The sequence below is a fragment of the Achromobacter sp. ACM04 genome (assembly GCF_014851465.1).
GTDB lineage: Bacteria > Pseudomonadota > Gammaproteobacteria > Burkholderiales > Burkholderiaceae_B > Achromobacter > Achromobacter aegrifaciens.
Genome location: NZ_JACUZS010000002.1, coordinates 613,785 through 670,502, shown reverse-complemented (window position 1 = coordinate 670,502; position 56,718 = coordinate 613,785). Strand labels below are relative to the sequence as shown.

At 65.9% G+C, this 56,718-nt stretch carries 49 protein-coding genes (1 of these 49 cut by a window edge); 36 read left to right on the top strand and 13 right to left on the bottom strand.

All coding sequences use genetic code 11. From position 1 onward, the window contains the following. Window positions 1-775 carry the 3' portion of a hypothetical protein gene (locus IB259_RS13920; protein ID WP_125472458.1) on the top strand. Its footprint begins 242 nt before the window's first position, so only the last 775 of its 1,017 coding nucleotides appear in the window; its start codon lies beyond the left edge, outside the window; its stop codon occupies window positions 773-775. A 71-nt stretch (window positions 776-846) separates the two neighbouring features. On the opposite strand, the gene IB259_RS13915 is transcribed toward IB259_RS13920, so the two are convergent. Then, window positions 847-2,055 carry a GGDEF domain-containing protein gene (locus IB259_RS13915; protein WP_125472457.1) on the bottom strand — a complete coding sequence of 403 codons (1,209 nt, stop codon included), beginning with the start codon at window positions 2,053-2,055 and terminating at the stop codon, window positions 847-849. A gap of 330 nt (window positions 2,056-2,385) precedes the next feature. Here IB259_RS13915 and IB259_RS13910 point away from each other — a divergent pair, with 330 nt between their 5' ends. Together IB259_RS13910 and IB259_RS13905 are read left to right on the top strand one after the other, a co-directional pair. Further along, window positions 2,386-3,567 carry an MFS transporter gene (locus tag IB259_RS13910; protein WP_192329319.1) on the top strand — a complete coding sequence of 394 codons (1,182 nt, stop codon included), beginning with the start codon at window positions 2,386-2,388 and terminating at the stop codon, window positions 3,565-3,567. Window positions 3,568-3,714: 147 nt separating this feature from the next. Then, the gene (locus IB259_RS13905) at window positions 3,715-4,614 is read left to right on the top strand and encodes an arginase family protein (protein WP_192329318.1); all 900 of its coding nucleotides are present in this window, start codon (window positions 3,715-3,717) and stop codon (window positions 4,612-4,614) included. A 61-nt stretch (window positions 4,615-4,675) separates the two neighbouring features. Here IB259_RS13905 and IB259_RS13900 read toward each other — a convergent pair whose 3' ends face one another. Continuing rightward, window positions 4,676-5,347: a lysozyme inhibitor LprI family protein gene (locus tag IB259_RS13900; RefSeq protein WP_175160400.1), complete on the bottom strand. Its 672-nt coding sequence runs from the start codon at window positions 5,345-5,347 to the stop codon at window positions 4,676-4,678. 333 nt (window positions 5,348-5,680) lie between these two features. Here IB259_RS13900 and IB259_RS13895 point away from each other — a divergent pair, with 333 nt between their 5' ends. The 5 genes from IB259_RS13895 to fes all read left to right on the top strand — a co-directional run bounded on the left by IB259_RS13895 (window position 5,681) and on the right by fes (window position 11,793). Continuing rightward, complete coding sequence (locus IB259_RS13895) at window positions 5,681-7,855, top strand: TonB-dependent siderophore receptor (protein ID WP_175180635.1); 2,175 nt, start codon at window positions 5,681-5,683, stop codon at window positions 7,853-7,855. A gap of 91 nt (window positions 7,856-7,946) precedes the next feature. Next, window positions 7,947-8,234 (top strand): hypothetical protein, encoded by a 288-nt coding sequence (locus IB259_RS13890; protein WP_054451891.1) that lies wholly within the window; start codon window positions 7,947-7,949, stop codon window positions 8,232-8,234. Continuing rightward, a complete protein-coding gene (locus IB259_RS13885; RefSeq protein ID WP_054451890.1) occupies window positions 8,221-8,511 on the top strand; it encodes a hypothetical protein in 291 nt (96 codons plus the stop codon). The genes IB259_RS13890 and IB259_RS13885 overlap by 14 nt, the downstream gene beginning before the upstream one ends. Before the next feature lie 15 nt (window positions 8,512-8,526). Further along, window positions 8,527-10,155: a PepSY domain-containing protein gene (locus IB259_RS13880; RefSeq protein WP_192329317.1), complete on the top strand. Its 1,629-nt coding sequence runs from the start codon at window positions 8,527-8,529 to the stop codon at window positions 10,153-10,155. 42 nt (window positions 10,156-10,197) lie between these two features. Further along, window positions 10,198-11,793, top strand: coding sequence for an enterochelin esterase (gene fes, locus IB259_RS13875; RefSeq protein ID WP_225596855.1), 1,596 nt, complete (start codon window positions 10,198-10,200; stop codon window positions 11,791-11,793). Between the two features lie 27 nt (window positions 11,794-11,820). Here fes and IB259_RS13870 read toward each other — a convergent pair whose 3' ends face one another. Further along, window positions 11,821-12,150, bottom strand: a complete 330-nt coding sequence (locus IB259_RS13870) for a helix-turn-helix domain-containing protein (RefSeq protein WP_175212573.1) — start codon at window positions 12,148-12,150, stop codon at window positions 11,821-11,823. Between the two features lie 104 nt (window positions 12,151-12,254). On the opposite strand from IB259_RS13870, the gene IB259_RS13865 reads away from it, so the two are divergent. From IB259_RS13865 to tssA, 22 genes are all read left to right on the top strand, one after another. Next, window positions 12,255-12,959: a glutathione S-transferase family protein gene (locus tag IB259_RS13865; RefSeq protein WP_192329316.1), complete on the top strand. Its 705-nt coding sequence runs from the start codon at window positions 12,255-12,257 to the stop codon at window positions 12,957-12,959. Between the two features lie 162 nt (window positions 12,960-13,121). Next, a complete protein-coding gene (locus IB259_RS13860; RefSeq protein ID WP_119451862.1) occupies window positions 13,122-13,751 on the top strand; it encodes a hypothetical protein in 630 nt (209 codons plus the stop codon). Between the two features lie 190 nt (window positions 13,752-13,941). Then, complete coding sequence (tssB, locus tag IB259_RS13855; protein WP_054451884.1) at window positions 13,942-14,484, top strand: type VI secretion system contractile sheath small subunit; 543 nt, start codon at window positions 13,942-13,944, stop codon at window positions 14,482-14,484. 83 nt (window positions 14,485-14,567) lie between these two features. Then, window positions 14,568-16,079: a type VI secretion system contractile sheath large subunit gene (gene tssC, locus IB259_RS13850; protein ID WP_054451883.1), complete on the top strand. Its 1,512-nt coding sequence runs from the start codon at window positions 14,568-14,570 to the stop codon at window positions 16,077-16,079. Window positions 16,080-16,146: 67 nt separating this feature from the next. Next, window positions 16,147-16,641, top strand: coding sequence for a type VI secretion system tube protein Hcp (locus IB259_RS13845; RefSeq protein ID WP_054451882.1), 495 nt, complete (start codon window positions 16,147-16,149; stop codon window positions 16,639-16,641). Between the two features lie 63 nt (window positions 16,642-16,704). Next, entirely contained in the window at window positions 16,705-17,148 is a 444-nt protein-coding gene (tssE, locus tag IB259_RS13840) for a type VI secretion system baseplate subunit TssE (RefSeq protein ID WP_175212572.1), read from the top strand. Continuing rightward, a complete protein-coding gene (gene tssF, locus IB259_RS13835; RefSeq protein ID WP_225596854.1) occupies window positions 17,145-18,908 on the top strand; it encodes a type VI secretion system baseplate subunit TssF in 1,764 nt (587 codons plus the stop codon). The genes tssE and tssF overlap by 4 nt, the downstream gene beginning before the upstream one ends. Continuing rightward, entirely contained in the window at window positions 18,905-19,930 is a 1,026-nt protein-coding gene (tssG, locus tag IB259_RS13830) for a type VI secretion system baseplate subunit TssG (protein WP_225590380.1), read from the top strand. Before tssF ends, tssG begins: the two co-directional genes overlap by 4 nt. Window positions 19,931-19,942: 12 nt before the next feature. Beyond that, window positions 19,943-22,639, top strand: coding sequence for a type VI secretion system ATPase TssH (tssH, locus tag IB259_RS13825; RefSeq protein WP_175160335.1), 2,697 nt, complete (start codon window positions 19,943-19,945; stop codon window positions 22,637-22,639). 4 nt (window positions 22,640-22,643) lie between these two features. Further along, window positions 22,644-24,518, top strand: a complete 1,875-nt coding sequence (locus tag IB259_RS13820) for a type VI secretion system Vgr family protein (RefSeq protein WP_192329315.1) — start codon at window positions 22,644-22,646, stop codon at window positions 24,516-24,518. Window positions 24,519-24,526: 8 nt separating this feature from the next. After that, window positions 24,527-25,216, top strand: a complete 690-nt coding sequence (locus IB259_RS13815; protein WP_119451865.1) for a toxin-antitoxin system YwqK family antitoxin — start codon at window positions 24,527-24,529, stop codon at window positions 25,214-25,216. 2 nt (window positions 25,217-25,218) lie between these two features. Then, window positions 25,219-25,605, top strand: a complete 387-nt coding sequence (locus tag IB259_RS13810) for a DUF4280 domain-containing protein (RefSeq protein WP_054451876.1) — start codon at window positions 25,219-25,221, stop codon at window positions 25,603-25,605. A 12-nt stretch (window positions 25,606-25,617) separates the two neighbouring features. Further along, window positions 25,618-25,818, top strand: coding sequence for a hypothetical protein (locus tag IB259_RS13805; protein ID WP_119451867.1), 201 nt, complete (start codon window positions 25,618-25,620; stop codon window positions 25,816-25,818). A 45-nt stretch (window positions 25,819-25,863) separates the two neighbouring features. Then, window positions 25,864-26,736 (top strand): ABC transporter substrate-binding protein, encoded by an 873-nt coding sequence (locus IB259_RS13800; RefSeq protein ID WP_225588892.1) that lies wholly within the window; start codon window positions 25,864-25,866, stop codon window positions 26,734-26,736. A 22-nt stretch (window positions 26,737-26,758) separates the two neighbouring features. Further along, window positions 26,759-28,033: a dicarboxylate/amino acid:cation symporter gene (locus IB259_RS13795; protein WP_054451875.1), complete on the top strand. Its 1,275-nt coding sequence runs from the start codon at window positions 26,759-26,761 to the stop codon at window positions 28,031-28,033. A gap of 9 nt (window positions 28,034-28,042) precedes the next feature. Beyond that, window positions 28,043-28,741 carry an aspartate/glutamate racemase family protein gene (locus tag IB259_RS13790; RefSeq protein WP_192329314.1) on the top strand — a complete coding sequence of 233 codons (699 nt, stop codon included), beginning with the start codon at window positions 28,043-28,045 and terminating at the stop codon, window positions 28,739-28,741. Further along, window positions 28,738-30,165, top strand: coding sequence for a dicarboxylate/amino acid:cation symporter (locus IB259_RS13785; protein WP_054451873.1), 1,428 nt, complete (start codon window positions 28,738-28,740; stop codon window positions 30,163-30,165). The genes IB259_RS13790 and IB259_RS13785 overlap by 4 nt, the downstream gene beginning before the upstream one ends. 47 nt (window positions 30,166-30,212) lie before the next feature. Next, entirely contained in the window at window positions 30,213-30,653 is a 441-nt protein-coding gene (locus tag IB259_RS13780; RefSeq protein ID WP_125472444.1) for a hypothetical protein, read from the top strand. Window positions 30,654-30,711: 58 nt separating this feature from the next. After that, window positions 30,712-32,043: a type VI secretion system baseplate subunit TssK gene (tssK, locus tag IB259_RS13775; RefSeq protein WP_192329313.1), complete on the top strand. Its 1,332-nt coding sequence runs from the start codon at window positions 30,712-30,714 to the stop codon at window positions 32,041-32,043. Between the two features lie 22 nt (window positions 32,044-32,065). Beyond that, on the top strand, window positions 32,066-32,809 hold the full coding sequence (locus IB259_RS13770) for a DotU family type IV/VI secretion system protein (RefSeq protein ID WP_054452301.1): 744 nt from the start codon (window positions 32,066-32,068) through the stop codon (window positions 32,807-32,809). A 42-nt stretch (window positions 32,810-32,851) separates the two neighbouring features. Beyond that, window positions 32,852-36,982, top strand: coding sequence for a type VI secretion system protein (locus IB259_RS13765; RefSeq protein WP_192329311.1), 4,131 nt, complete (start codon window positions 32,852-32,854; stop codon window positions 36,980-36,982). Continuing rightward, window positions 36,979-38,133, top strand: coding sequence for a type VI secretion system protein TssA (tssA, locus tag IB259_RS13760; RefSeq protein ID WP_225590379.1), 1,155 nt, complete (start codon window positions 36,979-36,981; stop codon window positions 38,131-38,133). The genes IB259_RS13765 and tssA overlap by 4 nt, the downstream gene beginning before the upstream one ends. 8 nt (window positions 38,134-38,141) lie before the next feature. Here tssA and IB259_RS13755 read toward each other — a convergent pair whose 3' ends face one another. Continuing rightward, complete coding sequence (locus IB259_RS13755) at window positions 38,142-38,786, bottom strand: response regulator transcription factor (RefSeq protein WP_175180647.1); 645 nt, start codon at window positions 38,784-38,786, stop codon at window positions 38,142-38,144. A 209-nt stretch (window positions 38,787-38,995) separates the two neighbouring features. Beyond that, on the bottom strand, window positions 38,996-41,359 hold the full coding sequence (locus IB259_RS13750) for a mechanosensitive ion channel domain-containing protein (RefSeq protein WP_054451867.1): 2,364 nt from the start codon (window positions 41,357-41,359) through the stop codon (window positions 38,996-38,998). Window positions 41,360-41,589: 230 nt separating this feature from the next. On the opposite strand from IB259_RS13750, the gene IB259_RS13745 reads away from it, so the two are divergent. After that, a complete protein-coding gene (locus tag IB259_RS13745; protein ID WP_119451874.1) occupies window positions 41,590-41,823 on the top strand; it encodes a hypothetical protein in 234 nt (77 codons plus the stop codon). A 3-nt stretch (window positions 41,824-41,826) separates the two neighbouring features. Here the strand turns inward: IB259_RS13745 and IB259_RS13740 are convergent, their stop codons facing one another. Genes IB259_RS13740 through IB259_RS13725 form a run of 4 tightly spaced genes read right to left on the bottom strand, consistent with a single transcriptional unit; the run spans window position 41,827 to window position 46,366 of the window. After that, complete coding sequence (locus tag IB259_RS13740; RefSeq protein ID WP_181953314.1) at window positions 41,827-42,795, bottom strand: spore coat U domain-containing protein; 969 nt, start codon at window positions 42,793-42,795, stop codon at window positions 41,827-41,829. Next, complete coding sequence (locus IB259_RS13735; protein ID WP_119451913.1) at window positions 42,792-45,071, bottom strand: fimbria/pilus outer membrane usher protein; 2,280 nt, start codon at window positions 45,069-45,071, stop codon at window positions 42,792-42,794. Before IB259_RS13735 ends, IB259_RS13740 begins: the two co-directional genes overlap by 4 nt. Window positions 45,072-45,103: 32 nt before the next feature. After that, entirely contained in the window at window positions 45,104-45,832 is a 729-nt protein-coding gene (locus tag IB259_RS13730) for a molecular chaperone (protein ID WP_192329309.1), read from the bottom strand. Window positions 45,833-45,844: 12 nt separating this feature from the next. Next, window positions 45,845-46,366, bottom strand: coding sequence for a spore coat U domain-containing protein (locus IB259_RS13725; protein ID WP_054451863.1), 522 nt, complete (start codon window positions 46,364-46,366; stop codon window positions 45,845-45,847). A 368-nt stretch (window positions 46,367-46,734) separates the two neighbouring features. Here IB259_RS13725 and IB259_RS13720 point away from each other — a divergent pair, with 368 nt between their 5' ends. The 3 genes from IB259_RS13720 to IB259_RS13710 are packed head-to-tail and all read left to right on the top strand — an operon-like array spanning window position 46,735 to window position 50,795. Further along, complete coding sequence (locus IB259_RS13720; RefSeq protein WP_192329307.1) at window positions 46,735-48,195, top strand: efflux transporter outer membrane subunit; 1,461 nt, start codon at window positions 46,735-46,737, stop codon at window positions 48,193-48,195. Beyond that, window positions 48,192-49,754 (top strand): MFS transporter, encoded by a 1,563-nt coding sequence (locus IB259_RS13715; protein ID WP_225596853.1) that lies wholly within the window; start codon window positions 48,192-48,194, stop codon window positions 49,752-49,754. The genes IB259_RS13720 and IB259_RS13715 overlap by 4 nt, the downstream gene beginning before the upstream one ends. Window positions 49,755-49,760: 6 nt before the next feature. Further along, the gene (locus IB259_RS13710; RefSeq protein WP_054451860.1) at window positions 49,761-50,795 is read left to right on the top strand and encodes an HlyD family secretion protein; all 1,035 of its coding nucleotides are present in this window, start codon (window positions 49,761-49,763) and stop codon (window positions 50,793-50,795) included. A gap of 24 nt (window positions 50,796-50,819) precedes the next feature. Here IB259_RS13710 and IB259_RS13705 read toward each other — a convergent pair whose 3' ends face one another. Further along, window positions 50,820-52,427 (bottom strand): winged helix-turn-helix domain-containing tetratricopeptide repeat protein, encoded by a 1,608-nt coding sequence (locus IB259_RS13705; RefSeq protein WP_192329305.1) that lies wholly within the window; start codon window positions 52,425-52,427, stop codon window positions 50,820-50,822. Between the two features lie 179 nt (window positions 52,428-52,606). Here IB259_RS13705 and IB259_RS13700 point away from each other — a divergent pair, with 179 nt between their 5' ends. Both IB259_RS13700 and IB259_RS13695 read left to right on the top strand, forming a co-directional pair. Beyond that, window positions 52,607-53,356, top strand: a complete 750-nt coding sequence (locus IB259_RS13700) for an SDR family oxidoreductase (protein ID WP_054451858.1) — start codon at window positions 52,607-52,609, stop codon at window positions 53,354-53,356. A 92-nt stretch (window positions 53,357-53,448) separates the two neighbouring features. Next, on the top strand, window positions 53,449-54,369 hold the full coding sequence (locus IB259_RS13695; RefSeq protein ID WP_158598585.1) for a LysR family transcriptional regulator: 921 nt from the start codon (window positions 53,449-53,451) through the stop codon (window positions 54,367-54,369). Here the strand turns inward: IB259_RS13695 and IB259_RS13690 are convergent. The 3 genes from IB259_RS13690 to IB259_RS13685 are packed head-to-tail and all read right to left on the bottom strand — an operon-like array spanning window position 54,356 to window position 56,704. Further along, window positions 54,356-56,068, bottom strand: coding sequence for a cytochrome c biogenesis protein CcdA (locus IB259_RS13690; protein ID WP_192329303.1), 1,713 nt, complete (start codon window positions 56,066-56,068; stop codon window positions 54,356-54,358). The genes IB259_RS13695 and IB259_RS13690 overlap by 14 nt on opposite strands. A gap of 39 nt (window positions 56,069-56,107) precedes the next feature. After that, a complete protein-coding gene (locus tag IB259_RS31095) occupies window positions 56,108-56,239 on the bottom strand; it encodes a hypothetical protein (RefSeq protein ID WP_255423697.1) in 132 nt (43 codons plus the stop codon). Between the two features lie 12 nt (window positions 56,240-56,251). Then, window positions 56,252-56,704: an Ohr family peroxiredoxin gene (locus IB259_RS13685; protein WP_054451855.1), complete on the bottom strand. Its 453-nt coding sequence runs from the start codon at window positions 56,702-56,704 to the stop codon at window positions 56,252-56,254. Window positions 56,705-56,718 lie beyond the last annotated feature (14 nt).

The window sequence follows — 56,718 nt, the reverse complement described above, 5'->3', positions numbered from 1 at the left end:
TGGACGCAGGTTGCTGCGCCTGCCGCAAGCCTGGCGCCGCTTCAATCGGGTGTTGAAGGGGCGTGTACCCAAGCAGATCGTTTCCGGGCACCTGACCGGTTTTGGTCCGGCCGGGAGTCCCGGCATCTGCTACGTCTTCGGCGAACAGCGCGTGGACGTAGCTCTGCCGTTTTGGAACGAGATCGCCAGGGACACTCGAGAAGGTTTCCGGCCTGTGACGGCCGTGGCGCTGACGGACCTACCCGTGCGCCTGCACTTGCTGACGCTGGACCCCGATGCGCCACCCGTGCTGTTGCTGGCCGAGTACCCGATGAGCGCGCAGGCCTGGAATTCGGTCGAGGAAGTCAGCAATGCCGACCGCGAGGCCGTGCGCAAGGAAGAATTGAGCCTGCGCAAGTTCTTCTACGTGCTCGCCCTGGCGCCGCTGGTCGGCAGCCTGTTCCTGGGGCCCTTGATCCTGCTGGCCGCATTCTTCGTTCTCACGGGATTCGTGCTGGGCATGCGCAGCCCCAGGCTGAAGCGGGCCCGCTACAAGCACGGGGTACGCGGCTTGGTCGAGGAAGTCGTGACCTATCGCGTGCGCGCGTCCAACTCGAACATTTCCACGCTGGTTCACAACTATCGCATCGGGGGCGTGATGTACCGGGTCGAGCATTTAGGGCAAGCTGCCGCGCCGGGCCAGCGCGTTGCCTTCGAGTATCTCGACGGAACGGGCATCATGGGGCCGAGCGCCTTGTTCTTTCGGATTGAAGACGAGCCGGTCATGACGCTATGAGCGCGGCGCGCTGCCCGCCGCATTGAACCCTGCCGGGATCTCTGCGGGCGGCGCGGGCCGAGCCGGCGACTTCATGCCTGTGCGCAACACGCTTGAGTGCTTGCGTTGTCGCCAGGCGCGTGGCGGCCATGCCCGGCCTCGGCCGGCGCCATGCCCGCAACCGTGCAGTTCCGTCCTCGTCGCTTCGCCTCGTAAAGCAGGTCGTCTGCCCGTTTCAACGCGCTGGCGAAAGGTTCTCCTGCCTGCACGACGGTCACTCCCATGCTTGCGGTGAAACAGGAATCTGGAACCTGTGGCGTCCAGCGCTGCGCCACGAAACTGGCACGGATCTCTTCGGCGATTGCGGTGGCGTTTTCCAGGCTTGCCGTGGGCAGCAGCAACAGGAATTCTTCTCCTCCCAGCCGGGCCGCATGGATGCGGGTGTCCGTTAGCGGCCTGAGCAGGGCGCCGAATCGGGCAAGCACCATGTCGCCAAACGCGTGGCCGAAGACATCGTTGATGCGCTTGAAGTTGTCGATGTCGGCCATGATCAGCGCGGTCGGCGTTGCCGCATCCGAGAATGCGCGCCCGGAGGCAAGCAGACTATCGAGTCCTTGGCGGTTCAGCAGGCCCGTCAAGGCGTCGGTATGGGCGTGGCGACGGTACTTCTCTATGGCGTCGTAGCTCGTCGCGATGAAGACCGCGAAGGTCAGGACTATGCTCCCGAGCAGTCCGGTGTATTGGATCAGGATGCCCCAGACCGACGTTCTCCATTCGCCCGTTGAGAGCGGCGGAATCGGGGCGGCAATGTACAGGATGCACTGGCCCGTCAACACGAGGGAGATGAAGAGGAACGCGGCGGTGAGCACCCTGTCCGACGTGGTCACGGCATGCCTGGCGAAGGACAGCGTGGCCCGCCAGGTCACGAGCGCGCAACAGGCTTGCACGAAGAACGTTTCCAGCTTCGCACTGGCAAACAGCACTACCGAGACAACTACCATCGCCGTCGAGGCAAGCAGGACCGCAGCATCGAAGTAGGGGGGAACCTGGCTGCGCCTGCGGCTCTGGAGGGCGCGACAGGCGAGGATGACGCCGCCCAGAATGAAAGCGTCCTCGACGACCTGTTTATATGGGGAAAGTGCGCTGGCCTGCACCAGCATGATGGCGTAGCCTGCGCCCAGGCTGGCCAGGGCGCAGCCCCACCGGAGCGTATTGAAGCCGATGAAACGTGCAGCGCAGAGTCCGATGGCGCACATCAGGATCGCTGCAGGCACGGACCATTCAAGAAGGGTTGCGGGCATGGACAGGCGAATGCGTGGAACGGTACACAGTCGAGCGCATGCTCGGCCGACACAATTTGTATGGAAAAAGATTACAGTGTGTTGCAATGTATCGCCAGGACTCAACAGTCAAGGATTGTCAAGCGATGCGGCCAGCTTCGCCGGGAAGGGAAAGCGGTATCTGCCGGACGTTGAACAGCTGGCGAGAGACGCGGCGGCTGTCAGCTGGCCGACAGGCGGGCGCGAGGGGCGCCAGCTACACTTCCGGCATCCCGCGCCAATGTCCGCCGGACCGGTCCCGTGCCATGTGGCAAGGCGGCGGACAGGCGGCCGGTCTCCCATTCTCCCGCCATGTCGCAACCCGATTCGTTCAATCTGAAGCAGCTCGCCGTGCCGGCGTTCGGCCCGTCGCTGCTCTATGGCATCAGCAACGGCGCCATTCTTCCCGTGATCGCGCTCACCGCCCGCGATCAAGGAGCGTCGATAGCCACCGCCGGCCTGATAGCCGCCCTCATCGGGGTTGGCTCGCTGCTTTCCAATATTCCGTCCGCGTTGATCACCCATCGCTTCGGCGAGAAGCGCGCCATGGCTGGCGCGGCGGTGTTGAGCGTGGTCGGCCTGCTGCTCGTGATTGGCGTGCCCAACCTCTGGGTGCTGGCGTTGGCCATGCTGATGCAAGGGTGCGCGCAGTCGGTGTTTCAGCTGGCGCGCCAGAGCTACATGATCGAGGTCGTGCCGCTGGCGTACAGGGCGCGCGCCCTGTCCACGCTCGGCGGTACGACGCGGATCGGTACTTTCTTCGGCCCGTTCGCGGGTGCGGCCCTGATTCATTTCGTGGGGCTGGATGGCGCCTATTGGATTGCCATCTGCGCCATGCTCGGCGCAGGACTCATCGCCGTCAAGGCGCCTGACATCGAGCCTTCGGCGGGCGCGAGCGCGGGCGCGCCGCGCGCACGCATGGGCGAGGTTGCGCGCGACCATCGCGGCGTGTACGCCACGCTCGGCGTGGGCGTGATGCTGATCAGCGCGGTGCGCGCGTCGCGCCAGGTGGTGATTCCCCTGTGGGCAGACCACCTGGGCCTCGACGCCGCCACCACTTCGCTCATCTACGGGCTGGTCGCCGCAGTCGATATGTCGGTGTTCTATCCGGCGGGCAAAGTGATGGACCAGCGCGGCCGCTTGTGGGTGGCATTGCCTTGCACGCTGCTGATGGGGCTGAGCCTGATGGCGATCCCGCTTACCGACGGGGTGGCGAGCTTCATCCTGGTGTCGGCGCTGCTGGGCTTCGGCAACGGCATCGGATCGGGCATCGTCATGACGTTGGGCGCCGACGCCGCCCCAGCGGGCGCGCGCACGCAGTTCCTTGGCATCTGGCGTTTCATGGCCGACCTTGGCTCAAGCGGCGGACCCGTGGCGCTGTCGGTGCTGACCGCCCTGGTGTCGCTCGGCGGCGCATCGTTCGGTGTTGGCACGCTGGGGCTGGTGGCGGCCGGCGTGTTCTGGCGCTGGCTGCCGCGCCGCGCGCAGGCTTGAGGGCCTTGCTCCTGGGCTCGCACGGGTCATGGGAGCCGCCCGCGTCTCCGTAGGGAAACGGAAGATACGGTGTCGGATTGAGCTTTCGCGCCGCAATTTGTAGTCTGGCATCATATTTTTTGCGGAATGGCCGCCCCGGAGGCGCTGATGCCGACTCTCTCCTATGCAATCCTCGAAGCCCCTTCCACGCTAGGCTTGGCGACCGACGGTGTGGAATGCCTGCCTGATCAGCTCCTGGCCTACGGCCTTGCTGAGCGCATCCATGCACGCCGCGCCGGGCGACTTGCCGTGCCTCCCAAGAATCCGACGCCGGATCCCGAGACCGGCACCCTGAACGCCAAGGCCATTGCGGCGTGGTCGCCCAAGCTTGCCGACGCGGTGGGCGCGCTGCTTGATGCGCGCGAGTTTCCGGTGCTGCTAGGCGGCGATTGCACAATCCTGCTGGGTTCCATGCTCGCGTTGCGCAGGCGCGGCCGTTACGGTCTGCTCTTCATCGACGGCAACGCGGACTTTTTCCAACCGGAGGCGGAACCCAACGGCGAAGGCGCTTCGATGGATCTTGCCTTCGTCACCGGCCATGGTCCGCCGTTATTGGCCGACATCGAAGGGCGCGGGCCGTTGGTCCGCCCTGAAGACGCCGTTGCGTTCGCGTATCGCGATCATGAGGACCAGGAAGAGTACGGCAGCCAGCCGCTCCCTGAAGCGCTCAAGACGCTTGATCTCCCCGCAGTACGTTCGATGGGCATCGAGGCTGCTGCGCGGCAGGCAGTCGATCATCTGACGCGAGCAGAGCTGGATGGTTTCTTTATCCACCTCGACGCAGACTGTCTTGACGACGCCATCATGCCGGCCGTCGATTTCCGCGTGCCTGGCGGCTTGTCGTGGGAAGAGCTGACGGCCGCGCTGCGGATTGCCCTGTCGAGCGGCAAGGCCGTTGGCCTTGAGATCACTATCTACAATCCGCGTCTTGATGAAGATGGCGGCGCCGGGCGTGGCCTGGCCGATTTGCTGGCCGCAGCCCTCGGAACGGCTGCGTCATCGGTGTAATCGTGGTGTCCGGCGGCACGCAGTCGCATCGAGTTTGCGTGCGGCTGCGGAATGCCTTTGATCAGCGCACCGCGAACCAGTCTCCCTCCAGGCTGCCGTTCATGCCGCAGAACGGCGGACCGAAGCCGTCTTTCTCGACCCCGGCGGGCGGCGTTTCTCGCACCACCAGCACAGCGCCGCGGCGCGTCAGGTCCAGCGTCCACGGCGGCCCGTCCTGATAGGTGACGATGATGCTGTCGCCTACGGCGACAGCCTTGCCGCTCAGATCGCAGACCCAGCGGCCGTTGTAGGGCTGGGCCGAATTGGCGGCCACGAGCAGTTGGCCGTCGGCGCCGCGGGTGATTTCAATTTCACCTTCGACGTTCTTCCACTTGCCGACAAAGCCGGCAGGCGGCTGCGGATCGATGGACTTCAGAAAATTCAGGCGGTAGCGCATGCTGGTGCCGATCTCCTTGACCGGCGTGCTGCCCGAAAAGGGCTCGGCATAGATATTGTCCCGTACGCCCAGGAAATAACGTTGGTCGGCGGTCAGTGATTTGACTGCCTCGGCGTCGAGCTTGCCGCGTACCGCCTTGTACTGCTGCGCGATGGCCGCGTCCTGGTCGGCCAGCGCCGGGTGGGCGCAAATGGCTTTTTCGACCGGAGTCGCGGCCTTGGCGCAGTTGAAAGAGGGGGCTGCCACGGCGCTGCCTGCCACGGCCAACGATGCTGCAAGGACCAGATGACGGATCATCTTGTGTAGCTCTCCAGGGTTATATAAGCGTTCGATGGGCCTGTCGGCGCCGAGAGGACTGCGCAGTTTACCGGCGGGGACTGTGCTTGAGGATGCCGGGATGGCCTTGTCGCTTCTGCCAAGCGCGCCCGCGCTGGCGACTTCCAAACCGAGGCCGCAGAATTTTGCGTTGGGATGTCAATCAAAAAAATATAAGCCTTTGATTCTTATTGAATTGCGTGCCAATTCGAGCGGATTCTGGCTGCGGACTCCTGATTTCTTGGCGAACGGTGCTTTCTTAAATATATAATTCATCTGATAAGCATTCGCATTTAGATATCGGAACGATGAATTGTGGCCAAGAAAACTCAGTTGACTATCTCGCTGTGCGTCCAGTGCTTTAGCCCGGCAGTCGCGCTGTCCTTGATTCTTCCCGCCAGCGCCGCCGCCCAGAACGCGGCGCAAACCACGACGCTGCAGCCCGTCACCGTGACCGCGGGTTCGGTTTCGGAGGAAGACTTGCCCGCGCCCTATGCCGGCGGGCAGGTGGCGCAGGGCGCGCGCCTGGGCCTGATGGGCAATCAGGACGTGATGGACACGCCATTCAACGTCACCAGCTATACCTCCGAGCTGATCCAGAACCAGCAGGCGCGCACGTTGGCGGACGTGATGGCCAACGATCCTTCCGTGCGGTTCACGACGTCGAGCGGACACGCCTACGAGAACTTCCGCATCCGCGGCTTCGACGTCAACCAGAACGACGTGGCGATCAACGGCATGTATGGCCTGGCGCCCATGGGGCGCACGCCGCTGGAGTTCGTCGAGCGGGTGGAGGTGCTGAAAGGCCCGAACGCCTTGTTCAGCGGGATGGCGCCCAGCGGCGCGGTGGGCGGCACGATCAACCTGGTGCCCAAGCGGGCGGAAGACACGCCCAATGCCACCTTCGGCGTGAACTGGCAGGCCGACGGCCAGCTGGGCACGACCATCGATGCCGGCCGCCGTTTCGGCTCCGCCAATGAATGGGGCGCGCGCGTCAACGGTTCCTTCAGCGACGGCGCCACCACGCTGGACGGCCAATCCAGAAAACGCGAGTTCCTGTCCGCCGGCCTGGACTATCGCGGCAGCGCCCTGAGCGCGTCGATAGACGCCTACCATAGCCAGGAGTCGTTTTCGGGCGGCACGCCGGCCATGTTCTGGTTCGGCGGTTCGGTCGTGCCCGAAGCGCCCGATCCTCGCATCAACCAGTTCAGCACCGGCTATGGCAGCATCCAGAGCAACGCCGTCATGGCGCGGGCTGAATACCGCTTCAATGACAGCGTATCGGCCTTTGCCGGTGTGGGCAGGCGCGACAGCCATCAATCGGGCCTGATCAATGGCACCCATGCGCGGCAGATCGACGCCAATGGCAATTTCACCGGCTCCATCATCGGCCAGCGCGCCTACACGGATGCCACCTCGGCCGAGGGCGGGCTGCGCACGCGGTTCAACACGGGCAGCGTACGGCACGAGCTGGTGCTCCAGGCTTCCTTGCTGAAGCTGGAGGACGGGTCGGCCACCGGGCCGGCATCGACTTTCAAGTCGAATATCTACGACCCGATCACGCCGGTCATGCCTGCGGTGCCGGGCAGCGCGCCCAAGACGGCGGAGAACACGCTGTCCAGCCTGGCGCTGGTGGATACCATGTCCTTCTTCGACGACAAGCTGCTCCTGACCGGCGGCCTGCGCAACCAGCGCGTGAAGACGACGAACTTCGACAAGACCGGCAAGACGACGGCCCGCTATGACGAGGACGCCGTGACACCGGCTGTCGCCATCGTCGTCAAACCTTGGGGACCGGACGTCTCGCTGTATGCCAACTACGTGCAGGGCCTGAGCAAGGGCGATAGCGTCACGGACACCAGCGCCAGCAACTATGGCCAGGTGTTCGCGCCCTACAAGACCAAGCAGCAGGAGCTGGGCGTCAAGTGGAATGCCGGCACTTTCACCAATACCCTGGCATTCTTCCAGATAGACAAACCCATGCTGGTGACGGAGGGCTCTACGGCCAAGCCCACGTATGCGGACGGCGGCGAGAAGCGTGTCCGCGGCGTGGAGTGGAATACCTTCGGCGAGTTGGCTGCGGGCGTGCGCGTGCTGGGCGGCGTCACTTACACGCAAGGCACGCAGGTCAAGACCTCGTATGGCCGCTATGACGGCAATACCGCGGTGGGCGCGCCGCGCTGGCAGGCCAATGCCGGGCTGGAATGGGACACGCCGTGGGTGCCCGGCGTGACGCTGAGCGCGCGCGTGCAGGCGACTTCGAGCCAGTACGCGGATGCGGCCAACAAACTGCAGATTCCGGGCTGGGGCCAACTGGACCTGGGCGCCCGCTACGCCACGCAGATCAACGGCCGGGACGTCGTGTACCGGCTGAATGTCAACAACGTGTTCGACAAGCACTATTACGCCGGCAGTTTCAGCGACACGACGCCTATCGTGACGCTGGGGCCGGCGCGCACCGTAACCGCCTCCGCCAGCATCAGTTTCTGAATGCGGGATGTTTTGCCGGTCCCTGTTCCGGACAGTCGATTCGGAGCAGGGATTGGCAGGCAGGTCTCGGGCAATTCATCCTGGGGTGACCATGGAAGTCCTGATTCTTTTCAGCCTGGCGAGCCTGTTCCTGGGCAGCTTCTGTATCTATCGCGCTTCGCCCAACCAGCGATGGGGCGCCACGTCCTGGCCGGTCCTGCCCGCCCGCGTCGCTGGCATTCTGCTGCTCGCGCTGGGCGGCTGGGGTTGCCTGCGCGCATTCTCTGCCGTCGCGGCCGTGTTCGTTTTCTGCACCGCCTTGATGTTGTTCTTCAGTCTCATGCCGTACCTGGGCGTACTGGCGGGCCTGCGCGGTAGCGATACGCATGAAGCCCGTTAAGCCCGCGCCGATCCGGCGCGACTGGATATCGAAGAGCCTGGCGGGCGCATTGCTCGGCTTCGCGCTGGCCATGGGCGCCAGCGCAACGCTGGCCGCATTGACTGCCGGCATTCCGTTGGCGACGCGTTCGCAGCTGGCCATGTGGCTGGTGCCGCCCGTCTGGCTCGGCGTCGCGAGTACCGTCTACTTTTTCGCCAGCGGCCTGCGCGCGTGGATCTGGCTGGGCGGAGCCTGCGTGCTGCTCTATGGCGGACTGCTTGTCGTCAAGGCGATCTGAAGGGAGTCCGCGATCATGAGAGCCGACTACATACGCATCTACAAATCCGTCCATACCTGGACGGGCATCCTGACCGGCATGGCGCTGTTCATCGCCTTCTACGCCGGTGCCCTGACCGTATTCAAAGAGCCGCTGACCCGTTGGGCTACGCCGCCCGCAGCCGTCGCGCCCGTGGCGCTGGAAGACGCGCCCGACCTTATCGCCAGAACCCTGCAAGCGCGGCCGGATGTGGCCAAGGGGTTCAGCATCCATCTGCAGGACGCCGAGCACGTGCCGGCCCGTATGTCCTGGGAAGTCCGTGACGGGCAGGCCGACGATCACGATGAATCGTCGATCCGCCACCATGTCGCCTATCTGGATGCGCGCGGCGAGCTGCGGTTGGAGGAGGCCGCGCCCAGCGGGCTGATGCCGTTCATCGATGTGCTTCACCGCGTGGTGGGCCTGCCTGTCGACAGCGATCCCAACCGCTGGTTCATGGGCATCGTCGCATCGCTCTATGCAATTGCCCTGGTGTCGGGAGTGATCGTGCTGCTGCCGTCGCTGGTCAAGGACTTTTTCGCGTTGCGGGTCGGGAAGAACCTGAAGCGCATGTGGCTGGATGCGCATAACGTGGTGGGCATTGTTTCGCTGCCATTTCACATCGTCATGGCGCTGAGTTCCGTCGTGTTCGCGTTCCACGACGGAATCTACGATCTGCAGGACAAGCTCATGTACGAAGGCAAGCTGGAATCCGTCTTCCAGCGGTCCGGCGGCGGCGCGCCGGCTGGAGAGGTCCGGAATCCTGCAGACATGCTGACGCCGGCGGAACTGCTGGCCCAGGCGCGCGCCCTCGCCCCGGGCTTCGAGCCTTATGGGTTGCAGTATCAACAGGTCGTCAGCCCGCGCGCCATCGTACGCGTCTGGGGCAAGGACGACAGTGCGGTATCGCCGCGGGCGCGAGGCGGCTTCGTGGCGCTCGATCCCTACAGCGGGAAGGTGCTCAACCGCGACTATCTGCCGGGCGGACAGGACGCGCCCAACCTCTGGGTCAGCAGTTTCTTCGCGCTGCACATGGCTTCCTTCGGCGGCGCGGCAGTGCAGTGGCTTTATTTCCTGCTTGGACTGGCGGGCGCATGGCTGTTCTATAGCGGCAACCTGCTGTGGATAGAAACCCGGCGCAAGCGCGCCGACCGGCAGACGGGCGAGATTCCAGTGCAGCGCTTGGACACGCGGCTGATGGCGTCGGCGACAGTGGGCGTCTGCCTGGGATGCGTGTGTGGCATTTCGTTGATGATGGTCGCGTCCAAAGGGTTGAGCGGGCACGTCGGCGATCTGAATGCCTGGCTGCGGGCGCTGTACTACATGGCGTTCTTCGCCAGCCTGGCCTGGGCCTTCCTGCGCGGAGGCGCGGCGGCAGGGGTGCATCTGCTATGGGTCGCGGCAGCATTGACGCTGGCGATACCCGCGGCCTCGCTCGTGGGCGGGCTGTTTCCTGCCTCCGGGCTTTGGGCGCACACGTCGGCCGCGGCGCTGGCAGTGGACGCGACGGCCCTGGCGGCAGGGCTGGGATTTGCCTGGATGGCAAAGGCCAGCGCGCGCAGGATCGGACGGGGCGACGCGGACAGCGTATGGGCGCCCAGAAGGCTCGCCGCGCGCGAGGGATAGCGGACCGCCGCGAACGGGCCGTGAACAAACGAATGGATGAACATGCGTAAAAAGAACAGATTGGAATGGCGGGATTGGATGTCGTCGGCTGCGCTGGCGGTGTCGATGATAGGCGTGGCGCCGGGCATGGCCGCGGCGCAGTCCAGGCAGGGCGCCGTCACACCCGAGGCCCATGTGGACGAACGAATTTCGCTACAGAAGGGAGAGTTCCTCGCGGGCACCTGGGCCGCCGAATCCGGCGTGACCCTGGATCTTCTGGACAGCGCCGGGCAGCACGTACGCCGGCTGAGCGACGGCGAAAAGCCGGCCGGAGCCCTGATGCTGGTGGCGCCGGAAGATGGCCTCTACACCGTTCGCGCGCAGGGTCAGGGCCTGTTCCGCTGGGCCGTGACGGAACGCCTGCCCCTTGCGGAACAACGTGCGCCCGCGGCGGCGCTCGACAGCCCGCGCCTGACCGAGCTGGCGGCGACGCTGGCCGCGGGCGGCACGACGGATGCCTTTTGGGATGAGGTGGCGCAGCAAGGCACGCCGCTGGTCGAGGCCGTGGACGCCGGACATGACCGCGTCACATTCCTGTGGCGCGGCGCCGAACGCAATGTGCGCCTGTTCGGCGGGCCGTCGTCGGACCATGCTCAGTTGGCGCGGCTGGGCAACTCCGATGTCTGGCATGCCAGCTTCGTCGTCCCCAGGTCCACGCGCCTGTCATATCGCCTGGCGCCCGATGTGCCCGAGCTTCCAGGCTCCGGCATGGCGCGGCGCCGCGCGATCCTGGCCACGGCGCAGGCCGATCCGCACAATCCCAAGGCATACCCGGTGCGCGGCGTCGACGCGTACCAGACCTATTCCATGCTGGAACTGGCGGACGCGCCGCAGCAGCCCTGGGTCGAACCCCGCGCGGGCGTGCGGCAGGGAACGGTGGAGACCATGGAGCTGCGCAGCGATCTCATGCGCAACACGCGCAAGATCCACCTGTACCGTCCTGCTGGCTGGCAGTCTGGCGCAGCGGACAATCACGTGCTGGTGCTGTTCGACGCCGGCGCCTATCTGGGCCGCGTGCCCACGCCCACCATTCTGGACAACATGATCGCCGCCGGCGTCATTCCTCCGACGGCGGCGCTGCTCATCGACAACCCTACGGCGGAATCCCGCAGCCAGGAATTGCCGCCCAACCCGGACTTTGCGGACTTCCTGGCGAAAGAGCTGATGCCGTGGGCGCGCAAGCAAGGCATCAGCGCGCCTGCCGCGCGCACCGTCATCGGCGGTTCCAGCTACGGCGGATTGGCATCGGCCTATGCGGCGTTGCGCCACCCCGAAGTGTTCGGCAACGTGCTCAGCCAATCAGGTTCCTATTGGTGGTCGCCGGCGGGCGAGGAGGACCAGTGGCTGACGCGGCAATTCGTCGCGGTGCGCAAGCTGCCGGTGCGCTTCTTCCTTGGCGCCGGCCTGTTCGAGTCCGGACGCGGCGGCCAGCCGGGCATCCTGGAGACCAACCGGCATCTGCGGGATGTGCTGCGTGCCAAGGGCTATCTGGTGACGCACCGCGAGGTGGCGGGCGGACATGATTACCTGGTCTGGCGCGGGACCTTGTCGGATGGCCTGCTGGATCTGATCGGCACTGGCAAGCAGGGGGGCGGATAAGCCCGGCTTGAAAGCTGGCAGGCCTGCTCAGGAGGCGTCTTCGGACGCCTCGCCGTGCTCATCCCACCAGTCGCCCAGCGCATCCAGCAGCTGCACCAGCGTCTTTCCCGATGGCGTGAGCGCGTACTCCACGCGCCGCGGATAGCCATCGAAATCAGTGCGCTGGACGATCCCGGCCAACTCCAGCTTGCGCAGCTCCAGCGTCAGCATCCGATGCGAGATGGTCGGATTGTCGCGGCGCAGATCGCTGAAACGCTTGGTGCCTTCCTTGAGGTAATAGACCAGCAGCGTCGGCCATCTGCCGCTCAGTATCTGCATGACTTCCTCGATGGGGCAACGCGAAACCAGGTCTTTCATGGGCGGGTCATGGTGACAAAAATGTGCGTAATTTACTTAGCCTAGCAGATCCGTAGAATTCAATCCGCTGCGCAGCGTGACCCTCATCTACGGAGAAAGAAATCTTGGAACCCATTCTTGTTTATGGCTTTCCGCAGGGAAGTTCCATGGGGCTCGTCGCTGCGCTGGAGTGGCTGGGCAAACCCTATCGCCTGTGCCGCGTGGACATGCTGAGCGAAATGCGTCTGCCCTCCTATGCGCGGATCAACGCGCGCCACGAGACGCCTGCATTCGTCAGCGAACAGGGCGCGGTTTTCACGGAAACCATGGCGATTGCGCGCTGGATCGAAAACCGTGATGACGAGCGCAGGATCAGCTTTGACCCGCTGTCGCCGGAATCCGACCGCATGCACCAGTTCATGGCTTTTCTGAACACTGGTTTCACCGCCGCCTTCACCCCGCATTGGGTCGCCCTGGAAATGGATCCGCCTGATCCGGCCTTGCAGAAAACGCTGCGGGAGTGGGGGGCGCAACGCGTCATAGAACGCCATGACAAGCTCGAAGCGATGCTGGGCGAGACTCCGTTCCTGATGGGCGATCGTCCGACTCTGGCGGACGCCGTGCTGGTGGGCGTTGCGCGCTGGCTGGATTTCCATGAGGTCGCTGCCCAGTCCCGCTGGCCCAGGCTGGCGGCGCTGCGGCAGCGGCTGGAAAGCGACCCGGCGGTCAAATATGCGATCTCGTTGGAAGAGGGAGCAAGCCCCGGTTATCCGGGACTGTGCCAGGGCCATGTGCCGCTGGAAACGCTGATCGCGACGTATGGAAAGTAGACGGCCGGCCGCATCCGGCGCACGGGCGGCAATGCCCCGCCGCTGCCCGTGCGCCGTCCTCGGGTCTTTGCCCCAGTAAGACCAAAGTCCCATGCGCGGCCCGCGGACGGTAGCTATCCTGCGGGCTTGCTGCCAAGGGCAGAGCACAGGAAGGGGTGGCTCATGAGTCTGATTCTGGGTAGGACAATACTGGACAAGGTGGAGACAAATCGGGTGCGGAGCAAGCCGGAGACGCTGGGGCAGTTCTTTTCCAAACCCGCCCCGCCGGTAGGTTGGCGCATAGGCAAGCTGAGGCCAGGCCAGTCTCTCTTGCTCTGGTCGTACAACCTCCAGGGCTTGATGGTCTGGATGGATAGTGCTGGTCCCGGCAGTCTGGGGTCCGTTCCGGGCACAGAGCGTTACGTTTCGACCTTTTTCGAGTACCGGCGCGCGCCCGAGAACGCGACCCTGCATGGCGCGAAGAACGTGGCGAAAGTCTGCTATGCCGCCAGCGTCGGGCTGCTTGTGGCCGAATGCCGCCAGTTGGTGCACCGTGGGGAGTTTCTGCCGGCCAGCCACTTGAGAGCTCTGCGCGAGGCACGACCTGCGAGGGACATGGGCATGGCGCGCTCCTGCCTGCTCGTGACGAAGCGGGAACCTGTTGCCAATGCCGCAGCCGCCACTCCAGAGGCCAATGAATTCGTTTCCACCACGGGCAACCCGAAAGAAATTGTCGAGAAAATCCAGTGGATGTCAGCACAGCCCTCGGGAAATTTTCTGGCAAGGACGCGCTCCCCCGCGAAGCCGGGCTGACGCGGGTCGGGCCCGCAGTTTCAAGGTTGCGCCTAAGTCATTTCTCATCCAAAAGCAGGATGGAAATTTCTGATAATTTCAAAATACTACGACTAAAGTCCGATGTAGCCCCCGAAGGCCGGCGCTATTGTTCGCACCAGCAATGCGCAGCGCTCGCTGTGCGGTACGAGTGGTTTCTTCGGAGAGGGTCATGTCCAATAGCTTGCAGAAATGGGTGGGCCGCAACCGCCCGCCGCGGGTTCAGATCACGTATGACGTTGAAACCGGCGACGCGATCGAGAAGCGTGAATTGCCGATGGTGGTGGGCGTGCTGGCGGATCTTTCGGGTCAGCCGGCCACGCCGCTGCCCAAGCTGAAAGAGCGCCGCTTCGTCGAGATCGACCGCGACAATTTCGACGAAATCCTGGGCAAGATCCGCCCGCGCCTGGACCTGTCCGTGCCCGACACCGCCAAGGGCGAAGGCAATCTGCGCATTGAGCTGAACTTCGAGAAGTTCGCCGACTTCCATCCCGAATCCCTGGTCGAGCAGGTGCCGCGGCTGTCCAAGCTGCTGGAGGCGCGGCATCAACTGCGCGACCTGCTGGCCAAGCTGGATGGCAATGACGAGCTGGACTCCATCCTTGAGCGCATCGTGCGCAGCACCGAGGAGCTCAAGGCCGTCAAGAGCGAAGCGCAGGCTGGCGGGACGGCCGGCGATGTGGCCGAACCGGCCGCAACGGCGCCGTCGGCCTAACGCGGACAGCAACGTCAGCGCGCGCAGGGCAGGCCTTGCGCCGAAGCCGCGCGCGGGCAATTTCAATTCTCAGGGTGACGAACATGGCAAGCAAACAGACGGCCGATACGGCGGCGGTTGGAGGCAACGCAACGCAGGAAGCGGCGCAGGCGGGCGAACTCAGCCTGCTGGACCGCATCGTGCAGGAAGGCAATATGGCGGTGGAGCCGTCGCAGAATTCCTACGCGAAGAAACTGCTCGGGCAGCTGGCGTCCCAGATCCTGGACGAAGGCATGCGCACCAGCCCGGACAAGTCGGTGGTGGCGATGATCAATGAGCGCGTGGCGGAAATCGACCGTCTCCTGACGGATCAGCTGAACGCCATCATGCATGCGCCGGACTTCCAGGCGCTCGAAGCATCGTGGACCGGCTTGCACGATATGGTCCATGGCACCGAGACGAGCTCGCGGCTGAAGCTGCGGCTGTTGAACGTCAAGAAGAAGGAATTGCTGAAAGACCTGGAGTCGGCCGTCGATCACGACATGAGCCTGCTCTTCAAAAAGGTCTATGAAGACGAGTACGGCACGTTCGGCGGCAGTCCGTATTCCGTGCTGATAGGCGATTACGCATTTGGCCGGCATCCGCAGGATCTGGCGCTACTGGAACGCATCTCCAAGGTCGCGGCCGCCGCGCACGCGCCGTTCATCGCCTCTGCCGCGCCCAGCCTCTTCGACCTGAAATCGTACACGGACCTCGGCGTCACGCGCGATCTCTCCAAGGTCTTCGAAAGCGCCGAGCTCGCCATGTGGCGCAGCTTCCGCGAGTCGGAAGATTCCCGCTACGTGGCGCTGGTGCTGCCGTCCTATGCGGCGCGCCTGCCCTACGGCGCCAAGACCAAGCCGGTCGATACGTTCAACTTCGAAGAGGATGTCGACGGCTCGGATCACAGCAAGTATCTGTGGGCGAATTCCGCCTACCAGCTGGGTCTGCGCATCACCGACGCGTTCGCCAAGTACAGCTGGTCGACCGCGATCCGCGGGGTGGAAGGCGGCGGCAAGGTGGAGAGCATCGCCGCGCATGCCTACAAGACCGATGAAGGCGACATCGCGCTCAAGTGCCCGACGGAAGTGACGATCACGGACCGCCGCGAAAAGGAACTCAGCGACCTGGGGTTCATTGCGTTCGTGAACGCCAAGGGCTCGAACCAGGCCACGTTCTTCGGCAGCCAGACGGCAAACAAGCCCAAGGTCTACAACAAGGATGCCGCCAATGCCAATGCGCAGCTGTCATCACGCCTGCCGTTCGTGCTGGCCGCGTCGCGGTTTGCGCATTACATCAAGGTGATGATGCGCGACAAGGTGGGCAGCTTCCAGTCGCGTACGGACGTCGAGAACTATCTGAACAACTGGATTGCGGACTACGTGCTGATCAACCCCTCGGCCTCGCAGGAACAGAAGGCCAGCTATCCGCTGGGCGAGGCGCGCGTCGACGTCACGGAGGTGCCCGGAAAGCCCGGCGCGTACCGCGCCACCTGCTTCATCAAGCCTCATTTCCAGATGGAAGAGCTGACCGCGTCCATCCGCCTGGTGGCAGACCTGCCGGCCGCGGCTGCCTGAACTTTCGAACCGCGCGCCGCCAGCCGGCGGCGCACGCCAACCGAATCCTCTTCGAACACGGAATTCCATGGATACCATCCTGCTCAAGATCAACAACATCAAAGGCAACTCCACTCTGGACGGCCATGCCGACGCGATCATCCTCTTGGGCGCCTCGCATGGCGTGATGTTGCCGATGTCGATGGACATGGCCAACACCGAGCGTGCCCTGGGCCGGCCCAGCTTCTCGGAAATGGCGTTTACCAAGGTAATGGACCAGTCCACGCCCGCGCTATACAACGCGTGCGCGTCCGGCGCCAAGCTGAACGACGCGACCATACTCATCGGCCGCAACGAGAGCGGGTCGTTCCTGTTGCACGTGAAGTACGTACTGGGCAATGCGATGGTCTCGTCCATCAACTCCGCGCTGGGCGAGGGCGGCGGCAGCGACAGCTTCACGTTGTGCTTCAGCAAGCTCTCCATCGAATACACCCAGCAGGCCACCGCCGGCAACAAGGCTGGCACGGCATCGTTCGGCTGGGACCTGGCGACGAACAAGTCCACCGCCGCGCCCAAGAAGTAATGCCGGACGCCGCTCCCGCATGTGCGGGCGCGGCGCCGGTGCACGTACAGGAACGCCCGCAACATGCCGACCGATACCCTTTATTCGCCCGTGCCCTTGTTTGACCGCCTGGCGGCTGATGCGGAGTCGCAACTGGCGGGGGCCGACGCGCAGAGACTGGCGGTGGCCAGGGACCTGGAGCGCTTGCTGAACACGCGTTCGCGCCTGGATTTCGAGGCCTTTTCACGCTCGGCGGCAACGGTGGTCGACTACGGCGTGCCCGACTACTCGGCGCGGTCGCCGGTGTCGGCTTCGGATCGCGAGGCCGTCGCTGCTGTAGTCAAGCAGGCCATTGCCCTTTATGAACCCCGCCTGTCCAATGTGTCGGTGGACATGGCGCCCGCCGCGAACGGGATAGGCCCATGCCGGCTGGAGATCCGGGCCGACATGCGGGTCGGCGGCGCGGTGAACCACGTGGCATTCGAACTGCTGGCAGGCGCGCAGAGCGGGACGGGGGGCGGGTCATGACCGATCTGGCGTCCGATGGCATCCTGCAGTACTACAAGCGCGAGCTGTCCTATCTGCGTAATCAGGGGGCGGACTTCGCGCTGCGCTATCCCAAGGTGGCATCCCGGCTGGCGCTGCACGGCACGGAATCGCCAGATCCGCATACCGAACGCCTGATAGAAGCCACTGCGTTCCTGGCGGCCCGGGTGCACCGCGACCTGGATCAGGAGTTTCCCCAGATCGCCGCCGCGATGCTGGACAACGTCTGTCCGACGCTGGTGCAGCCCATCCCGTCGATGACCGTGGTGCAGCTGGCTCTGGACGGCAGCCAGGGAAAAGTGACGGCCGGACTGCCCGTGCCGCGGCATAGCGGCCTGGCGGCGCGGACCGAGGCCGGCGAACTTTGCCGGTTCCGCACCGCCTGGGATGCCACGCTGTGGCCCTTGAGGATAGGAAGCGCCGGCTTCTCTGAAGACCAGGCTTTGCGCCTGGAGCTGGAAAGCGATTCCGGCGTGGAACTGTCGGAGCTGGAAATCCGCACACTGCGCATCCACCTGCAGGGCGACTGGATGGTGACGATGCCGCTGTACGAGTTGCTGGCGGCGGGCGTGGCCGGCATATCGCTCTATGCCGAAGGGGGCGGCGTTGTGCCGCTGCCGTTGACGGCCTGGCGGGAAGTGGGATATGCGCCGGAAGAGAGCGTATTGCCGCAGCCGCCGAATGGATTGCCGGCGCACGGCCTGATGCAGGAGTACTTCGCATTTCCGCGCAAGTTCCATTTCTTTGACCTGGATTTGCCGCGGGGGCTGCCGTTCAAGGGGCGCCGTTGCCAGATCGCGCTGCACCTGGACAGGCAGGCTCGTGGCCTGGGCGCGATAGGCGCCCAGCATTTCCGCCTGGGTTGCACGCCGGTGATCAACCTGTACGCGCAGACCAGCGAACCGGTCACGATCGACGATAGCCATTACGAATATCGCCTGGTGGCCGACAAGCGCCGTGACGAGACGACGGAAGTGCATTCGGTGCTGTCCGTGATCCTGTCCGATCCGGCGGCCGAGCGCTCGATTCCCGTGCCCAGCTATGCGGAGGTCGAGCACGCGGACGCCGCTCGCGGTACGTTGTTCTGGTCTGCCCGAAGGGAACACAGCCTGCGTGACCGCGTAAGCGGCACCGACATGTTCCTGAGCTTCGTGGATGCCCGCAACGAGATTCGCCGGCCCGTTGAACCCGTGGTCTACGCCAATCTGCTTTGCACCAACCGGCGCCTTGCCGAGCAGGTGCCAGTGGGCGCCCGCATGGTGTTCGAACGTGTGGCGCAGAACGTATCGGTGCAATGCCTGTACGAGCCCACCGCGCAGCGCAACCCGCCCTCGGGCGGCGACGCGCTGTGGCGCCTGGTGTCGCTGCTGACGTTGAATCAGCAGTCGCTGGTGGAGTCATCGACCGGACACAAACGCCTGCAGCAGATCCTGCAGTTGTTCGCGTCCGGCAGCACGCGTGAGCAGGATCTGATCCGCGGCCTCAAGGGCGTCAGTGCGCGCCCAGTCACGGCGCATGTGGGCAAGGAGGCCTGGCGCGGCTTCTGCCACGGCATGGAAGTCACGGTGGAGTTCGACGCCGATGCGTTCGTGGGAGGATCGCCGCTGCTGCTGGGCGCAGTGCTGGCGCGGTTCTTTGCGATGTATACATCGGTCAATTCGTTCGTGGGGCTGGCGGTGCGCCGGGGCGACGAAATATGGAAGCAGTGGCAGCCCATGACGGGCTACCAGCAATCGCTATGATCGCCCGGCTGCTCTCCCGCCCGCAACGCTACAACCTGTTCCAGGCGATCGCCCTGCTGGAGCGCGCGACGCCAGCGGCCGCGCCGCTGGGCCGCGGAAATGGCGACGGCGAGGCTGTGCGCCTGCATGGGCATGTGTCGGTCGCGTTCGAGGCCAGCGACGTGCGTGCCATCGCCCGGAAGCAGGACGCGGGGCGTTGGGGCCAGGCCATGCAGACACGCTACGCCTTGACTACGCCGGTGATGACACTTGCCGGCGCCAGCAGTCCGTTGCCCTTGGCGTACACCGAACTGGTGCTGCAGCGGCGGGCGTCGCGGGATCACGCCACCGCAGATTTCCTGGATATCTTCAACCACCGCTTCCTGTCCTTCTTCTACCGAAGCCGCAAGAAGCACGCGCTGGGCCTGAACGCGTCCGCGCCGCATGCGTCGGCGCTGGTGGGCTGCCTGGATGCGCTGAGCGACCTGGGCTATGCCCGCGACGAGGCCGGTCCGCAAGGCCAGCGCCTGTGGGTCAGGCACGCGGGTCTGCTGGGCGTGGCGACGCGATCGATGACCGGGCTGCTGGCGTTGCTGGCGGACCGTCTGGGCTTGAAGGTGCTGGGCCGGCAATTCATCGGGCAATGGCGGACGCTGGACGCGAAGGATCATTCGCGCCTGGGCGGAAAGGGGTTGGCGTTGAATGCGTCGCGGGCGCTGGGCCGCCGGGTATGGGACCAGGGGGCCGGGATCCGTATCGAATTCCTGGACTTGAGTCCCGCCCGGTTCGAGCGCCTGTTACCCGGGGGCGCGGACCACGAACTGGCGCTGTGGCTGATCCGCAGTCACCTCCGGAGAGACCTGAACGTGGATTTCGTGCTGCACGCGCAGCCGCGCGCCGGTGCGTGCGTGCTGGGCGGCGCGGCAGCAGCCCGGCTGGGGTGGACCAGCTGGGCCACCGCTACGCGGCAGACCCTCGCTCCGGCGCCGGTGCGCCTGACGGCGCGCATGGCGTCCGCTTCCCCATTGGCCAACCGTACATAAGGCAAATCCGGCATGGATATCGACATCCGCACGCTGCTGGCCCGGCTCAACCCGGTCTGCAAGCACGCGATGGAACTGGCGGCGCAGCAGTGCGTGCGCCAGACGCATTACAACGTGGATGTCGAGCACCTGCTGCTGACGTTGCTGGAAACCGCCGCTCCCGATCTGAAAGCGGTGCTGGATCATTACCAGATCCGGGCGGAAGACGTGTCGGCGCAATTGCAGCGCGCGCAGGAGCAATTCAAGCGGGGCAACGGCCGCACTCCGTCCTTGTCGCCGAATTTCCCTCCCATGTTCCAGGAGGCATGGCTGCTCAGTTCGATGCTGCTGGGGCAGCAGCAGATCCGGTCCGGCACCCTGCTGCTGGCGTTGCTGGAGGTCGACAGCCTGCGCGGATTGCTGCTGGAGTCGGCGCCGGGATTGCTGAACATCTCCCGGGCCGACTTGCGAGCGGCATTGCCGTCCATCCTGGCGGGCAGCGCGGAAGACGCGGGAACCTCGTCTCCCCCGTCCGGGCCGGGAGCCGCGGGCTTGCCCGCCGGCGGCGCGCCTGCCATGCCGACGCCGGGCGAGGGCGGGACGCGCCAATCGGCGCTGGAGCTGTATACGATCGACCTGACGGCTCTGGCGCGCGAAGGGGCGATCGACCCGGTGCGTGGCAGGGATGCGGAAATCCGGCAGTTGGTCGACGTGCTGCTGCGCCGCCGGCAGAACAATCCCATTCTTACGGGCGAGGCCGGCGTGGGCAAGACCGCCGTGGTCGAGGGCTTTGCGCAGCGCATCGTGCAAGGCGACGTGCCTCCGGCCTTGTGCAATGTATCGGTCCGCTCCCTGGACCTGGCGCTGCTGCAGGCCGGGGCGGGCGTGCGCGGCGAATTCGAGAACCGGCTGAAATCGGTGATCAGTGAAGTGAAGGCGTCGGCGACGCCGGTCATCCTGTTCATCGACGAGGCCCACCAGTTGATAGGCGCGGGCGGCAGCGAAGGGCAGGGCGACGCCGCCAATCTGCTCAAGCCGGCCTTGGCGCGCGGCGAATTGCGCACCATCGCCGCCACGACCTGGGCCGAATACAAGCGTTACGTCGAGCGGGATCCGGCGTTGGCAAGGCGCTTTCAGGTCGTCAAGGTGGAAGAACCCACCGAGGCGGCGGCCGTCGAAATGCTGCGCGGCATGGTGCAACGGCTGGAGGCCCATCATGGCGTCGAGATCCTGGATGCCGCGGTCAGGGACGCCGTGAAGCTGTCGCACCGCTATATCTCCGGCCGGCAGTTGCCGGACAAGGCGATCAGCGTGCTGGATACGGCTTGCGCCAGGGTGGCGATCGGCCAGAGCGCGGAGCCGGAAGAAATCGAGGCCCTTGGGCGCGCGATCGAGGCGGCCGAGAACCAGCTGCGCATACTGCGCCACGAGGCCGCCACGGGCATAGACCGCCATGACGCGATCGCCGCGACGCAGCGTCAGATAGAGGATCAACGCGAACAGCACCGCCGACTGGGAGAGAAGTTGGCAGCCGAACGCAGCGCGGTGGCCGAAATCCTGACTTGGCGCCGCCGTATCGCCGACCGCGTCGTGGCCGGCAGCGACAAGGCGGCGGACGAAGAGGACCTGGACGCGTTGACCGCCAATCTGACCCGCCTGGAAAAAGGCCTTGAGGCAGTGCAGAACGACGAGCCCATCGTACCGGTGTGCGTGGACTCTTCGGTCGTGGCGAAAGTGATTTCCGGCTGGACCGGCATTCCGGTGGGCCGGATGCTGGCCGATGAGCTGCACACCGTGCTGTATCTGCAGGAGAAACTGTCCGGACGCATCGTGGGACAGGACGAAGCCCTGGACGCCATCGCCCGGCGCATCCGTACTTTCCGCGCGGACCTGGACGATCCTGGCAAACCGGTGGGCGTGTTCCTGCTGCTGGGTCCCAGCGGCGTCGGCAAGACCGAGACCGCGTGCGCGCTGGCCGATACCTTGTACGGCGGCGAGCGCAACATGATCACCATCAATATGTCGGAGTTCCAGGAAGCGCATAGCGTGTCGGGCCTGAAAGGCGCGCCGCCAGGATATGTGGGATACGGCCGCGGGGGCGTGCTGACCGAAGCGGTGCGGCGCCGTCCCTACAGCGTCGTGCTGTTGGACGAAATGGAGAAGGCGCATCCCGACGTGCTCGAGCTCTTTTTCCAGGTGTTCGACAAAGGGACCATGGAGGACGGCGAGGGCGTTTCCATCGACTTCAAGAACACCCTGATCCTGTTGACGTCGAATGCGTCGCAGGACGTCATCACCGATGCCTGCCGGGGCGGGGCGCGGCCCTCCCCAGAGGCCCTGGCCGAGCGTTTGCGCGCCCCGTTGTTGCGGCAGTTCAGCCCGGCGTTCCTGGGCCGCCTGGTGATGGTTCCCTACTACCCGTTGGGAGATAGCCAGATCAATGCCATCGTCAATCTGAAGCTGGAACGCCTGGCCCGGCGTTTCGCGCGCAACCACCACGCGAACCTGAGCTGGGACGACGCCGTGGCGCAGTCGATCGCGGCGCGTTGCAAGGAAGTGGACAGCGGGGCGCGCAATGTGGACCATATCCTGACGCAGGCGGTGTTGCCGGAGCTGGCGCGCCAGGTGCTGGAACGCATTTCCGTGGCCGCGCCGTTCGGCGGCGTCCATCTGGGCCTGACGCCCGCGGGTGCGATCGATTTCCGATTCCGCGACGCGGAGACCGGATAAGCCCATGGCCGCCGATCAGACCCAAGCCCACTGGTTTGCCTCGGTATCCACGCCGTTCGGCAAGGACGTCCTGTTGCTGGAATCCTTCAGCGGGCGCGAGGCGATGTCGGAGCTGTTCCGGTTCGATCTCAGGATGAGGTCGGCCAACAAGGCGCTGGATGCGAGAGCGATCGTCGGCAAGGCCGTCACGGTGACATTGCAGCGCCCGCGTCAGCGGCCTCGGCACTTCAACGGAATCGTCACGCGCTTCGTGCACCTGGGCGCGGACCGCGGGCATGCCTACTACCTGGCAGAACTGCAGCCGCGCCTGTGGCTGCTGACGCTGGGGCGGGACCGTGCCATACACCAGAACAAGACCGCGTTGGACATCGTCAAGGAAACGCTGGGACGCTACGAGGTGGCATTCGAGACCCGGCTGGGAGCGGGCGCCTATCCGCGGCGTCCCTATTGCGTGCAGTACGACGAAAGCCCATTCGACTTTATTTCCCGCCTGATGGAAGAAGAGGGAATCTTCTATTTCTTCGACGGCGCCGATGGCAGGCATACGCTGGTGCTGGCCGACAGCCCCGCCGCGCATTCCGTGAATGCGCATGCCGCCCGCCTGCAGTGCGCGCTGGACAAGGACGATGGGGCGGACCCGGACCGCGTGCATGCGTTCGAGATGGCGCACGGCATCGTGGCGCCGGGGCATGTGCTGGCGGACTATGACTATCTCACGGCGAGCACTTCCCTTGCCGCATCGCGCAGGCCGGCGCTGCTGCCCGACGCCCGGCACTATGTCTATCCCGGCAAGTACGCCGACGCCGCGGACGGCGACCGCAAGGCCGCCATCAGGCTGGCCGCGCAACAGGCCGACGGGCAGGTGGGCAGCGGCGTCAGCGGATGCCATGGCCTGTCGGCCGGTTCCCGCTTTGAACTGGCCGGTCACCCGGACAGCGCTCTGAATGTGTCCTACGTTCTGCGGGCCGTCACGCACGACGCGACCCAGGAGGGATACCGGAACCGCTTTGACGTGCTGCCGGAGGCCGTGCCGTTCCGTCCCAGGCCTGTGACGCCCCGGCCCATGGTCACCGGGACGCATACCGCCCAGGTGGTGGGGCTGGCGGGTGAAGAGATATGGACCGACGCGCATGGGCGGGTGAAGCTGAAGTTCCATTGGGATGACGGCCCCGCGCGCGACCAGGACAGCTCCTGCTGGGTACGGGTATCGCAGAGTGTGGCGGGGCAGGGGTGGGGGCATTGGTTCCTGCCCCGAGTCGGCCAGGAGGTGGTGGTGAGTTACGTCGACGGCGACCCCGACCGGCCGCTGGTGACGGGTACGGTCTACAACAAGCAGCAGACCTTGCCCGTGCAGCTGCCGGCGGAGCAGACGCAGAGCGTCATGCGGTCGCGCTCGTCCAAGCGCGGCGTGGCGGGCAATGAGATCCGCATGGAGGACAAACTCGATGCGGAAGAACTGTACTTGCATGCGCAGAAGGACATGCGGGTCGTCATCGAAGACGCGCTTGAGACGGAGGTCGGCGGTAATGAAAGCCGCATCGTCAAGCGGGGAGACCGCCACATCGAGGTACAGAAGGGTAAGGAATCGCATGTGGTGCAGGGTGTGCGCAGCGTCGAGGTCCATGGCGAGGAAACGCACGCCAACCGGGCGGCATTTACTCAGGACGTGGCCGGCAATTACACGCTGAAAGTCAGCGGCAATCTTGTCATCGACGTCACAGGCTCCATCAGCATCAAAAGCGCGTCGACGCTGACCGCGCAAGCCGCAACCACGCTGAGCAACAAGGCGCTGACGATCGAACACAAGGCGACGGCGACGCAGACCGTCGATGGCGGCGGCCTGCTGGCGCTCAAGGGCGGCCTGGTCAAGATCAACTGAGGCGCGCCATGCATAGCTCCGATACCTCCTTGCCCGAGATCCAGATCATGGAAGAGCTGGACGAGGCCGGCCGCCTCTCGGCGCGCAGTTCCTGGCAGGCCGGCGTGGCGCAAGGCCCGATGACGCGATATGGCGCTGACGGAGAAGTGTTGCTGCAGGCGGAGTTCCGGCAGGGCCGCCTGTCCGGCTCGCTGCGGATACACGACGAATTTGGCGCGTTGCTGCGTGTAGCGTCTTACGCCGAGGGCAGGTTGCATGGCGAAGCGCTGTCCTATCGCGATGGCAAGCTGGCGTCGCGCCAGCAGTATGAGCTCGGGCTATTGCACGGGCCCTGCGTGGCATATGCGCAGTCGGGCCTGGAGACGTTGCGGCAGACCTACCTGATGGGCAGGCTCGATGGCATGGCCGAATACCTGCAAGATGGTGTCGTGGTCCGCCGCGAAAGCTATCGCCTGGGCCTCCTTGATGGCGAAACGCGTGACTACGCTGCGGACGGCACGCTGTTGGCAGCGTCTCCGTACCGCGCGGGGGTATTGCACGGCATCGCCCGCCGTTACGCGCCTGATGGCGCTGCGCTGGCCGAGCGCCGTTACGTGAATGGTGCGCCGGAGCAGCCTTGGCGCCGCCTGGAGCCGGCAGACTCCGAACCGTCATCTCCCACTTTCGGCGCGCGCCTGGAAAAGTGGATCAGAGGATAGCCATGGCCCTGCAAGTGACCACGGGTTCGGCCCTGATGTGCAGCTTTGGCGCGGCGCCGTCCGTGCTGAATGTAATGCCTGCGGGCGTGCTGGCGGGGGCATTGCCAGCTGCCACCATCATGGACCATGCGCCAGTCGCCAATGTGGCGCCTTTCGGCATGTGCAGTTGCCTGGGCAATCCGGCGGTTGCCGCGGCCACCGCCGCGGCCTTGGGCGCCTTGACGCCCATGCCCTGCATGCCCGCTACGCCCGGCCCCTGGCTGCCCGGTTCACCCACCGTGCTGATCGGTGGCAAGCCCGCCTTGCAGGACGCGTCGATGCTGCTCTGCACCTGGGGTGGACTGATCCGGATCACGGCGCCCGCGCAGGTCACGACTTTGGTTCCCTGAGGATGTGAACGCATGTCTTACGTATTCTCCCTGACTCCCCGCATGTTGACCGTCACGCTGGCCTGCGCCGTCCTGCTCTGCGTACTGCTGTTCCTGCTGGGCTTCCAGATCGGAGCCCGCCTGTCGGAACCGCCAGCCGCGCCGCCGGGTATCGCCGCCGCCGCGCCCGCCACGGTAGAGGCCGCGGCGCCCAAGGCGGACCGCCATGACTGAGTTCCCCGCTTCTTCCTTTTGGCTACTGACAGGCCGGAGCCTTGCATGTTGCACCTATTGAAAACCCTGTTCCGGTCCGTTCGTCTCGCCGTGCTGGCGACGTTCTTCTGCGCGGCATCGGCCATGTCCTGGGGCGCGGCCGCTCAGGCGCAGACCGGCGTGGTGCGGATGGACAACGGCGCCCTGCTGGCGCCTGAGTTTGCCCGGATCATCAACCGGGGGGAACTGGTGGTCGCATTGCTGGGCGTGGACCAGCCGCCGTTCTTCGAAGAACGGAATGGAAAGCTGAGTGGCTTTGACGTGGATTTCGCGCGGGAGATCGCGCAGAAGCTGGGAGTGCGGGTGCGCTTCAACCGCCAGGCCCAGACGTTCGACGGCGTGGTGACCCTGCTGGCCGAAGGCCAGGCGGACCTTGCCATCAGCAAGCTGTCGCGCACGCTATCGCGGGCGCGGGTCGTCAGCTTCAGCGCGCCATACCTGTCGCTCAAGCGCGCCCTGCTGCTCAACCGCGTCAAGTTCGCGCAACTGGCGCGGGGCCGCTCGGTGCCGGAGGTGATACGCGCCTATACCGGCACGATCGGCGTGGTGGCCAAATCCTCTTATGCCGATTACGTGACGGCCAACTTTCCGCAGGCCGATGTGCGGCAATACCCCACCTGGCAGGCCGTGCTGGCCGCGCTGGACAGCGGAGAGGTCACAGCCGCCTACCGTGACGAATTCGAGGTCAAGCGCGTGCTGAAGATCGATCCCACGGCTTCGCTGCGGTTGCGGGTCGTGACGCTGCAGGATCTGGAGGACACGCTCGGCATGGCCGTCAATGCGTCGGATCAAGCGCTGCTGGGCTTTATCAACCTGTACCTGGCGGACCGCAGCGAGCGGTTCGACGTCAACGTGGTCTTGCAGGCCACCAATCACTGAGGCAGGCGCAAGCTGGACCATCATGACTCTGAAACGACTCTACGCGATCGTCCTCAATCCCTGGCTGGTGCTGGGCAGCCTGGTGCTGGGCGGCCTCGCCGGGCTTTACCTGCCGGCATTTTCCCGCAGCCTGTCGCTGATCGGCGAGGTGTACGTCGATTTCCTGAAGATGACGACCTTGCCGTTCATGATCTCGGCGGTGATATTCAGCCTGCAGCGCCTGTTTCGCGACGGCGGCGCATCGCGTCTTTTTCTGCGCGTGCTGGCGGTCTTCGCCGGCACCGCCGCGCTGGTGGCCTTGGTCGGGGCGGCCGTGCTGCTCATCCTGAACCCCGGCGCCGACCTGTCCAGCGCGACATTGCAGGCATTCGGCCTCATCGTCGGCAGCGATTCCGCCTCCAGCGTCACTGTGATGAATCTGTACGGCGCCGATGTGCCCGCCAAGACGTTGACCCTGGCCGACCTGCTCGGCAGCCTGGTGCCGACCAATATCTTCGCCGCGCTGGCCAGCGGCGACGCCTTGAAGTCGCTGGTGTTCGCGTTGCTGTTCGGGATCGCGGTGGGCTATGTGCCTGAGCGCATTTCGGTAGGCTTGAGCCAGGTGCTCGAGACCGTGTATTGCGCTTGCCAGAAGCTGATGCACTGGCTCAGCCTGCCCCTGCCTCTGATCCTGTTCTGCATGAGCGCCTCGCAGATGGCCAAGTCTGGCATCGAGCCGCTGCAGGCGATGACACAGTTCGTTCTGGCCTTTTTTGCGGTGGCCGTGCTGCTGTTGTCGCTGGCGGTGGTAGTCATCTGGAAGCGTTCGAACCAGCCGCTGTCCGTGACGCTGGAAGCCCTGCGCGCGCCGTTCGCGCTGGCGCTGGCGACGCGCAACAGCGCGGCCTGCATGCCGAGCATGATCGAAAGCCTGGCCGACAAGCTCGGATTCGCCCGGGCGCGGGTGGAACTGCTTGTGCCTCTGGCCGTGTCGTTGCTGCGGGTCGGGCCGATGGTCTATTACGTCTGCGCGACGCTGTTCATTGCGCAGCTGTATGGACGCCCGCTGGGCGTGGGCGAGGTGGCCACGGTGTTGCTGGTGTCGGTGCTGGCCGGCTTTGCGTCGGCCGGCATGACGGGCTTGGTGACCGTGTCGCTCATCGGGATCACCTGCGCCTATCTGGGGTTGCCGTTCGAGGCCGCCTTCATTCTCTTCCTGGCCATCGATCCGCTATGCGACATGTTGCGCACCCTGATCCTGGTGATCGGCAACTCGGCGGCGGTGTCGGTCATTTGCCCGCGGCCGCTGCGGGTATAGGAGGCCGCGATGACGATGATCGGAGTGCTTGGGGGCATGGGGCCGTTGGCGACGGTGGACTTCATGGGACGCATTGTTCGCCTGACACAGGGCGCGCGCGACCAGGATCATCTGCCCATGGTGGTGGCGAACCTGCCGCATACGCCAGACCGTTCTTCGGCGATCCTGGGGGATGGCCTGGATCCGTTGCCGGCGTTGTACGCGGGCGTGGACCTGCTCAATCGCAGCGGCGTCGGATTGCTGGTGGTGCCGTGCAACTCGGCACACCACTGGTACCAGCAAATGCAGCGGCGCAGCGCGGCGCCCATGTTGCATATCGGCGAGGTTTGCGCCGACGCCGTGCCGCAAGGCGGCAAGGTCGCGGTGCTGGCCACGCGCGGCACGCTGGTGTCGGGCTTCTACCAGGCGAGCCTGCGCGAACGAGGTATCGATTTCCTGGTGCCGGGCGCCGTGGAGCAGGCGCGGATCACCGCCTGCATCGCGCAGGTCAAGGCGGGAGACCTGGCGGCGGCTGCGAGCCAGCTGGAACTGGCGTTGCGGCAGCTCGAAGCCGGCGGGGCGACGGCGGCCGTGATGGGGTGCACCGAGATTCCGCTGGCTGCGGGGGCGATCGCGCACGCGCCCATGCCGCTGATCGACAGCACGCAGGAGCTGGCGGCGGCAACCGTCCGCTATGCGTTGACGCGTGGTTGGAACGTGTCCGCATGAGCGCCTTGAACCGCCTCTCCGGAAGCACCGTATTGCTGGCCTTCTGCATGGCGACCGGGGCGTTGGCGGGCGTCATGGCGCAGCCGTTGGGGCACGCCGCCTACCTGGTCGGCAAGCTCTACCTGGTGGTGGTGAACATGGCCGCCATGCCCTTGCTGGTGGTGGCGATCTTCTTCGGTTTGCGTCAGGTGCTGGATATGCCGCGCCCGGGCAGGCGGATTGCGCTGACCGCGGCCCTGGCGGTGGCGCTGGTGGGCGCGTGCGCCGTGAGCGGCACCCTGCTGGGCGCGGCCGTCATGCCGGGCAAGCACCTGAGCCCGCAGGAACATGCCCAGTTGGGCGAGCTGGTCTGGAGCGAGGGCAATGCGCTGTCCGAGAACAGCGTCAGCCTGATGGAATCGCCGGATGCCGGCGCGGCAATGGGCGATGGCGCATCGCGGCGGGAGAGCGTGATGCGTGGGCTGCTGCCCGACAACTTCTTTCGCGTGCTGGCGCAGGGGAACACGCTGGGAATTCTGGTGGCGACGCTGTTGTTCGGGTTGGCCTTCGCTTCGTTGTCGCGCGAGCGTACCGCGTTGCTCGATGGAATCTTTGAAAGCTCGTACCGGGCGTTGGGGATCATCATCGACCGGGCAAATCTGCTGATTCCGGTCCTGGCGTTTGGCGCCAGCGCGTATCTGACGTCGAACGCGCAGGCGGCCACGCTGGGCGCCATGGGCGGCTTCCTGTTGTGCTTCATGTTGTCGGCGATCGTGCTGTCGATCGCGGCGATGGCCGTCATATCGGCCCGCGCAGGCCTGCCGTTCCTGTCCGTGTTGGCGGAGATGAAAGGACCGCTGCTGGTCGGGCTGGCCTCCGGCAGCGCGACAGCGCCAGTTCCGCATGCCATCGAAGTCATGAGCGCGCGCCTGGGATTCAGCCGCGGCGTGGCTGAGCTTGCCTTGCCCTTCGGTGCGGTATTCCTGAGGGGCGGGGCGGCGCTGTATTTCGCGCTGGTGACGCTATTCGTCGCGAATCTTTACGGCAGGCCTTTGGGCGGCGCGGAACTCGTGCTGGTCGCGGCGGGTTCGATGGCGGCGGCCTTCGTGTCGGCAGGACATGGCGGAGCGGCGAACGTGGCGTTCGCGGGCTTGACGCTGGGGCTGCTCGAGTTGCCGGTGGAAGCTGCAGGCGTGTTGTTCGTGGCCATTGACCTGCTGTGCGATGGATTGCGGACGGTGCTCAGCCTGCTATGCGTGTGCGTGGTCGTGGCCTGGGTGTCGGACGGCCTTTCGTCCGAACGGGCGGCCGGGCGCGACGGGACGGCGGGGCGCGCTCCTTTGCAACTGGCCTTTTCCGGCATGCAGCTGATGCTGATGGGAAGTTGCATGGTGCTGGCGGGATTGCTGATCGTATTGTTGGGTATCGGGTTGGGAGCCAGGTGATGAGAGCGACGGGGTGGGCATGGCGCGCTGCGCGAGGCGGGGTATTGATGCTGATGGCGGCCCTGACGGGATGTTCCGCGTTGGGGTTGGACTATTTCAAGGGCGAAAAGCCGGCGTGGAAGCAGGTGGTGGTATCCGCGGCCACGGACGCGAATGGCGATAGTCCGGTGGCGGTCGACCTGGTGCTGGTCAGGGACGAAACCCTCTTGGCGCGCTTTGCCGAACTGACGGCAGCCAAGTGGTTCGCCGGGAAGGACGACCTGCTCAACACCTATCCGCAGGGATTGCGATATGAAGGTTGGGAGGTGGTTCCGGGCCAGCATCTGAGCGTACCCGGAGACAAACTCGAAGGCCCGCGCGTGGCGGGGGCATTCGTGTTTGCGCGCTATGCGGCGCCGGGCGCTCATCGGGCGCGGGTGGACGCGTTCAGCGGCCGGCTGCTGATCCGCCTGGAGAACAAGGGATTTACCGTGACGGCGGGCCAATGATGAATAGGTTTCGATTCTTGCCCGGCGCGCCCGGTGCGCATGCCAGGAGGGCCGCCGCATGACCCGCCTTCAAACTGTGGTGACGGATGCCGTGGAATGGCATGAAGGCATGCTGCTGGCGCCCCAGCACTTCCAGTTGCTGGCCTCGCGCGTCGACACGCTGGTGGCGTGGCAGACGCTGGCGGCGGCGCCCTTCAGCTGGGGCGTGCGCCGGCTGGTGCTGGACAGCGGACTGTTGCCCGCCGGCATCGTGCGGGTTCTGGAGCTGGAAGCGATCATGCCGGACGGCACTGCCATTGCCTATGCCGCGCGAACGGACACGTCGGAAAGACTGGAACTGGCGCTGGATTCCCATGCGGCGCAATTGGCCGACGGTCCGATCGACTTTTACGTGACCTTGCCCGTCGCGACCCTGGCCCGACGCGAAGGGCAAGTCCGCCGATTCCGTTCCGTGGCCGGGGCGCCGGTAGAAGACCAGGTGTCCGACGCCCCTGCGGCGGATATCTCGCGCCTGCTGCCCAACCTGGCGTTGTCCGCCGGGGACGTGCCTGCCGCGCAGTTCGTGGCGCTGCGCCTGGGATCGCTCTACAAGGACAATGAGGTCGTCAGGGTTGGCGAACGCCTGCCGCCGCTGCTGGAAGTGCAACACGACAACCCGCTCTGGGTCGCGGCCTCGGCGTTGCTGGGCCAGTTGCGCGGCAAGGCTGCCTTCATCGCCCGGCAGACGGCCAATCCATCGTCCCGGGTGGATGACCGGCTGACCCAATTGGAGCTCAGGGACAGGTTGCGCAGCCTGCTCGCAGGCTTGCCCATGGCCGAGGCCGTCCTGCGCACGCCGCATCTGCACCCCTGGACCTTGTATCTGGCGCTGGCGTGCCTGGCGGGATCGCTATGCCTGCTCAAGCCTGGCGCGATATCGCCGCCGCCACCCGACTACGACCATGCGGATCCGCTTTCCGTCTTTACGCCCATGCTGCGCTTTCTGCGGGAAGCAAGCTCCGAGATCAACGAGGATTTCCGCCAGTACAAGTTCGACTTCGACCACGGCGCCTTCGCACTGAAGCTGCGCCCGGAATGGATAGGGGAGCGGCTCGTGATCGGCGTGCGGGGCCAATCGGACCGCGACCTGCTGGCGTGGATGGCAGGGGCGGTCATCGGGTCCCAGCCTGTCTATCCATCGTTGCGCAGCCGTCGCGTGCTGGGGGCTGTACGGCGCAATGTCGAGTACGCCGAAGAACTGGGCCTGCGTTCGGGCTCGGGATACCTGTTGTTCGAGATCCAGGCCGCCTCGGGCCTGGTGCAGGGCGATGAGCCATTGCTGATCGCCAATTCCAACGAGGGCGAAAGTGCGCAGCGGCCCCAGGAAATGCTGTTGTTCGTGAAGGGCTGAGGGAAGGGAGATCATGGCGAATCTGACACGCAATCGGCCCGATGGGGACGAAGACGACTTGGTGACCAGCCAGTTCCGCGGGTTTCTGGACGAACTGGAGAGAGTGCGGATGCGGGTGTCGGCAGGCGAGGCGCCATCGGCCGAGGCTGCGGCGCAGGAGCTCAGCCGGCACATGCTGAGCCTGCTTGAGATCCAGACATTGCAGGCACGCCGTGACAGCACCCGGTTCGACGCCGAGAACCTGGCCGACGCGCGCTACCTGAAGGCGGTCCTGGCCGATGAGATCCTGTTGAATGCCGAGTGGGCGGGCCGTGACCGCTGGACCGCCTATCTGCTCGAATCCAACTTGTTTCGCACCAACGTGGCGGGCGATCTGGTTTTCCAGCGCATCGAGCAATTGTTGTCGGGGCGCGAGCCATCGCGCCGCAGCATCGCCCGCCTGTACCTGTTTGCGCTGGCGGTGGGGTTTCAGGGCCGCTATCGCGGTGCGGATGCGGCGCAACGGCTGCGCGGCTATCGCGAGGAATTGTACGAATTCGTCTATCAGCGGCGGGCGGACCTGGGAGGCCGGGACCGGGTCCTGGCGCCGGCGGCGTACTCCAACATCCTGTCGCACGTCGCGCCGCGCAAGCTGCCGACGGTCAGCCGATGGACCTTCATCTTTCTGCTGGGCATGGCGTCGCTGCTGGCCGTGTCGGAGATCGCCTGGCTATGGCAGTCATGGCCGGTGCGTCAGGCGCTGCACGCCGATGTTGCCCGGGACTGACGCCATGCAGATCATCCGTGACGTGATCCAGGGAGCCTTGCCATGCTGACGAGCAATCTGTTCCTGTTGTCGGTCGTCGTGCTGACCCTGGTTGTGTTTGCCGTGCTGGGCATAGTCCTGTACTTCGCCAGGCATGGCGCCCATAAGAAACCCGAGCAGGACCGCAAGGTCGTGCGGCTGCGCTCCGATTCCTTGCGCAATGCCTTCCGCCAGGCGGTCGAGCTGATCGAGGCCAACATCGCCGCGCGCGGCGAACGCTACCGCATACCGTGGATCATGGTGCTCAACGAGGGCGACGGCAGCGGCGGACTGCCGATAGCCCAGGCGGGCGTACCCAGCGTGCTGGGCTCGGAAGCCGCGGGGCCGACGTCGACGCAGGGGATTTCATGGAATTTCTTCGACCGCGGCATTGTCATTGATATCAAGGCGGCCTATCTGGACGCGCCGGGGCAGGACAGCAACGAAAAGCCCTGGGACGAATTCCTGGGTTTGTGCCGGAATTATCGTCCGCAGCGGCCCTTTGATTCGGTGGTGATCACGGTGCCTGCTGGCATGCTGCTCTCCGTCGATACGGACTCCCAGCTGGAACTTGCCCGGCGGGCCAAGCTGGCGCATCGGCGGCTGTGGTTGGCGCAGAACCGGTTCGCCATGCGGTTTGCCGTTTATGTGGTGGTGACGGACTGCGAAGCCCTGGAGGGCTTCAGCGAGTTCGCGGGAGCTTTGCCGGAACCGCTGCGGGCCAGCATGCTGGGCTGGTCTTCCCCCTACGACCTGTCCACCACATATCAATCGGATTGGGTGGAGACGGCGATGCGCTCCATCACTGGCGCCGTGTCGGACGCCAGCGCGGAACTGTTCGCGGTCGACGCGGGCGTCGCGGACGCGCGCGGCTTCCTGCTGCTGCCGGCGCGCATCCAGGCTATGCAGGCGCAGCTGCAGCTATACGTGGACGAGCTGTTGCGGCCCAGCGCTTATCACGAGCCTTTTTTCTTTCGCGGCATTTATCTGACCGGAGACAGCGGAGAGCTGGCGGCGCGTACGATCGGGCGGCAAGCCGAGTCGGGGCCGCGAGTGGATGCCGGTGATGCCGAACCGTACCTGGGCGACGGCCGTGAGGCCGCGAATCCGGCGCTGGCGGACCTGTTGCGCCAACCGGCCTTCCTGCGGGACCTTTTCGAACGCAAGATCTTCCAGGAGTACGGACTGACCCGGCCTTCGCGCTCGCAACATCTGACCCGGCCCGTGCTGCACCGGGCGGTACGTTGGGGCGGCATCGCCTTGCTCGGGGTGTGGGGCGGGGGATTGATCATCGCCACGGTAGAACTGGGACGGCACAACGCGCCTCTGGTCGCAGCGCTGGAAGATACCCGGCGCGATGCGCGCGAGCGCGCCGTGGCGTTGCAACAGGGCCAGGAGCTGCCGGCGGAATGGTACCGGCGGCGCGCCCTGGCCTTGCTGACGCTGGATCAGGGGCTGCAGGTGGATTCCGGGTGGACCGTCTTCATGCCGGGATCCTGGTCGCGCATCGACGATCTGACTCCCCGCGTGCGTGCGCGCTTTGCCCGAGAGTTCGGCGAAATTGCCGTGACGGCTATCCAGCGTGAGCTGGCCGCGCGCGCGTCGCAGCTGACGGGGGTAGGACTGGACCCGGTGAGCGGCTTGCTGGCGTCGGACGGCATATGCGCTCCGTCCGCCAGTCTGGAGGGCGATGAAAGCAGCGCCGGCAGTCTGAGCATCGATGAACAGCCCGAACTGCGTGCATTGCAACGGTACGTGGCCGGCGCCGACCAGTTCGATGCGGCGCTGCGGGCTTTTCAGCATCTGCGCCAGCCGGGCGGCGGCAACGCCGACGCGCTGCGGCAGGTGGTCCGCTACGCGCTAGGCGCCGATCTGCAAGGCGATCTGGGTAACGTGCTTCCGTACTTCAGCCGCGGCCACGATCGAAACGTGCTCTACGGCATGACGCCGACGGCAGAGCAGGGCTTGGCCAGCTTGCAGCAGGCATTCGGCTGCGCGTTCGAGAAGGCGTCGGCGCAGCTGAACCGGCGCCTGTTTGCGAATAATCCGCTGCTGCTCACGGAGCGCGCCGTGGCGCAGTCCACGCGCCAGATCACGGACGCCGCCATGAACGCGGAAGACGCGGCGCAGGTGAGCGGCAGCTATCGCAGGCTGGTTACCGCGATCACCGCTCAACAGGATCTGCTGGCGGCCGGCAAGGGAGGATGGATGCGTCAGGCCGCGTTCACGCCAGGCGCCGCCTATGACCGCGCGATGGCTCGCGCTGCCCAGAACCGTCTGCTGGGGCCGGAGGCCGCAGCCGCGGCGCGCGAGCGCGACCGCGCGGACTTCGAGGGATTCAAGAGCGAAAGAGCCCTGGGTCTGGACGGACCGGACAGCGGCCTGCTGTGGCAGGACAAGGAGGCGCGCTATGTGTTGTCTCCTTCCCGGTTGGCGTTGCGCGACGCGTTCGCGGGCCTGCTGGCGCAGCCTTTCATGGCCCCGCCACGCGACCTGCAGCCGCCCGTTCTGGACGGCGGCGCGGTCATCGTCTGGAACCGCGTGCAGCTGGATCAGGCCCTGGCGTTGGGCGAGGTGCGCAAGCGCTTTCTCGCGGACGGGATGAAGAGCGTGCCGCCCACCTTGTCACCGGTGGTGGAACGGACGCTGGACGTGCAGTTCGGCAGGCTGGTGTTCGACCAGACCATGGCAGCGGCCACGCCGGCGCAGGCCGATGCGGGAGAAGACAGCGCTGCTTTCACGGCGGCACGCAATCGCTTGCTGCGGATCCGCGCCTTGTTGGCCGAGTTGGGCGCGACGCGGCAGTCGGACACGCTGGATGCCCTGGTGTCCCGCGACGCGATGGAGCATTTGCGCCAGGTGGATCGGCGCCTGCAGCGTTCGGAGCTGTACGCGACCCGGTTCGATGCGGAAGCCGCCGCGCCGGCCGTGCGCACTTCCGTGCTGGCGATGTTCGGCGTCGCTGACGCCGCCGGCCTCGGACCCTATCTGGACCATCAGTCGGCGCGCGCCCTGACCTTGGGCGCCGAGGCCGGGGTGTACCTGGCGGCGCTGGATCCCATCAGCGCGGCCTCGCCGCTGGCTCAACGGTGGCGCGCCATCAATCAGGATCTGGAGCGGTATCGGTTGCGCAATCCAAACAGCAGCTTGCTGCGCCTGGAACAGTTCGTGCAGGCAGTGGCGGACCCGGCTTCGGGCGGCTGCAGGGCGCGCCCCGCGGGTCCGCCGCCGGCCGGCGGCGACGATTACTTCGGCGCCGTGTATGCACGTCTGTACAGCGCGCTGCAGGGACGTTGCAATCAACGGTATGTGTCCGACCTGCGCCAGCAGTGGGAGGATTTCTCCGCGACCTTCAACGTGCTGGTGGCGGGCCGCGCGCCGTTCAATCCGGGCGCGGTGGGTGCGGTTGCGCGGTATGCCAGCGTGGGAGCCATTGCCGCACAAGGCTCCGCGGGGCTGGCGTCGGCGGATTACGGGCAACTTGGCCAGACCTTGAAGCGTTATGACGGAGTGGCCGGAACATACCGGGATGCGGACGGCGAAGCCAGGGGCGCGACTCCATCCGGATCGGTCATGAGGTTCATCGACAATTTCGCGCAGGTCCGCGCCCTGTTCGCGCCCTTGTACCCGTCCGAGGATGCCGGGGGGGCCGGCTATGACCTGAATGTGGAGTTCCGGGCCAACCGCAGCGATGAATTGGCCGCCAACCAATTGATCGACTGGACGCTGAACATAGGGGGGCAGAGCCTGGCTCTGGGCGACGCGTCCAGGACCCTGCACTGGAATTACGGCACGCCGGTCACGCTGACGCTGCGGTTCGCCAAGGATTCGCCGCTGATCGCGATGGCGGACCCGCGGCAGCCCACCCTGACGACCGACGGGCGAATCCTGACGTGGCAATTCAGCGATCCTTGGGCCTTGATCTCCATGATGCAGCGCCACCAGGCCGCCGACGCCGGGCCACGCGGAGCAGGCCCGCTGCTGCGCTTCGATTTTCCATTGGGAATGGCCAACGCGGCTGGAATGGCGCGGGTGCCGGACCTGGAAGAGGGGCGGGTGTTCCTGCGCATCGCCCTGATGCCGGCAGGCAGGAAGACGCCGCTGCAATGGCCGAACAGTTTTCCGGCGCGCGCGCCGGAATGGAGCGCGCAATGAGCAAGCACGAAGCAATGCCGCTGGAGGGGGCGGTACTGGAAGCCCTGCTGGCGCCGTTGCCGCTGGAAGGCGGCGCGGGTGCCGCGCTGCGCTATGCACCCGTGTACCAGCAGATCCAGGATGCGCGCCGGCATGACGACGCCAGTCTGCCGATGGGCGACTGGGACCGTCCGTTGCAAAAAGCGGATTGGCCGCTGGTTGCCGCGTTGTGCCAGGAGGCTCTGGCAACGCAGGGCAAGGACCTGCAGGTCGCGGCATGGTTATGCGAAGCCTGGACGCGCTTGCATGGCCTGGAAGGCCTGGCGGCGGGGATCCGTGTGCTGGACGGCCTGCTGCAGCGTTATTGGGAAACCGCCTGGCCGCGGATGGAAGACGAAGACGCGGCCGACGCGCGTTGTGCGCCGTTCATCTGGCTGGACACCACCCTGTCGCTGGCCTGCACGCTGCATCTGCCGTTGCTGCGCGCCGAAGACAGGGAGCCGCCCGAGATCAATCTCTACGATTGGGAGCGCGCCTGCAATACGTCCCGTGCGATTTCCGGCATCGAAACGGATGCGGAATCTGAATCTGAACCTGCCGAGCCTGCGCTCAGCCGGGATGCCTTGATGCCGTATGCGGCGCTACCGGCCAACCGTGCGGGACTTCAGTCCATGGTGAGGTTCGTCGACGCGGCCGCAGCCGCATGGGAAGGACTGGAACGCAGATTGGACGAACGGCTGGGGCGCGACGCGCCGGGGCTGCGGCGTACTCCCGATGTATTGGCCCGGCTGGCGCGCGTGGCCGGCGGCCTGCTGGCCGAACACAGCATCCGGTCAGGGGGAAAGGGCGAAACCATCGCCGGCGATGCCAGGAAAGCGCCGGCGCTGACAATGCCCGGCCGGGCGCATGCGGATCAGGAGGCCGCGGCCATTCATGATCCTGTGGACGCCGGTGTCGTGGCGTCGTTGGGTCCGCTGACCAATCGCGCGCAAGCCTACCGCCAGCTATCGCGCATCGCCGATTACCTGGCGGCGATCGAACCGCACAGCCCCACGCCCTACCTGTTGCGAAAGGCAGTGGCCTGGGGCGGCATGTCATTGGCGGACCTGATGCAGGAAGTCGCGCAGGAAGAGGGGGGAATGGCGCGGTACCTGTCGCTGTTGAACGAATAGCGGAACGGTTACTTGGGTTTGCCCAGCAAGCCGCCCCGGCGCGCCAATAGTGTGGCCTGCGTGCGGTTTTGCACGCCGAGCGCAGACAGGATGGCGGTGATGTGAGTTTTGACCGTTTTCTCGGCCACGTCCAGTTGCAGCGCAATCTCGCGGTTGCCTATGCCGGCGCATATCAGGCGCAGCACGTCGCTTTGCCTGGGAGTCAATTCGCTGAGCAAGGCAATTTCATCGGTCATGGCCGCGCACGGTATGGCCGCGGCGGTGGGCGGCTGCGCGCCTGTTCCTTGCGGCGATTGCACTTCCTCCAGCGCTGCGAGCAGCATCTGGCTGCTTGCGGACTTGTGCAGGAAGCCGCGCGCGCCTGCCATCAGCGCGCGGTCGCGGTCGTTCTGGTCTTCGGAGGCGGACATCACCAGGATGCGTATGCCGGGGCGCAATTGGCGCAGGCGCTTGAGCAGCGCGCTGCCGCCGATGTCCGGCAGGTAGTAATCCATGATCACGCAACTGATATCCGCACGGGCTGCAAGCATCGAGATGGCCTCGTTGCCGTTCGATGCCAGGCAGATTTCAAGGGAGGGCGCCAGCCGTGCAATGGTCAGTTGCAGACCCTCGCGAAACATTGCGTGGTCGTCGACCATCAGCACAGCCGTCATGGGAATCTCCGGGTAGGGTGGCCAGCTGCCGGCGGGGGCGGTGCTGGCTCCGGAGCGCCGCGGAGCACCCTGCGCAGGGCAATTCGGCGATGACATAATTTGTTAAGAAATTATCAAAATATGACGTCGCGGTCAATGCGTAAGCGCGCCCGCGACAAGGGGCGGACGCTCCTTGCCTGGCCGGGCCCATGGATGCTCTTGGCGTATGGCTACGTGCGCGGCGCTTCGCCTTCCTCGCGCGCCTCCAGCTCGTTGCCCAGCACCTCGGCCGAGTCCTCGCCACGCGGCGCGGGTTCCAGCGGGCGCCGGGTGTGGCCGGCGGCGCGGGCGTCCTCGCCTTCGTCGGGCCGCTCGGCTTGCACGAAGACATTCGCCGGCGGCGCATAGCCCCGCTTGTCCTGGCCGAAGTACACCACGGTGTGCGGGTAGGGCAGTTCGATGCCGGCGGCGTCGAAGTGCTTCTTCAGCAGGCGGTTGTAGCCGCGCTGCACGGCCCACTGCATGCCCGGCGTGGTCTTGATCAGGATCCGGATGGTCACGCCCTTCTCGTTGACCGCGGTGACCCCGGCGACCGTGATGTCTTCCAGGATCTCGGGCCCAAGCACCGTGTCGGTCATCAGCTCGGCGAAGGCCGCGCGCAGATGCACGATGGCGTCGTCCACGCTCTCGCGATGCGCGATGGTGTATTCGCCCAGGTGGTACGAGAAGTCCCGCATGTGGTTGGCGACGACGTCCACGGACGAGAATGGCACCAGATGGTAGCCCCCGTCCAGCGTGCGGATGCCCACCGAGCGTATCGTCATCTTCTCCACCGTGCCGAATACGCCCGCGACCTGCACCACGTCGTTCTCGTTCATGCCGTTTTCAAGCTGGATGAAGACGCCCGTGATGATGTCCTGGACCAGCTTCTGCGCGCCGAAACCGATGGCCAGGCCGACCACGCCGGCGCCGGCGATCAGCGGTCCGACGTCGATGCCGATCTGCGACAGCAGCACCATCAACGTCATCGTCACGATGACGATCAGCGCCGCGTTGCGGAACAGCGCCAGCAGGGTGCGCTCGCGCGCGCTGGGCATGCCGCGACCTTCGCTCTGGCTGAGGCGATGCTCGATGATGCTGGCGATCACGGTCCAGGCCAGCGCCGCGATCAGCAGCACGATGACGATGTTCACCGTCATCCGGATGGCGGCGCCGCCGGCATCCGAGGCCAGCCAGCGCGACAGGTCGAAAGCGCGCCACGCGTCCAGGACCAGCAGCACCAGCACGATGCGAATGATCAGGCCGACCAGCTTCAAGGTGGCGGGCACATAGGCGTTGACGCGCGCCTCCAGCAGCGGCAGGCGCTTGCGCAGGTCGTCCGGCAGTCTGATGGGTTTGGCCAGCACGGTGTTCAGCAGCAGGATCAGCAGGCTGCCCACGCCGATGACCAGCAGGGTCTGCGCGGTGGCGCGGGCCATGAAGGGCAGGGCGTTGGTCGGGTCTACCTGGCTGACGACCAGCAGGATGGTGAAGTAGCCTATGCCCAGCACATGCCACACGCGCGCCAGAATGTGCAGCCGCGAGCCCATGAACGTCGTCGCGCTGGCGGCGCGCCGGTCGAGGTGCCCGCGCACGGTCTGGCGGTTGCGCCAGATGACGCGCACCGCATACACGTACACGGCCAGCATGATCAGCAGGTTGGCCAGCCGCCCCAGCGCGGGCGACAGCGAGGCCGAGACCACGGGATCGATCAGCAGCGTGCCGTAGCCGGCCGCGGTGGCGATGCGCAGCAGCCACGCATTCCAGTACCTGGCGTTGTCATCCGTCATGGGCAAGAGGCGCAGGTGCGGATGCTTGACGGCGAACACCGTGCGGACCAGCACCTTGACGATTTCCACCGAGACGAAGGCGCGCAGGAATACCGCGGCCAGCGTGTCCAGCGTGCCGCGGCCAGGCGTGCTCCAAAGGGCTGCGGCGCCGCCTGCCATGGCGGCAAGCACCACCACGCCGGCATCGATGGCCAGCGCGCCCACGATGGCTCCGGCGCGCCGGTACAGCACCCGCATGGAGGCAGGCGCGCCGCGTTTGGGCGGCGCTTCGGGAGTGTGGCGCTGTTCGGCGACCCAGCGGTCGATGCGTCCGTAGACGTACATGGCGATCATCCGTAGCAGGATGAAGGCGAGGATGGTGGCGGCCGCGGCCAGGGCGAGAGGCTTCAGGGCATGGCCCGCGGCGTCGCCGTCCATGCGCAGGCTGCTGCCCGAGGCCAGTGCGCGCATGTCTTCCACGCCCTGGCCCATGTCGGTCGCAAGGCCGGTCAGGAAGCGCTGGACGTTGTCGGCCATGCGTTCCTGCAACCCGGGTTCGGCGGGCTGCGCGGACGCAGGGGCCGCGCCTGCGGGACGGGAAGCGGCAGGCTTTGCGCCGGTGGCCTGCGCGCGCAACTCATCCACCAGCGCCTTGCGCGCTTCGGGATTCTCCAGCAAGTCCGCCAGGGCCGCCGGAGTCAGCGCCGAGGAAGACGCCGCCGCGGCTTGCGGCTGTAGCAGCCCCGCGGCCTGGGCTTGCCAGGAAAGGGCAAGGCAACACAGCATTGTCGCCAGCAGCAGGGCCGCCAGCCAGGGCCTGGGCCGTCGGCGCCGCCGCAATGGGGCTGCCAGGACGGCAGGCGGGAAATGAACCGATGCTGTCGTTGCGGATCTAACCACTAGTGAATCTCCTGTGCGATCTGGGCAAAAAATTGGGGGCGAAGTCGTGCCGCGCTTAAGAAATCCGGCGCGTCGCCGTTAGTGCAGATGGCTCAACTCTGGTCTGGAGCTTTTTCATGACCTCCAAATTTGTCTTCCCGGCGTTGGGACTCTTGCTTGCAGGCAGCATCGGGCTGGCGGCCCAGCAGGCAAAGTCCGCGCCGCTTGCGCCGATGCTCGTGCGCTTCACGGTTCCCAGCCTCTGCACGGTCAGCCAGGGACCGGCTCGTCCCGCGGTGCGATGTTCCCAGGGAACGCCCTGGCATGCGCAGCGCGCGGGGGGCGACCAATACTGGACAGTGGTGTTCTGACCCTCAGAATTCGATGGTCGCGGTCACCACGTCGCTGTATTGCCCGGGGGGTGGCGCCGTCTGCGCGGGCACCCGTCCATAGACTTGCACCTGCTGGATGTTGCCGGTTCCCGTGCCGGTGACGAAGGCGGTGCCCGCGGTGCCGTCGCCCCAGGGGATCGTGCGGTCCGCCGACGTGTGCAGGTCATACCTTACCAGCCGCGTGCCGGTGGCGTCTCGCAGGTAGCGCTGGCTTACGGTGCCGTTCTGGCCGCCATTCAGGCGTATTCGGTAGGCGTCGTTGTTCGTGCAGCGCACCGCCAGCGTCGTATTGGCCAGGCGCGCCGAGCGAAAGTCAGCCATCGACCCGAAATTCAACGGGGAGGCGGAAATGGTGCAGTTGTTGGTCACGTTGGCGCGAACCGTGAAGTTATAGCTGCCGCGAGTGGTCAGCGACGAGCAGGCGGGCCGGACCAGGATGGAGAATCCGTAGTCGAAGGTTGCCACGCCGGTGAAAGTTTCCGAGTACGCGGTCGTGGCGTTGTTGGTTGTGGGTACCGTGTATTGGCCTGACAGGATCTGTCCGGTAATGGGCTGGTTGACGGTGGCCTGGCTGCCCAGCAGGGGCTGGGTGAGGTCGATGATGACGGGCGTGGATCCGTTGGCGGCCGAGCCCCACAGCGGGCTCATGGAGGAGTTCGGCGATAGCCGGTATTGCAGGCGATTGACGCCATTGGCCATCTGCCGCGGGTCTTGCACGGTCGATCCGCCGCCGATGCCCAGATTCACGCACACGCGGGCATATCCCGGGGTAAGCAGGCCCCAGGTGCAGGTCGCCGTCAGCGTGCCGGTCTGCGTTACCGATGCGCCGAGCACCGGATTGAAGTTCGGAAACGTGATGGGTGTCATGGACACGGTGCAAGTTTGCGCATGCGCGCCGTTCCCGCCCAGCCACAGGGCCGCCAGCAGCAATGCGGCCATCAGTGTTTTCATGGCCGGGCCTCCACGCATGCCACCGGCCCCAGGCGCGGCAGGCTGCCGTCGGCGGGGGCCTGGAAGTCGAACCGCGCCGTGCAGGCAAGATCCGGACCTTGGACGTCCAGATGATTGCGCTTGCCCAGGTTGCGCACGAAGGTCTGGCTGCCGTAGCCCACCACGCCCTCGGACCCGCTCTCCCTGTGCACGACCCGCGCGCCCACCGGCAGCGGCTTGCCGTTGCCGTCCACGAGATCGACGGTGGCCGCGGCCTCGTGGGTGATGCCGAACTCCGCCAGCACGCCGGATCGGGACTGGGGCACGACGTCGAGCGCATAGGCCGACACCTGCGCGTTGGGTGGCAGGTCCATGCCGTCGAGTTCCAGCGTGTTGGTCTGGTAGCTGTTCAGGTCCGGCACCACCAGGCGGCCGTTCGAGCCCGTATGGCCGATGACCCGGTTCTGATGCAGGATGGGCAGGCCGGGTTCGCCGGTGGAGACCAGCGCGAAGCCGTCGTCGATGCGCCGGGACGCTTGCGCCGCGCCATCCATGAACACGAAGGCGCCATTCACGTCGAGCTCTCCCGTGGTGCGTCCGTCGTAGCGCTGCGCGCCCAGCGTGATCTCGCCGTAGCGTCCCAGGTAGCGGCCCCAGCCTTGCTCGTAGCGGCCCGCCTCGTAGGTGCCGGCCTGCACGCCCCAGCCGAATCCGCCGCCGTAATCGGGGCTGCGGATTGCGCTGGCGTTGGTGTATGAGCCGCCGTCCTGGCGTCCGGCCATGGCATTGAACGAGGTTTCGCCCAGGGTGATGCCCAGGCTGAGGAACGCGCCGCGGCTGTCGCTGTCGTTGAAGTCCTGGTAGGCGCTCACGCTCAACGTGGCGCGGTTGCCCAGCCGCGTGGTGTAGGCCACTGAACCGATGTGGGCGGCGTCGACGCCCGGATAGCGTTGGCCGATATAGCTCAGCGATACGGTCTGCCCGCCGCCCAGGGGCACGGCCAGCGTCGCCCTGTCGCTGGCGCGCGATACGGGGATGCCGTCGTTGGCCGCCAGATCGGCGTAGTCGGAAATCGCGCGCAGGCTCTGTATGTCGATGGAGTAGCGCTCGTCCACGTACTGATAGCCCAGGCCCACCTGCAGGCCGCTGTTCCTGCCCAGGCTGCCGGCCAGCGACGCGTTGACGACGCCCGCCATGCCCAGCTTGGCCAGCATGCCGGCCCCCGCGTTGTACAGGCCGGCGCTGGCTTCGCCATGCGCTTCAACGGTCAGTGCGTTCGAGACGCCGTATTGCCAGGTGCCGCTGAGGGCGGGATCGTCCTTGTAGTCGAACGAGCGCCAGCCATACGCGCGGCGCAGAAAGCCCGCTTCGACCGAATAGCTGGACATGCCTTGCGCCAGCAGCCGCGTATCGATGTAGATGGGCACCGACTGCGACACGGGCCGGCCCAGGGCGTCGCGCGTGATGACGTTTGCCTGCCCGAAACCCGTGATGCCCGCGACGTTGTCGACCACGAAGGGGCCGCTGGGGACGTCACCCGAATAGCGGCGGATGTTGTTGATATAGACATCGACGGAGGACGGCACCACGGCGCTGCCGGCGAAGTCCGGCATGGGGAACGTGACCAGGTCGGGCCGCAATGAGAAATTGCGCCGCCATTGCAGGCCGCCCATGCGTATGGAGCGCGACCAGGCCAGCGATCCGGAAATCGTGTCGCCCACCTGGGTGGCCGTCAATGTGGCGGGGTCGGAGTGGGTCCAGCTGGAGTCGAAGCGGACATAGCGCCGCAGGTCGCGATACAGGTAAGCCGTGCCTGTATTGCTGAAGACCCCATATTGGTCGAAATAGCGTTGTTCGCTCCAGATCGCCAGCGGATTGTCGCGGTCGGTGCGCGCATAAAGATCGTAATTGATGAGCAGGCCGCGATCCGCCGTGGCCGCTGCGACGGGATTCAAGCCCCGCGCATCGATACGGTTCGCGATGCGGTACCGGTCCGGCAGGTCGAGATCGACGTCTTGCGCGGCCGCGTCGTAGCGGTACTTCAGGCCGGGGATCTCTTCCAGGGGAATCCGTGCATCGTCTGCTATTCCCAAGGCATGGGTATCGATCCCCAGGCTGCGCAAGTCCGCGCCGCGAGCCGACAGGCGGCCATGCTCGTCTTCGAATCGCGCGATCCGATGGCTGGGCTGGCCGCCGATGCTGACGTTCAGATAGACGTCGATGGCCGCCAGTCCCACGGCCGTCTCAGGGGCGGATTGCGCGCGCGCACCGCCATGGACCGCTGCGGCGGCGAGCATCAGAGTCAACTGCATGGCGCGCGTGCAATGTTTCACTTCCCTGTATCGGCTTGCACGTCGGCCTGGACGGGAACGCTGTTCACCCGCGCGTTGACCGTGACCGCCCCGTGCACGGCGGGCTGGAAGGGCAGGGGCCACTGGCGCGCGCTGCCGCCCAGGACGTAGCCGAGCAGGCCGTCCCGCAGGCTGCGGCGCTGGCCGTTGAATACCAGTGCCACGTCGCTGAGCTGCGCGCGGTGCGTGCCGCTGTTGTCGACGCGCAGGGCCCAGTCGGGACCGTTGCGCACCAGGGTCCAGGTCAGGTGCCGCTGCGCGGGAGTTTGCGGGGCCGCGCCCACGAACACAGGCACCGAATAGCGCAGCCGCACTTGCACGCCCGTTGCGCGCAAAGGATCGGGCGGCGCGATTTCGTCGATGATCAGGCGGTACGACGCTTCGCCGGGCCGCTTGGCGGCCTCGGGCTGCAAGAGGCGCACGACTTGCGTGCCGCCCGGCGCGATCTGGATCATCGGGGGGCTGGCCACCAGGTCCGAGGTCTCCTGCAGCACGTCTTCGGTCGTGGTCTGGCTCCATGCGTACACGCGGACCTGGCCATAGATCGGTTCGGCGCCTTCGTTGCGCAAGGTCATGCTGGCGGCGCGTTCCGCACCGTCCAGGTTCAGGATTACCGGCGAGATCTGCAGGCTGGCGGCATGCGCTTGCAGCGCCATGCCGAACAAACAGGCCCCCGCCGCCTGGCGTACGATCCCAAGCGTCGTCATGTCGATCCGCGGTCAGAAGTAGACGGTGGCCGTGACCGTCGACTGGTACGTATCCGGCTTGGGGGCGGCCTGGGGCGGCACCCTGCCGTAGACGGTCAGCGTCTGGGCCGCGCCCGTGCCGGTGCCGCCCACCGTGTCCGTGCCTTGCGTGTTGCCCCAGATCGTCGTGCGGCCTGCATTCTGGTAGAGCTGATAACCCACGCTGGTGGTGGTGTTGCCTGGCGCGGTGCCCACGAGCAGGCGATTCGCGATCGTCGAGCCCGCCGCCGTGCCGGCGTCCAGGCCTACGTTGTAGGGCGTGGTGTTGGTGCAGGTGACCCTGACTGTAGTTTCCTGATTCACCGCGGCGCTCAAGAGGCCGGTAGAGGGAAACACCAGCGGATCGGCCGCAATCGTGCAGTTTGCCTGCACCGTCAGGGAAACATTGAAAGTCGCCGTCGCGGTCCCGTTCTGGTAGACCTGAGCGGGGGCCGCGGCGGGCAGGGATAAGCCGATAGTCGCGGACAGAATCGCAGCAGAACCGATGGCCTTCATGCTCGCTCTCCTCCAAGTCAATGGCTAGCTCGACCTTAGCGGAGGGGGCAGTGCAATTTATTTCGCATTATTTCTAACTTCTTCGGTTGCTGTCCCAGGCGCGAATTTTCGGCGCCAGCTCAAGCCGGTTTGGGCCGTTGCTGAGACATAGCGGATCTTTGTTCCGTTCTCTAGCCAAAACCGAAATGAAAAGACACAACTTCGGGCTGACAGCGGTTGTCCAGGATTACGGGTGGATTGGACGAATCCCCAAGCCAAACTCAATGGAAATCCAAGGTGTACGCGAAGCGTTCCCGTAAGGGGCTGAGCATACTGGCCTCGTCGCTTGTCCCGACGAATGCGTTGCTCACCTACAAGGAACTGCCGTGATGTTGACACCGATCCGTTCGCCGCTATGGCGTTGCGCCAGCGCGGCGTTGTGCGCCGCGATGCTGGCGGGCTGCGCGGTCGGGCCCGACTTCGTCCGGCCGGCCGATGGACTGGCCGAGGTGGATCTCGCGCCGAGGCAGGAGCCTGCCGGCCACGCGCGGCTGTCCGACGCCGAGGTGCCGGTGCAATGGTGGCTGCTGTTCGAAGATCCCGTGCTTGCCCGGCTTCAGGCCCAGGCCGCCGCCGGCAACCTCGATCTGCAGATGGCCGCCGCGCGCATCGAACAAAGCCGGGCGCAGTTGGGGATCGCCTCGTCGGAACTCTTGCCCGGCTTGGACGCGGGCGCCAGTTATGCGCGCGAAGCGCTCAGCGAGAACGGCAAGTTCGTCGCGTTGGGCGCGTCCAGCACCCCCGACGACTTCTGGCGGCTGGGGTTCAACGCCAGGTGGGAGATAGACCTGTGGGGCCGCGCCCGGCGCCTGCGCGAAGGCGCCGAGGCTTCCCTGGAAGCCACCGTGTACGACCGCGAGGCCGCAAAGGTGGCGTTGGCGGCCGAGGTGGCCCGCGCATACCTGCAACTGCGCGGCACCCAGGCCCAGCTCGACATCGCCCGGCAGAACCTGGCGGTCGCCGAGCGGGTTCTGGGCTTGACGCAGAGCCGGGAACGCAATGGCGTGGCCACCCGTTTCGAAACCGCCACGGCCCGCGCGCAGCTGGCGACGGTGCGGGCCTTGTTGCCTGAGCTGAACAAGCGCCGCAACGCGCTGCTGAATGCGTTGGCGCTGCTACTGGGTGAGCGGCCGCGCGCATTGGACGAAACGTTGCGCGGCACGATGCCGCTGCCCACCTTGCCCGCCAGCGTGCCAGTCGGCGTGTCTTCGCAGCTGGCGCACAGGCGGCCTGACATCCAGCGCGCCGAGGCCCGGCTCCATGCCGCCACGGCGGCGATAGGAGTGGCCAAGGCCGACTTCTATCCGCGCATCGCCCTGGTCGGCCAACTTGGAGTGGAAGCGTTCGATGGCAGCGACCTGGCCAGCTGGGACTCCCGTTTTTTCTCGATCGGCCCGACGGTCTACCTGCCCATTTTCCAGGGCGGCAGGCTGGTGCAGCGCCTGGCGCTCAACGAAGCGCGGCAGAAGGCGGCGGCGCTGGCCTACAGGCAGACGGTCCTGCAGGCCTGGCATGAGGTGGACAATGCACTGGATGCCTGGGCCGAGCAGCAACGCGAACACGATGAACTGCTGGTGTCGTATGAGCAGAACCAGCAGGCGCTGCGGGCCGCCGAGCGCGGCTATGAACAGGGGGCGTCCGACTATCTCACCGTGCTCACCGCGCAGCGCAACCTGCTTGCCAGCCAGACCCGTCTGAACGCCAGCGCCACCGACGGCACGCTTACGGTGGTCAATCTGTACAAGTCGCTGGGCGGCGGCTGGAATTCGCAAGAGCAGGCCACGCCATGAGCGCTACGCCATCCGCTCAAGCGGCGCACGGTCAGCCCAAGCCTTCGATGCGCGCCATGGCCGGACTTCTGGGCATCTTTCTCGCGGCCATGATGGCTGGCTTGAACAACCGTGTCGGCGTATTGGCGCTGGCGGACTTGCGCGGCGCGCTGGGCGCCGGCTTTGACGGGGGTTCCTGGCTCACGACGGCATACAGTGCGGGAGAACTGATTGCCATGCCGTTCGCGGCGTGGTTCGCCATCACGCTGTCGGTGCGCCGCTTCGAACTCTGGATGCTGGGCACGTGCACGACGCTGGCCTTGGTCCTGCCTGCTGTCCAGGACCTGCATCTGCTGCTGGCCCTGCGATTCCTGCAGGGTCTCGCCAGCGGCACCACGATTCCCCTGTTGATGATGGCGGCGCTGAAGTTCCTGCCGCCGCCCACCAGGCTGTACGGCCTGGCGTTGTATGCGATGACCGCCACTTTTGCCCCCAATCTCTCCATCTGGCTGGCCGGCCTGTGGACCGACGCGCTCTTCGACTGGCGTTGGGTGTATTGGCAGATCATCCCTCTGGCCGTGATCGCCGCGGCGCTGGTCGGCTGGGGGCTGCACCGCGAGCCTGTGGACGCAGGGCGCTTTCGTCAGGCCAATTGGTTCGGCATGGCTTGCGGCGTGCCGGCGTTCGGATTGATCGCCGTCGCGCTGGACCAGGGCGTCCGGCTGGACTGGTTCAACTCGCCCCTGGTCACATTTGCGCTGGCAGCGGGCGTGATTCTTTTGGTCGTCTATCTGCTGACGGAGTGGTACCACCCCATGCCGTTCATCAAGCTGCAGGTTCTGGGTCGCCGGAATCTGGTGTTGGGCTTCACGCTGTTCGTTTTCCTGCTGGTGGTGCTGTTGTCCGGCTCATTGCTGCCGGCCGGTTATCTGGCGCCGATCCAGGACTACAGACCCGCGCAAATGGCATCCATCGGGCTGATCGTGGCGCTGCCGCAGTTGGTCCTGGGCTTTGCGGTGGCGTTGCTGCTGTATCGGAAATGGGTGGATGCGCGGATGGTGTTTTCGGCGGGGCTGGTCCTGATCGCGTTCGCCTGCCTGGCAGGCGCGCAGTTGACGGTCACGTGGAACCGCGAGCAGTTCGTGCTGGCACAGGCATTGCAAGCCATGGGGCAGCCCATGGCCGTGGTGTCCATGCTGTTCCTGATCACCAGCGTGGTGCAACCGCACGAAGGGCCTTATGTCTCGGGGGCAATCAATACGCTGCGCGCGCTGGGCTCGGTGCTGGGCGCTGCCGTGGTCGGGCAGCTGTTGACCGTGCGCGGCCGCTTCCATGCGGAAATGCTGCTGGGCCAGGCGGCGCTGGTCGGCAACTACGTCCCGGACAGCCTGGAACCCGGGCAGCTCATGCGCATCGTCAGCCAGCAGTCGCTGGTGCTGTCGATCGCCGATGCCTACCGCGTATTGGGTGTCCTGGCGTTGCTGCTGATTCCCATCGTGTTGAGGCTGAACTACATCCCCCCTCCCGATTTGCGCCCGGTCTCGCGTCCTTCCACAGTTCCATCTTCCATTCAGGGATAGTCCATCATGGCATTACCGAAGAAAGCAAAGATCACGACCACGGCGCTGCTGCTCATGCTGCTGATCGGCGGCGGCCTGTATCTCAACCGTTCCGAATCCCGGGCATCCACCCAGTCCACCGACGACGCCTACGTGCACGCGGATTTCACGATGGTGGCGCCGCAGGTCGCGGGCCGGATCGACAAGGTGCTGGTCGAGGACAACCAGCCCGTCAGGCAGGGGCAACTGCTCGCCACCGTGGACGACCGTGATTTCGTCGCCGCCGCCAATGCCGCCCGGGCCCAGGCGGCCAGCGCCCAGGCCAGCGTCGCCGGCCTGCAAGCCCGGCTGGTCCAGCAGGAGTCCTCCATCCGCCAGGCGCAGGCGGCGGTGGCGGTGGACGAGGCCGCGCTGAAGCTGGCCCGTGCCAACCAGACGCGCTATCGGAACCTGGCGACGGACGGCTCGGGAACCGTCCAGGCGCGCCAGCAAGCCGAAATGCAGGCCAGCGTTCAACAGGCCAGCCTGGAAAAGGCCCAGGCCAGCCTGCTGGCTGCCCGCCAGCAGGTGGATGTCCTGCAGGCGGACCTGGAAAAGGCCCGCGCCGCCTTCGCCCAGGCGCAGGCGGTGCAGGCCGCGGAGGAACTCAAGTTGTCGTACACCCGCATCACCGCGCCCGTGGACGGCACCGTGGGGCAGAAATCGGTGCGTGTCGGCGCCTTCGTCACTGTCGGCAAGCCTTTGCTCGCGATAGTCCCGCTGGACGCTGTCTATGTGTCGGCAAACTTCCGGGAAACGCAGCTGGCGCGCGTGCGGCCGGGCCAGGCGGTGGCTATCGAGGTCGATGCGCTGGCGGGCGAGGTGCTGGCGGGAACGGTGGAAAGCCTGGGGCCCGCCAGCGGCGTGAGCTATTCCGCAGTCGCGCCGCACAATGCCACCGGCAACTTCACCAAGATCGTCCAGCGGCTGCCGGTGCGGATTCGCATCAATGCGGATCAGCCTGCAGCCGCCAATCTGAAGGTGGGCATGTCGGTCACGCCAGAAATCCTGGTCGATGACTGATGGAATCGAGGGGGACGGCCGCCGCTATTGCGGCAGGCCCGCCGCGCGCAGGCCTTCCGTCAACGTTGCGAGATGCTGCGGCGCGCAGATGGGCACCCATTCCGCAAGCGTGGACAGACGCAGGCTGGGATTGAGCTGCCGCAGGTTCTGCAGCCCGCGTTGCGCGTCCGTCGTCCGTCCGGCCAACGCGTGGCTGGCCGCGCCTATCGCGACCGCCATCTGGAAGCTCGGCAGGTTCTGGTAGGCCTTCTCCGCCCATGACGCCGCCGCGTCAAAATCCTTCAGGAAGAGATGCGCGGTGGCCATGCCTGCCTGCATGCGGTAGAGCTCCGGGTCACGGGGACTGAGCCGCATCGCATGCTTCAAGAACTCCACGGCGTCCTCGACTTCTCCCCGCCAAAGCCTGAGGAACGCACCCAGGAACCACGCCGCGGCCAGATTCGGATTGAGGCTGAGCGCCTTGTCGAGCAGCGCGATGGCGCCCGAGGTGTCCCCGCCCAGCTGGCCCAGCGCGTGGCCGCCCCGAGTCAGCGCAACCGCGTCGTCCGGCCCCAGGTCGACGGCCTTGCGACCCAGGCGTATACCCTCCGCGGTCTCCTTCCCGACATCCGTCATCCAGTTGTTGACCCTGCGCCAGCAGTGGCACCACGCCGCCATTGCATACGCCGACGCGTAATCCGGATCGGTCGCGATAGCGGTATGGAAGAGTTGCAGCGCCTGGTCGACGGATTCGCGGGTGCCCTGGTGCAGTTTGGTCATGCCGCGCAGATAGTAGTCGTAGGCGTCCAGGTTGCCGGTAGGCTTGCGCTGGGCGCGGTCGATCTCGGCCCGCTCCAGCTGCGGCGCGATGGCGCCCACCACGCTTTCGGTGATCTGGTCCTGCAGTTCGAAGATGTCCCCCAGCACGCCCTCGAAGCGGCCCGCCCAGTGCAGTATTCCCGTGGTCGCGTCGATCAGTTGCGCCGAGGTGCGCACGCGGTTTGCCGACTTGCGCCAGCTGCCTTCCAGCACATAGCGCACCCCCAGTTCGCGGCCCACCTGTTTGGCGTCCACGCCGTGCCCCTTGTACGCGAAGCTCGAGTTCCTGGCGACGACGAAAAGCCAGCGGTATTGGGACAAGGCCGAGATGATGTCCTCGATCACGCCGTCCGACAGATAGTCCTGTTCCGGGTCGCCGCTGAGATTGACGAACGGCAGCACGGCGATGGAGGGCTTGGCGAGAACCGCCGGCGCGGAAACGGAAACTTCAGCAGGCGTGGCGTGCATTACCGGCTGGCTCGCGGAGGCGGAAGCCGTCGGAAGGCTTGCGGCCTGCGGCGCTTGTTCGCTTGTCACTGCCGCGACGAAGCGAAAGCCCTTGCGGGCGACGGTCCGAATCACGCGCTGTTGTTGCCCGTCGTCGCCCACAGCCTTGCGCACCGCGTTGATGTGGGTGGCCAAGGTCGACTCCGACACGATCCGGCCTTGCCACACGGCGTTGACCAGGTCGTCGCGGCTGACGACGCGGTCGCGGTGCTCCATCAGGTACGCGAGTACGTCGAAAACCTTGGGCGCCGTGGCAACGGCGCTGGACGCGCGCAGCAGCTCGCGCCGGTCCAGGTCCAGCACGCAGTTGTCAAAAGAGAATTGCATTCCGTACTCCTTGTGCCGTTCTTGTGCGCCTGGCTTCAGGTCAGTCGGCTGGACGAATGCGCAAGCCAAATCCAAGGGAAAAACAAGGCGGCCGCAAAGCCTTCCGCCCGGGTGCTAAGCATACTGCAAGCACCCGGTCGGGATGTGCGACGGGACGGCAATCAAGCAAGGAGCGGAACATGAAAATCGTGGTTATCGGCGGTACCGGCCTGATCGGGTCGAATGTGGTGCAACGGCTGCGCGCAAACGGTCATGAAACCGTTGCGGCATCGCCCAGGACGGGCGTGGACACCTTGACCGGCGCGGGATTGGCCGAGGCCCTGGCCGGGGCGCAGGCAGTGCTGGACGTGTCCAATTCTCCGTCGTTCGAGGATCAGGCAGTGATGGCGTTCTTCGAAACCGCTGGGCGCAATCTGTTGGCGGCGGCAACCCGGGCTGGCGTGGAACATTACCTGGCGCTATCCGTGGTCGGCGCTGAGCGATTGCCGGACAGCGGCTACATGCGCGCCAAGGTGGCCCAGGAAAAGCTGATCCGGGAATCGAAGATTCCCTACACCATCCTGCGCGCAACCCAGTTCTTCCAGTTCGTAGAGGGCATCGTGAGCGCGGGTGCGCAAAATGGCATGATCCGGCTGTCTCCCGCCCTGATCCAGCCCATCGCGGCCGACGACGTATCGGCGGTGCTGGCCGACCTGGCCGTCGCGACTCCGGTCAATGGCACGGTCGAAGTGGGAGGGCCGGACCGCTTTCCACTTGACGAGCTGGGCCGCAAGTTCCTGGCCGCGCGCGGCGATGCCCGCACCGTTGTTGCCGACGTGCATGCGCGCTACTACGGCAGCGAGCTGGACGACCGTTCGCTGGTCGCGGGCGCGCATGCGCACATCGGACCGACGCGCTTCCAGAATTGGCTCACTCGCCCCGCAGCATGACAGCAGCTGCAAAGAGCTGCGGCGCAAGGCAGGCGGGATCGAACCGGGGAAGCGCGTCGGGCTGTTCGAATCAAGGGCCGCCGAGGACGCTCATGGAAAATCGCGGAATATCCCTGCAGGACATTCTCATCTTCGTGGAAGTGGTCAAGCACGGCGGATTCACATCCGCCGCTGCGATGCTGGACATGCCTGTTTCCACGGTGTCCAGGCGGCTGTCGATACTGGAGAGCCAGCTGGGCGCTCAGCTATTGGTACGCACGACGCGCAAGGTGTCCACCACGACGGCCGGTGTCCGCTACTTCGAGGAATGCGTCGGCCACGTCGAGGCCGCGCTCAATGCGCACGAGGTCATTCAATCGTATGTCGGCCGACCCGAAGGAACGCTGCGCGTTTCGATTCCTTCCAGTCTCACTGCATTGCTGCCTATCCTGGTCGCGGCGATGCGCCGGGATTATCCGAAGGTCAGGCTCGACATCGTGGTGGGGGGAGGGGAAACGGGGCACAATCCGATGCCTTTTGAATTGTCGATCCGGGGCGGTCCTCAGCGCGATTCTTTGCTTATCCAGCGTCCGGTGCTGGAGCTCAGGCGCGTCCTGATCGCATCGCGCGCCTACCTGAACGCCGCGGGGCGCCCCAGGGACCCGGCGGATTTGCACAACCATGAGTTGCTTGTGGTCGCGACCGAGACGGACTGGGAACTGCGCCGAAACGGCGAGAGTTGCCGCATTCCGGTTTCATCGACGGTGGTGACCGAGAGCGCCTTGCTCAATGTGCAGCTGGCGATGGCAGGCGCGGGCATCGCATGGATGCCGTGTGATCTGCTGCTGGACCACAGGGGGACGCGGCGCACGCTGGAGCGTGTGTTGCCGGAGTGGGAACTGCCTCCCACGACCCTGTATGCGCTCTCTCAGACGCGCGTGGTCTCCGCGCGCGCCCAGGCGTTCCTGGACACGTTCAAGGGGCTGCTGCAGGGCGTTCCGAAGCAACCCCAGATCGCCATCAGCCGAAAGTAAAGGCGTAGGCTTCAACGCCGGGCTCCAGGAACTCGATCTGGAAGACGCGGTCGCGGTCCGGCGTCTGTTGCCGCACGAGCTGATAAAGCTTGTGCCCCTCGATGACGCCCTCTCCCTGCTCATTGATGTCGGCCCCGTGATCCGCCAGCGGCGGCCGGCCGTCCAGCGTGACGCGGAATCGCACCGGCCGGCCGTCCGCCGCAGGGCCCAGCACCATGTGCAGGTCGCGCGCATGAAAGCGCTGGATGACGCGGCCGTTGGCGCCTGTGGCCACCGCAAGTTCGGGCTCCAGCCGCCATGATCCGGCCAGCGTCCATTGGTTGGCGCCCAGTTCGCCCGCGGGCTGGTAGACCGCGTCCTTATGCTGCCTGATCGGCGTGCCGCCCGGCGCGTAGCTCGTGGCCTTGCCATAGCCCAGGTAGCTTTCGCCCGAACGCAGCGTCGACCACTGCGGCGGCGCTTCCACGCCGCGCGCCGCGGGCCGGGCGGCATCGGCGTCGGGCAGCGTCCGGCCCGCTTCCGCAAGCAGGCGCTGGATCATGCGTTCCGTCTGCTGGTAATCGTGCTCGCCCGCGACCGTGTACCGCACGCGGCCCTGGCCATCGAGCAGATAGAAGGCGGGCCAGGACTGATTGCGGAACGCTCGCCAAATCCGGAACCCGTTGTCCAGGGCGACGGGGTACTGAATGCCCAGGTCCGCGACCGCCCGGCGCACATTGGAGGCGCTCTTCTCGAATGCGAATTCAGGCGAATGCACGCCTATCACTTCCAACCCGGCATCCTTGTACTTGTCGTGCCAGGCCTTCAGATAGGGGAGCGTGCGCAGGCAGTTGATGCAGGAATAGGTCCAGAAGTCGACCAGCACGATCTTGCCATCGAGATCGGCGGCGCCCAACGGTCCGGAATTCAGCCAGCCGTTGGCATCCTGCAGGGATGCCAGCGGACCGTTCGCGGCTGCGAACGTCTTGGCCGGATTGTTCGGGCGTAGCTGTTCGACCAATTGCTGCTCCAGCCGCGCTGCGCCCGAGGCAGAGGCGCTGGAGAGAAGCGCCGGGTTCCATCCGAGCGCGGACACGGCAACTGCGGCCATGACGGCGGCGCCGGCCACCCTGCGCAGGCCTTGGGCCGCAGGCAGGAAGCGGTGCAACGTCGCGGCCATGCCGCGTCCGAGCCAGAGCGCCGCGGCCAGCGCCACCGCCGCGCCGCAGGCGAATGACAGCAGCAGCAAGGAAGTCTGGATGTTCGCGCCGTTGAGCGCCGCGCTGGTAAGCAGCAGTCCCAGGATGGGGCCGGCGCACGGCGCCCATAGCAGGCCGGTACCCAGGCCCAGCCCGATGGAAAGCAGCCCGGCCGCGCGCGGCGAGCCGGGAGCCGCGCCTGCCAGGCGATTGCCCAGCGCAACCAGCGGCCGGCTCATCCAGTCGCCCACGGCGGGCAGCAGCAGCGCAAGTCCGAAGAGCGCCAACAGTGCCATCGCGGCGTAGCGCGCGCCCTCATTGAGCGTCACGACCCAGGCGCCGCCGAACGCCGCCAGGCTGGCGACCGCCGCGAATGCGACGGCCATGCTCGCGAGCAGCGGCAAGGCATGGGTCCGGAATGAACCTGATCCGCGTGCGAACACGAAGGGCAGGATGGGCAGGATGCAGGGGCTCACGATGGTGAGAACGCCGCCAAGAAAAGCTACAAGAATGATCAGCATGGGTAGGCACCGCGACGCAAGGAGAGAGGGGAGCGAGAGTCAGGACTCGCGCTTTTGCCGGCGCGCGCCGCTGTCGTTGCGCGCCGTGATGGTCTGGCAGCTCAGCGGGTTGCGCAGCTCATGCGCCAGCCCGCCGGCAAACAGGATGAGTACGAGCAGGAGCTTGCGCATGTCGGTTCCCCTTCAGGCCGCATGGACGTTGAGGGTCACATCGATGTTGCCCCGCGTGGCTTTCGAGTACGGGCAGATTTCATCGGCCGCGTGGGCAATCTGCTCGGCCAGCGCCTGGTCCAGTCCGGGCAGGAACACGTTGAAGCGGGCTTGGAGCAGGTAGGCGCTGCCCGCCATGCCCAGATCCACTTCCACGTCCACCGCGCGATCGTTCGGCAGTTGCACCTTCATCTGTTTGGCAATGACGTCCAGCGCACTGGTGTAGCAGGCGGACCAGGCGCCCGCGAAAAGCTGCTCGGCGGTCGGATGCGGCTGGATGTCTTCGAAAGCCTGGACCAGGCCCGGGTTGTTGGGAGTCGAAAGACGGATATCGAGCCGTTCCTCGCCGCCCTGCGAGACATAGTTGCGAGAGAGGGTCGTATGGGTCTTGCCGGTCAAAAGGACTTTCTGGATACGGGCGGGCATGGGGAACTTCCTTG

What these genes read in the sequence shown, in the direction of transcription:
- IB259_RS13710 (WP_054451860.1), top strand. Translation starts at nt 49,761, where the DNA reads ATGGCATTACCGAAGAAAGCAAAGATCACGACCACGGCGCTGCTGCTC.
- IB259_RS13695 (WP_158598585.1), top strand. Translation starts at nt 53,449, where the DNA reads ATGGAAAATCGCGGAATATCCCTGCAGGACATTCTCATCTTCGTGGAA.
- IB259_RS13690 (WP_192329303.1), bottom strand. Translation starts at nt 56,068, where the DNA reads ATGCTGATCATTCTTGTAGCTTTTCTTGGCGGCGTTCTCACCATCGTG.
- tssK (WP_192329313.1), top strand. Translation starts at nt 30,712, where the DNA reads ATGACCCGCCTTCAAACTGTGGTGACGGATGCCGTGGAATGGCATGAA.
- IB259_RS13885 (WP_054451890.1), top strand. Translation starts at nt 8,221, where the DNA reads ATGAAGCCCGTTAAGCCCGCGCCGATCCGGCGCGACTGGATATCGAAG.
- IB259_RS13870 (WP_175212573.1), bottom strand. Translation starts at nt 12,150, where the DNA reads ATGAAAGACCTGGTTTCGCGTTGCCCCATCGAGGAAGTCATGCAGATA.
- IB259_RS13715 (WP_225596853.1), top strand. Translation starts at nt 48,192, where the DNA reads ATGAGCGCTACGCCATCCGCTCAAGCGGCGCACGGTCAGCCCAAGCCT.
- IB259_RS13905 (WP_192329318.1), top strand. Translation starts at nt 3,715, where the DNA reads ATGCCGACTCTCTCCTATGCAATCCTCGAAGCCCCTTCCACGCTAGGC.
- IB259_RS13730 (WP_192329309.1), bottom strand. Translation starts at nt 45,832, where the DNA reads ATGACGACGCTTGGGATCGTACGCCAGGCGGCGGGGGCCTGTTTGTTC.
- IB259_RS13765 (WP_192329311.1), top strand. Translation starts at nt 32,852, where the DNA reads ATGCTGACGAGCAATCTGTTCCTGTTGTCGGTCGTCGTGCTGACCCTG.
- IB259_RS13910 (WP_192329319.1), top strand. Translation starts at nt 2,386, where the DNA reads ATGTCGCAACCCGATTCGTTCAATCTGAAGCAGCTCGCCGTGCCGGCG.
- IB259_RS13745 (WP_119451874.1), top strand. Translation starts at nt 41,590, where the DNA reads ATGACCTCCAAATTTGTCTTCCCGGCGTTGGGACTCTTGCTTGCAGGC.
- IB259_RS13700 (WP_054451858.1), top strand. Translation starts at nt 52,607, where the DNA reads ATGAAAATCGTGGTTATCGGCGGTACCGGCCTGATCGGGTCGAATGTG.
- IB259_RS13915 (WP_125472457.1), bottom strand. Translation starts at nt 2,055, where the DNA reads ATGCCCGCAACCCTTCTTGAATGGTCCGTGCCTGCAGCGATCCTGATG.
- IB259_RS13755 (WP_175180647.1), bottom strand. Translation starts at nt 38,786, where the DNA reads ATGACGGCTGTGCTGATGGTCGACGACCACGCAATGTTTCGCGAGGGT.
- IB259_RS13735 (WP_119451913.1), bottom strand. Translation starts at nt 45,071, where the DNA reads ATGCTCGCCGCCGCAGCGGTCCATGGCGGTGCGCGCGCGCAATCCGCC.
- fes (WP_225596855.1), top strand. Translation starts at nt 10,198, where the DNA reads ATGCGTAAAAAGAACAGATTGGAATGGCGGGATTGGATGTCGTCGGCT.
- IB259_RS13890 (WP_054451891.1), top strand. Translation starts at nt 7,947, where the DNA reads ATGGAAGTCCTGATTCTTTTCAGCCTGGCGAGCCTGTTCCTGGGCAGC.
- IB259_RS31095 (WP_255423697.1), bottom strand. Translation starts at nt 56,239, where the DNA reads ATGCGCAAGCTCCTGCTCGTACTCATCCTGTTTGCCGGCGGGCTGGCG.
- IB259_RS13820 (WP_192329315.1), top strand. Translation starts at nt 22,644, where the DNA reads ATGGCCGCCGATCAGACCCAAGCCCACTGGTTTGCCTCGGTATCCACG.
- IB259_RS13685 (WP_054451855.1), bottom strand. Translation starts at nt 56,704, where the DNA reads ATGCCCGCCCGTATCCAGAAAGTCCTTTTGACCGGCAAGACCCATACG.
- IB259_RS13810 (WP_054451876.1), top strand. Translation starts at nt 25,219, where the DNA reads ATGGCCCTGCAAGTGACCACGGGTTCGGCCCTGATGTGCAGCTTTGGC.
- IB259_RS13785 (WP_054451873.1), top strand. Translation starts at nt 28,738, where the DNA reads ATGAGCGCCTTGAACCGCCTCTCCGGAAGCACCGTATTGCTGGCCTTC.
- IB259_RS13750 (WP_054451867.1), bottom strand. Translation starts at nt 41,359, where the DNA reads ATGCTGTGTTGCCTTGCCCTTTCCTGGCAAGCCCAGGCCGCGGGGCTG.
- IB259_RS13780 (WP_125472444.1), top strand. Translation starts at nt 30,213, where the DNA reads ATGCTGATGGCGGCCCTGACGGGATGTTCCGCGTTGGGGTTGGACTAT.
- IB259_RS13805 (WP_119451867.1), top strand. Translation starts at nt 25,618, where the DNA reads ATGTCTTACGTATTCTCCCTGACTCCCCGCATGTTGACCGTCACGCTG.
- IB259_RS13725 (WP_054451863.1), bottom strand. Translation starts at nt 46,366, where the DNA reads ATGAAGGCCATCGGTTCTGCTGCGATTCTGTCCGCGACTATCGGCTTA.
- IB259_RS13705 (WP_192329305.1), bottom strand. Translation starts at nt 52,427, where the DNA reads ATGCAATTCTCTTTTGACAACTGCGTGCTGGACCTGGACCGGCGCGAG.
- tssA (WP_225590379.1), top strand. Translation starts at nt 36,979, where the DNA reads ATGAGCAAGCACGAAGCAATGCCGCTGGAGGGGGCGGTACTGGAAGCC.
- tssH (WP_175160335.1), top strand. Translation starts at nt 19,943, where the DNA reads ATGGATATCGACATCCGCACGCTGCTGGCCCGGCTCAACCCGGTCTGC.
- IB259_RS13815 (WP_119451865.1), top strand. Translation starts at nt 24,527, where the DNA reads ATGCATAGCTCCGATACCTCCTTGCCCGAGATCCAGATCATGGAAGAG.
- tssB (WP_054451884.1), top strand. Translation starts at nt 13,942, where the DNA reads ATGTCCAATAGCTTGCAGAAATGGGTGGGCCGCAACCGCCCGCCGCGG.
- IB259_RS13790 (WP_192329314.1), top strand. Translation starts at nt 28,043, where the DNA reads ATGACGATGATCGGAGTGCTTGGGGGCATGGGGCCGTTGGCGACGGTG.
- IB259_RS13740 (WP_181953314.1), bottom strand. Translation starts at nt 42,795, where the DNA reads ATGAAAACACTGATGGCCGCATTGCTGCTGGCGGCCCTGTGGCTGGGC.
- IB259_RS13720 (WP_192329307.1), top strand. Translation starts at nt 46,735, where the DNA reads ATGTTGACACCGATCCGTTCGCCGCTATGGCGTTGCGCCAGCGCGGCG.
- IB259_RS13860 (WP_119451862.1), top strand. Translation starts at nt 13,122, where the DNA reads ATGAGTCTGATTCTGGGTAGGACAATACTGGACAAGGTGGAGACAAAT.
- tssC (WP_054451883.1), top strand. Translation starts at nt 14,568, where the DNA reads ATGGCAAGCAAACAGACGGCCGATACGGCGGCGGTTGGAGGCAACGCA.
- tssF (WP_225596854.1), top strand. Translation starts at nt 17,145, where the DNA reads ATGACCGATCTGGCGTCCGATGGCATCCTGCAGTACTACAAGCGCGAG.
- IB259_RS13795 (WP_054451875.1), top strand. Translation starts at nt 26,759, where the DNA reads ATGACTCTGAAACGACTCTACGCGATCGTCCTCAATCCCTGGCTGGTG.
- tssE (WP_175212572.1), top strand. Translation starts at nt 16,705, where the DNA reads ATGCCGACCGATACCCTTTATTCGCCCGTGCCCTTGTTTGACCGCCTG.
- tssG (WP_225590380.1), top strand. Translation starts at nt 18,905, where the DNA reads ATGATCGCCCGGCTGCTCTCCCGCCCGCAACGCTACAACCTGTTCCAG.
- IB259_RS13845 (WP_054451882.1), top strand. Translation starts at nt 16,147, where the DNA reads ATGGATACCATCCTGCTCAAGATCAACAACATCAAAGGCAACTCCACT.
- IB259_RS13900 (WP_175160400.1), bottom strand. Translation starts at nt 5,347, where the DNA reads ATGATCCGTCATCTGGTCCTTGCAGCATCGTTGGCCGTGGCAGGCAGC.
- IB259_RS13880 (WP_192329317.1), top strand. Translation starts at nt 8,527, where the DNA reads ATGAGAGCCGACTACATACGCATCTACAAATCCGTCCATACCTGGACG.
- IB259_RS13800 (WP_225588892.1), top strand. Translation starts at nt 25,864, where the DNA reads ATGTTGCACCTATTGAAAACCCTGTTCCGGTCCGTTCGTCTCGCCGTG.